Source organism: Dyella sp. 05T440, assembly GCF_056395965.1.
Window position 1 is genome coordinate 55,977 of the sequence record NZ_JBFTKN010000011.1, and the last position, 56,056, is coordinate 112,032.

56 protein-coding genes (2 of these 56 only partly in view) are annotated in these 56,056 nt (G+C 65.2%); 38 read left to right on the plus strand and 18 right to left on the minus strand.

All coding sequences use genetic code 11. The features are described from left to right. The 19 genes from fliM to AC1DE1_RS15220 form a co-directional block, all read left to right on the plus strand. Positions 1-553, plus strand: the 3' portion of a protein-coding gene (gene fliM, locus AC1DE1_RS15130) for a flagellar motor switch protein FliM (RefSeq protein WP_441602975.1). The gene continues 464 nt to the left of window position 1, outside the view; 553 of the gene's 1,017 nt are visible here — the last part of the coding sequence; the start codon falls outside the window, past its left edge; the stop codon is at positions 551-553. Then, positions 550-888 (plus strand): flagellar motor switch protein FliN, encoded by a 339-nt coding sequence (gene fliN, locus AC1DE1_RS15135; protein WP_477176991.1) that lies wholly within the window; start codon positions 550-552, stop codon positions 886-888. Before fliM ends, fliN begins: the two co-directional genes overlap by 4 nt. 5 nt (positions 889-893) lie before the next feature. Then, positions 894-1,262 (plus strand): flagellar biosynthetic protein FliO, encoded by a 369-nt coding sequence (fliO, locus tag AC1DE1_RS15140; protein WP_477176992.1) that lies wholly within the window; start codon positions 894-896, stop codon positions 1,260-1,262. Beyond that, positions 1,262-2,053 carry a flagellar type III secretion system pore protein FliP gene (fliP, locus tag AC1DE1_RS15145; protein WP_477176993.1) on the plus strand — a complete coding sequence of 264 codons (792 nt, stop codon included), beginning with the start codon at positions 1,262-1,264 and terminating at the stop codon, positions 2,051-2,053. The genes fliO and fliP overlap by 1 nt, the downstream gene beginning before the upstream one ends. Then, positions 2,050-2,319 carry a flagellar biosynthesis protein FliQ gene (fliQ, locus tag AC1DE1_RS15150; RefSeq protein ID WP_046973101.1) on the plus strand — a complete coding sequence of 90 codons (270 nt, stop codon included), beginning with the start codon at positions 2,050-2,052 and terminating at the stop codon, positions 2,317-2,319. The genes fliP and fliQ overlap by 4 nt, the downstream gene beginning before the upstream one ends. After that, positions 2,316-3,086: a flagellar biosynthetic protein FliR gene (gene fliR / locus AC1DE1_RS15155; RefSeq protein ID WP_477165364.1), complete on the plus strand. Its 771-nt coding sequence runs from the start codon at positions 2,316-2,318 to the stop codon at positions 3,084-3,086. Before fliQ ends, fliR begins: the two co-directional genes overlap by 4 nt. 10 nt (positions 3,087-3,096) lie before the next feature. Next, positions 3,097-4,233 (plus strand): flagellar biosynthesis protein FlhB, encoded by a 1,137-nt coding sequence (gene flhB / locus AC1DE1_RS15160; protein ID WP_046973099.1) that lies wholly within the window; start codon positions 3,097-3,099, stop codon positions 4,231-4,233. A gap of 10 nt (positions 4,234-4,243) precedes the next feature. Further along, on the plus strand, positions 4,244-6,334 hold the full coding sequence (gene flhA, locus AC1DE1_RS15165; RefSeq protein WP_441602969.1) for a flagellar biosynthesis protein FlhA: 2,091 nt from the start codon (positions 4,244-4,246) through the stop codon (positions 6,332-6,334). A 143-nt stretch (positions 6,335-6,477) separates the two neighbouring features. Then, positions 6,478-7,902: a flagellar biosynthesis protein FlhF gene (flhF, locus tag AC1DE1_RS15170; RefSeq protein ID WP_477176994.1), complete on the plus strand. Its 1,425-nt coding sequence runs from the start codon at positions 6,478-6,480 to the stop codon at positions 7,900-7,902. Continuing rightward, on the plus strand, positions 7,899-8,840 hold the full coding sequence (locus AC1DE1_RS15175) for a nucleotide-binding protein (RefSeq protein WP_441602967.1): 942 nt from the start codon (positions 7,899-7,901) through the stop codon (positions 8,838-8,840). The genes flhF and AC1DE1_RS15175 overlap by 4 nt, the downstream gene beginning before the upstream one ends. Position 8,841: 1 nt before the next feature. Beyond that, positions 8,842-9,615 carry an RNA polymerase sigma factor FliA gene (locus tag AC1DE1_RS15180; RefSeq protein WP_477176995.1) on the plus strand — a complete coding sequence of 258 codons (774 nt, stop codon included), beginning with the start codon at positions 8,842-8,844 and terminating at the stop codon, positions 9,613-9,615. A 157-nt stretch (positions 9,616-9,772) separates the two neighbouring features. Continuing rightward, positions 9,773-10,180, plus strand: a complete 408-nt coding sequence (gene cheY, locus AC1DE1_RS15185) for a chemotaxis response regulator CheY (RefSeq protein ID WP_121882234.1) — start codon at positions 9,773-9,775, stop codon at positions 10,178-10,180. Continuing rightward, positions 10,177-10,818 carry a protein phosphatase CheZ gene (locus AC1DE1_RS15190; protein ID WP_441602965.1) on the plus strand — a complete coding sequence of 214 codons (642 nt, stop codon included), beginning with the start codon at positions 10,177-10,179 and terminating at the stop codon, positions 10,816-10,818. Before cheY ends, AC1DE1_RS15190 begins: the two co-directional genes overlap by 4 nt. 3 nt (positions 10,819-10,821) lie before the next feature. Beyond that, positions 10,822-12,777: a chemotaxis protein CheA gene (locus tag AC1DE1_RS15195; protein WP_477176996.1), complete on the plus strand. Its 1,956-nt coding sequence runs from the start codon at positions 10,822-10,824 to the stop codon at positions 12,775-12,777. A 1-nt stretch (position 12,778) separates the two neighbouring features. After that, positions 12,779-13,519, plus strand: a complete 741-nt coding sequence (locus AC1DE1_RS15200) for a flagellar motor protein (protein ID WP_441602963.1) — start codon at positions 12,779-12,781, stop codon at positions 13,517-13,519. Positions 13,520-13,534: 15 nt separating this feature from the next. Continuing rightward, the gene (gene motD / locus AC1DE1_RS15205; protein ID WP_441602962.1) at positions 13,535-14,686 is read left to right on the plus strand and encodes a flagellar motor protein MotD; all 1,152 of its coding nucleotides are present in this window, start codon (positions 13,535-13,537) and stop codon (positions 14,684-14,686) included. Between the two features lie 52 nt (positions 14,687-14,738). Continuing rightward, positions 14,739-15,200: a chemotaxis protein CheW gene (locus AC1DE1_RS15210; RefSeq protein ID WP_441602961.1), complete on the plus strand. Its 462-nt coding sequence runs from the start codon at positions 14,739-14,741 to the stop codon at positions 15,198-15,200. An 86-nt stretch (positions 15,201-15,286) separates the two neighbouring features. After that, entirely contained in the window at positions 15,287-17,224 is a 1,938-nt protein-coding gene (locus AC1DE1_RS15215) for an AI-2E family transporter (protein WP_477176997.1), read from the plus strand. A 244-nt stretch (positions 17,225-17,468) separates the two neighbouring features. Next, positions 17,469-18,413, plus strand: coding sequence for a SphA family protein (locus tag AC1DE1_RS15220; RefSeq protein ID WP_477176998.1), 945 nt, complete (start codon positions 17,469-17,471; stop codon positions 18,411-18,413). An 18-nt stretch (positions 18,414-18,431) separates the two neighbouring features. On the opposite strand, the gene AC1DE1_RS15225 is transcribed toward AC1DE1_RS15220, so the two are convergent. The 3 genes from AC1DE1_RS15225 to fliK form a co-directional block, all read right to left on the minus strand. Then, on the minus strand, positions 18,432-19,640 hold the full coding sequence (locus AC1DE1_RS15225; protein ID WP_477178553.1) for a DUF2252 family protein: 1,209 nt from the start codon (positions 19,638-19,640) through the stop codon (positions 18,432-18,434). Between the two features lie 95 nt (positions 19,641-19,735). After that, positions 19,736-20,011, minus strand: a complete 276-nt coding sequence (locus tag AC1DE1_RS15230) for an EscU/YscU/HrcU family type III secretion system export apparatus switch protein (RefSeq protein WP_477177000.1) — start codon at positions 20,009-20,011, stop codon at positions 19,736-19,738. Next, a complete protein-coding gene (gene fliK / locus AC1DE1_RS15235) occupies positions 20,008-21,150 on the minus strand; it encodes a flagellar hook-length control protein FliK (RefSeq protein ID WP_477177001.1) in 1,143 nt (380 codons plus the stop codon). The genes AC1DE1_RS15230 and fliK overlap by 4 nt, the downstream gene beginning before the upstream one ends. Before the next feature lie 193 nt (positions 21,151-21,343). On the opposite strand from fliK, the gene AC1DE1_RS15240 reads away from it, so the two are divergent. The 13 genes from AC1DE1_RS15240 (at position 21,344) to AC1DE1_RS15300 (ending at position 36,216) form a co-directional block, all read left to right on the plus strand. Beyond that, the gene (locus AC1DE1_RS15240) at positions 21,344-21,655 is read left to right on the plus strand and encodes an STAS domain-containing protein (protein WP_441602955.1); all 312 of its coding nucleotides are present in this window, start codon (positions 21,344-21,346) and stop codon (positions 21,653-21,655) included. Between the two features lie 14 nt (positions 21,656-21,669). Continuing rightward, the gene (locus AC1DE1_RS15245) at positions 21,670-22,032 is read left to right on the plus strand and encodes a response regulator (protein ID WP_046973083.1); all 363 of its coding nucleotides are present in this window, start codon (positions 21,670-21,672) and stop codon (positions 22,030-22,032) included. Between the two features lie 78 nt (positions 22,033-22,110). Further along, on the plus strand, positions 22,111-24,096 hold the full coding sequence (locus AC1DE1_RS15250) for a chemotaxis protein CheA (RefSeq protein ID WP_477177002.1): 1,986 nt from the start codon (positions 22,111-22,113) through the stop codon (positions 24,094-24,096). Between the two features lie 183 nt (positions 24,097-24,279). Continuing rightward, entirely contained in the window at positions 24,280-25,953 is a 1,674-nt protein-coding gene (locus AC1DE1_RS15255) for a methyl-accepting chemotaxis protein (protein ID WP_477177003.1), read from the plus strand. 205 nt (positions 25,954-26,158) lie between these two features. Further along, the gene (locus AC1DE1_RS15260; RefSeq protein ID WP_477178554.1) at positions 26,159-27,796 is read left to right on the plus strand and encodes a methyl-accepting chemotaxis protein; all 1,638 of its coding nucleotides are present in this window, start codon (positions 26,159-26,161) and stop codon (positions 27,794-27,796) included. Between the two features lie 208 nt (positions 27,797-28,004). Further along, entirely contained in the window at positions 28,005-28,511 is a 507-nt protein-coding gene (locus AC1DE1_RS15265; protein WP_441602951.1) for a chemotaxis protein CheW, read from the plus strand. 26 nt (positions 28,512-28,537) lie between these two features. Beyond that, a complete protein-coding gene (locus AC1DE1_RS15270; protein WP_441602950.1) occupies positions 28,538-30,253 on the plus strand; it encodes a methyl-accepting chemotaxis protein in 1,716 nt (571 codons plus the stop codon). 2 nt (positions 30,254-30,255) lie between these two features. Continuing rightward, positions 30,256-31,137: a CheR family methyltransferase gene (locus tag AC1DE1_RS15275; protein WP_477177005.1), complete on the plus strand. Its 882-nt coding sequence runs from the start codon at positions 30,256-30,258 to the stop codon at positions 31,135-31,137. After that, positions 31,134-31,793 (plus strand): chemoreceptor glutamine deamidase CheD, encoded by a 660-nt coding sequence (gene cheD, locus AC1DE1_RS15280; protein WP_441602948.1) that lies wholly within the window; start codon positions 31,134-31,136, stop codon positions 31,791-31,793. The genes AC1DE1_RS15275 and cheD overlap by 4 nt, the downstream gene beginning before the upstream one ends. A gap of 109 nt (positions 31,794-31,902) precedes the next feature. Next, entirely contained in the window at positions 31,903-33,000 is a 1,098-nt protein-coding gene (locus AC1DE1_RS15285; RefSeq protein WP_441602947.1) for a protein-glutamate methylesterase/protein-glutamine glutaminase, read from the plus strand. Between the two features lie 14 nt (positions 33,001-33,014). Beyond that, positions 33,015-34,199, plus strand: a complete 1,185-nt coding sequence (locus tag AC1DE1_RS15290; protein WP_477177006.1) for a methyl-accepting chemotaxis protein — start codon at positions 33,015-33,017, stop codon at positions 34,197-34,199. 11 nt (positions 34,200-34,210) lie between these two features. Further along, entirely contained in the window at positions 34,211-34,513 is a 303-nt protein-coding gene (locus AC1DE1_RS15295; protein ID WP_199728084.1) for an STAS domain-containing protein, read from the plus strand. 107 nt (positions 34,514-34,620) lie between these two features. After that, positions 34,621-36,216 (plus strand): tetratricopeptide repeat protein, encoded by a 1,596-nt coding sequence (locus AC1DE1_RS15300; RefSeq protein WP_477177007.1) that lies wholly within the window; start codon positions 34,621-34,623, stop codon positions 36,214-36,216. A 151-nt stretch (positions 36,217-36,367) separates the two neighbouring features. Here AC1DE1_RS15300 and AC1DE1_RS15305 read toward each other — a convergent pair whose 3' ends face one another. Together AC1DE1_RS15305 and AC1DE1_RS15310 are read right to left on the minus strand one after the other, a co-directional pair. Continuing rightward, the gene (locus tag AC1DE1_RS15305) at positions 36,368-37,435 is read right to left on the minus strand and encodes a M48 family metallopeptidase (protein WP_477177008.1); all 1,068 of its coding nucleotides are present in this window, start codon (positions 37,433-37,435) and stop codon (positions 36,368-36,370) included. A 5-nt stretch (positions 37,436-37,440) separates the two neighbouring features. Continuing rightward, positions 37,441-38,619: a YjgN family protein gene (locus AC1DE1_RS15310; RefSeq protein WP_477177009.1), complete on the minus strand. Its 1,179-nt coding sequence runs from the start codon at positions 38,617-38,619 to the stop codon at positions 37,441-37,443. Between the two features lie 467 nt (positions 38,620-39,086). Between AC1DE1_RS15310 and AC1DE1_RS15315 the strand changes: the two genes are divergently transcribed. After that, positions 39,087-39,464: a cupin domain-containing protein gene (locus AC1DE1_RS15315; RefSeq protein ID WP_477177010.1), complete on the plus strand. Its 378-nt coding sequence runs from the start codon at positions 39,087-39,089 to the stop codon at positions 39,462-39,464. 87 nt (positions 39,465-39,551) lie between these two features. Here the strand turns inward: AC1DE1_RS15315 and AC1DE1_RS15320 are convergent, their stop codons facing one another. The 8 genes from AC1DE1_RS15320 to cdd all read right to left on the minus strand — a co-directional run bounded on the left by AC1DE1_RS15320 (position 39,552) and on the right by cdd (position 46,119). Next, positions 39,552-40,748, minus strand: coding sequence for a GGDEF domain-containing protein (locus AC1DE1_RS15320; protein ID WP_477177011.1), 1,197 nt, complete (start codon positions 40,746-40,748; stop codon positions 39,552-39,554). 207 nt (positions 40,749-40,955) lie between these two features. Then, entirely contained in the window at positions 40,956-41,321 is a 366-nt protein-coding gene (locus tag AC1DE1_RS15325) for a hypothetical protein (RefSeq protein ID WP_121882187.1), read from the minus strand. A gap of 99 nt (positions 41,322-41,420) precedes the next feature. Continuing rightward, positions 41,421-41,990 carry an NUDIX hydrolase gene (locus AC1DE1_RS15330; RefSeq protein ID WP_477177012.1) on the minus strand — a complete coding sequence of 190 codons (570 nt, stop codon included), beginning with the start codon at positions 41,988-41,990 and terminating at the stop codon, positions 41,421-41,423. Between the two features lie 70 nt (positions 41,991-42,060). Continuing rightward, on the minus strand, positions 42,061-43,023 hold the full coding sequence (locus AC1DE1_RS15335) for a DMT family transporter (RefSeq protein ID WP_477177013.1): 963 nt from the start codon (positions 43,021-43,023) through the stop codon (positions 42,061-42,063). A 178-nt stretch (positions 43,024-43,201) separates the two neighbouring features. Then, positions 43,202-44,026, minus strand: a complete 825-nt coding sequence (locus AC1DE1_RS15340) for an AraC family ligand binding domain-containing protein (protein ID WP_477177014.1) — start codon at positions 44,024-44,026, stop codon at positions 43,202-43,204. A 127-nt stretch (positions 44,027-44,153) separates the two neighbouring features. Further along, positions 44,154-45,053: a 5'-3' exonuclease gene (locus AC1DE1_RS15345; RefSeq protein WP_477177015.1), complete on the minus strand. Its 900-nt coding sequence runs from the start codon at positions 45,051-45,053 to the stop codon at positions 44,154-44,156. Then, positions 45,041-45,610 (minus strand): nitroreductase family protein, encoded by a 570-nt coding sequence (locus AC1DE1_RS15350; RefSeq protein WP_477177016.1) that lies wholly within the window; start codon positions 45,608-45,610, stop codon positions 45,041-45,043. Before AC1DE1_RS15350 ends, AC1DE1_RS15345 begins: the two co-directional genes overlap by 13 nt. Before the next feature lie 101 nt (positions 45,611-45,711). Then, positions 45,712-46,119 carry a cytidine deaminase gene (gene cdd / locus AC1DE1_RS15355; protein WP_477177017.1) on the minus strand — a complete coding sequence of 136 codons (408 nt, stop codon included), beginning with the start codon at positions 46,117-46,119 and terminating at the stop codon, positions 45,712-45,714. Between the two features lie 170 nt (positions 46,120-46,289). Here cdd and AC1DE1_RS15360 point away from each other — a divergent pair, with 170 nt between their 5' ends. Then, positions 46,290-47,390, plus strand: a complete 1,101-nt coding sequence (locus AC1DE1_RS15360) for an NAD(P) transhydrogenase subunit alpha (protein ID WP_441602935.1) — start codon at positions 46,290-46,292, stop codon at positions 47,388-47,390. Between the two features lie 43 nt (positions 47,391-47,433). Here the strand turns inward: AC1DE1_RS15360 and AC1DE1_RS15365 are convergent, their stop codons facing one another. From AC1DE1_RS15365 to AC1DE1_RS15375, 3 genes are read right to left on the minus strand one after another with little or no spacing between them, the layout of a single operon-like run. Then, entirely contained in the window at positions 47,434-48,048 is a 615-nt protein-coding gene (locus AC1DE1_RS15365; protein ID WP_477177018.1) for a DUF3106 domain-containing protein, read from the minus strand. A 2-nt stretch (positions 48,049-48,050) separates the two neighbouring features. Continuing rightward, positions 48,051-48,434, minus strand: coding sequence for a hypothetical protein (locus tag AC1DE1_RS15370; RefSeq protein ID WP_477177019.1), 384 nt, complete (start codon positions 48,432-48,434; stop codon positions 48,051-48,053). Continuing rightward, positions 48,431-49,015, minus strand: coding sequence for an RNA polymerase sigma factor (locus AC1DE1_RS15375; protein WP_477177027.1), 585 nt, complete (start codon positions 49,013-49,015; stop codon positions 48,431-48,433). Before AC1DE1_RS15375 ends, AC1DE1_RS15370 begins: the two co-directional genes overlap by 4 nt. A 138-nt stretch (positions 49,016-49,153) precedes the next feature. Between AC1DE1_RS15375 and AC1DE1_RS15380 the strand changes: the two genes are divergently transcribed. Continuing rightward, complete coding sequence (locus AC1DE1_RS15380; RefSeq protein WP_441602932.1) at positions 49,154-49,459, plus strand: NAD(P) transhydrogenase subunit alpha part 2; 306 nt, start codon at positions 49,154-49,156, stop codon at positions 49,457-49,459. Then, complete coding sequence (locus tag AC1DE1_RS15385) at positions 49,459-50,889, plus strand: NAD(P)(+) transhydrogenase (Re/Si-specific) subunit beta (protein ID WP_441602931.1); 1,431 nt, start codon at positions 49,459-49,461, stop codon at positions 50,887-50,889. Before AC1DE1_RS15380 ends, AC1DE1_RS15385 begins: the two co-directional genes overlap by 1 nt. Positions 50,890-50,896: 7 nt before the next feature. Here AC1DE1_RS15385 and AC1DE1_RS15390 read toward each other — a convergent pair whose 3' ends face one another. Next, positions 50,897-51,337 (minus strand): hypothetical protein, encoded by a 441-nt coding sequence (locus tag AC1DE1_RS15390; RefSeq protein WP_477177020.1) that lies wholly within the window; start codon positions 51,335-51,337, stop codon positions 50,897-50,899. Positions 51,338-51,570: 233 nt separating this feature from the next. On the opposite strand from AC1DE1_RS15390, the gene sufT reads away from it, so the two are divergent. After that, positions 51,571-52,128 carry a putative Fe-S cluster assembly protein SufT gene (gene sufT / locus AC1DE1_RS15395; RefSeq protein ID WP_046973058.1) on the plus strand — a complete coding sequence of 186 codons (558 nt, stop codon included), beginning with the start codon at positions 51,571-51,573 and terminating at the stop codon, positions 52,126-52,128. Positions 52,129-52,927: 799 nt separating this feature from the next. Then, complete coding sequence (locus AC1DE1_RS15400; RefSeq protein ID WP_477177021.1) at positions 52,928-55,582, plus strand: protease pro-enzyme activation domain-containing protein; 2,655 nt, start codon at positions 52,928-52,930, stop codon at positions 55,580-55,582. 73 nt (positions 55,583-55,655) lie between these two features. On the opposite strand, the gene AC1DE1_RS15405 is transcribed toward AC1DE1_RS15400, so the two are convergent. Further along, on the minus strand, positions 55,656-56,056 hold the 3' portion of the coding sequence (locus AC1DE1_RS15405) for an asparaginase domain-containing protein (protein ID WP_441602926.1). Its footprint extends 91 nt past the window's final position; 401 of the gene's 492 nt are visible here — the last part of the coding sequence; the start codon falls outside the window, past its right edge — the gene reads right to left on this strand; its stop codon occupies positions 55,656-55,658.

Sequence of the window (56,056 nt, forward strand, 5' to 3'; positions counted from 1 at the left end):
GATCATGCTGACCGAGTTGTTCGCCTCGATGGTGGAGGCGTGGGCGCCGGTGCTGCCGCTCAACTTCGAATACCTCAATTCCGAAATCAACCCGCAATTCGCCAACATCGTCAGCCCCACCGAAACGGTGGTGGTGTCCAAGTTCCATATCGAACTCGACGGCGGCGGCGGCGAAGTGCATCTGACCCTGCCGTATGCCATGGTCGAGCCGATCCGCACCTTGCTCGATGCCGGCGTGCAGAGCGACCGCGTCGATCGCGATCACCGCTGGGCCGAAACGCTGCAGGACGAAGTGCTGGATGCGGAAGTGGAGCTCAGCTCGCTGCTGCTCGAAACGCGCCTGAGCATCGGTGAATTCCTGCGTCTTCGTCCCGGCGACGTATTGCCGATCCAGCTGCCGGAATTCAGCACGGTATTCGCCGAAGACGTGCCCGTGTTCCGCGGCCGCTACGGCCAGCACAACGGCCGTACTGCCGTCCGCTTCCATGCCCAGACGGGGCGCCGCGAAGTGCGCCTGTCGACCGAAACCACCCTGGAGATTGACCTCGCATGACCCCCAATGACGCCGCCAGCGCTACCCAGCGCGTCGAATTCGATCAGCTGACCGCCCCGCTGGGCGAAGGCTCCGAAGTCAACCTCGACATGATTCTTGATGTACCGGTCACGCTCGCCATGGAAGTGGGCCGCACCCGCATCAGCATCCGCAACTTGCTGCAGCTCAACCAGGGTTCTGTGGTGGAACTCGATCGCTCCGCCGGCGAACCGCTGGACGTGTTCGTCAACGGCACGCTGGTGGCGCACGGTGAAGTGGTGGTGATCAACGACCGCTTCGGTATCCGTCTCACCGACGTGATCAGCCCGGCCGAGCGCGTGCGCAAGTTGCGGTGAGCACGATGATGGCCCTGGTCCTTCCCGTTGCCGCTGCGCCCGAGATTAATGTGGGTGGCGAGCTGGTGCGCGTGGTGTTGAGTCTCGCGGCGATCATTGCGCTGATCTTCGTGGCCGGCTGGTTCAGCCGTCGGCTGCAGGCACGCACGACGCCGGGCGGGCGCCGCATGCGCTGCGTGGAAACCATGGCGGTGGGTGCGCGCGATCGCCTGATGCTGGTGGAGGCAGACGGCAAGCGTCTGCTGATCGGCATGGGGCAGGGCGGCATGCGCACGCTGCACGTTTACGAAGGCGTGGCGCCCGCACCGGAAGCCAGTCCGCAACCGCCGATCGCGCCGTTCGGCGACGTGCTGGCCCGCTGGAACCGCAAGTGATGAAGCACGCTCGTTGGATTCTCCTGGTCTTGCTGATGCTGTGTCCGGTGCTGCTGTGGGCGGCGCCGGCCATGCCCGCGATGCCTTCCATGCCGCAGATGCCGTCGTCGCCGGCCGGTATTCCTGTGCTGACCGTGCAGAACGCGCCGGGCGGCGCCCAGAACTGGACGCTGTCGTTGCAGTTGCTGGCGCTGATGACGGTGCTGACGTTGCTGCCGGCCGTGCTGCTGATGATGACGTCATTCACGCGCATCATGATCGTGTTGAGTTTCCTGCGTCAGGCGTTGGGCACGAGTTCCACGCCGTCCAACCAGATCCTGCTGGGCCTGTCGCTGTTCCTCACGCTGTTCGTGATGTCGCCGGTACTCAATCACGCCTATGCCGATGGCGTGAAGCCGTATATGGACGGCCAGATGACGGCCGAGCAGGCGGTGCCTGCCGCCGCCGCACCGTTTAAGCATTTCATGCTCGACCAGACGCGCGATGCGGATCTGCAGTTGTTCACGCACCTGGCCAATGAGCAGCCTTACGCAAGCAAGGAAGACGTGCCGTTTCGCGTCGCCATGCCGGCCTTTGTCACCAGCGAGCTGAAGACCTCGTTCCAGATGGGCTTCCTGCTGTTCATTCCGTTCCTGATCATCGACCTGGTGGTGGCCAGCGTGCTGATGTCGATGGGCATGATGATGGTCTCGCCCACCATCATCTCGTTGCCGTTCAAGATCATGCTATTCGTGCTGGTGGATGGGTGGACCTTGCTGCTGGGTACGCTGGCGGGAAGTTTTTACTCATGACGCCTGAGTCAGTCATCGAATTCGGCCAGCACGCGCTCTACGTCGCCATGATGGTGGCCGCCCCCCTGCTGCTCACCGCACTGCTGGTAGGCCTGATCATCGGTGTGGTGCAAGCCGCCACGCAGATCAACGAAATGACCTTGAGCTTCATCCCCAAGGTCGTCGCCATGGCCGCGGTCGCGCTGATCGCCGGCCCCTGGATGCTGCGCACGCTGGTGCAGTTCACGCGCCAGTTGATCGAGAGTCTGCCCGGGGCAGTGAAGTGACCACGGTGCAGCTCGCCCAGTTGCAGGGGCTGATTGGCTCGCTGTTGTGGGCGATGGCGCGCGTGGGTGGGCTGTGCCTGGTCGCGCCGGTGTTCGGCGACTCGGTGCTGCCGCAGCGCTTTCGCCTTGCCATCATGTTGATGCTGACCGTGGTGTTGGCGCCGCTCGCGCCGACCACGATCGATCCGATGACGGCCGACGGCATCACCACCATGGTGGCGCAGTTGTTGATGGGCGCATCGATCGGCTTCGTGTTGAAACTGGCTTTCGAAGCGGTGTCGCTCGGCGGCCAGTTGGTCGGACAGAGCATGAGCCTGGGCTTTGCCGAAACCGTGGACCCTCGTGGCGGTGGCAGTTCGCCGGTGCTCAGCCAGTTCTATCTGTTGATGGTGATGCTGCTGTTCCTCGCCATGAACGGGCATCTGCGTTTGATTTCGCTGCTGGCCGACAGTTTTCACAGTTTGCCGCCGGGGCAGGCAGTGATCGATCCCAAGGGCTTGTATGCCGTGGTCGCATTCGCCACGCACCTGTTTGGCGGCGCGGTGCGCGTGGCGTTGCCGGCGATGACCTCGCTGCTGATGGTCAACATCGGTTTTGCCGCGATCAGTCGTGCGGCTCCGTCGATGAATCTGTTCGCGGTGGGTTTCCCGATCACGGTGACCCTGGGTTTCGTCGCGCTGTGGCTGTCGCTGCACACCTTGCCGGGTGCCTTCGAGTCCTTGCAGAACACCGCATGGACGCTGATGCACGAGCTGGCAGGCGGTTGAGGGATACGCCATGGCAGAGAACGACGATCAGGAACGCACTGAACAACCATCCGAAAAGCGCCTGCGCGAATCGCGCGAAAAGGGCGACGTTCCCCGGTCGCGCGACCTTTCGGGCGCGGTGGTGGTGCTTGCCGGCGTGTCCGCGCTGATGAATGGCGGCGCAGCGGCAATGGAACACGTGCGGCGCATCTACGGACTGGGACTGACCTATGACCGCGCTGCGTTGTTTTCCGAACAGCTGCCCGGTCGCGTGCTCTCGATGGCGATGCACGAGGCGATGTCGCTGTTTGCGCCGGTGGCGCTGGCCACCATGCTGGCCGCGCTCGCTGCGCCGCTGTTGCTCGGCGGCCTCAATTTCAGCGCCGAAGCCTTGGAGCCCAAATTCGAGCGGCTTGATCCGATCAAGGGTCTCGGCCGCATCTTTGCCATGCGTGGCCTGGTGGAGCTGGCCAAGTCGCTGCTCAAGCTGCTGCTGATCGGCGGCATCCTGGTGATGGTGCTGAAAAACTGGCAGGACGACCTGATGGCCACCGGCGTCGGCGAAGTACGCGCCGGCACCTTCAAGGCGATGAGTCTGCTGGGTCACGGTGCGCTGTTGTTCGGCTCGATCCTTGCGCTGATCGGCGGTGCCGATGCGCTGTACCAGAAGTTCGATCACAACAAGCGCCTGCGCATGACGCGCCAGGAACTGAAGGACGAATCGAAGGAAAGCGACGGCAACCCCGAGCTCAAGGGACGCATCCGGCAGCTGCAGTTCCAGATGGCGCGCAAGCGCATGATGCAGGAGCTGCCCAAGGCAGACGTGCTGATCACCAACCCTTCGCACTTTGCCGTGGCCCTGCGCTACGACGAAGGCCGCATGGGCGCGCCGCGCGTGATTGCCAAGGGCATGGACGAACTGGCGCTGCAGATCCGCCTGGTCGCTTCCAGCCATCGCATCCCCACCGTGGAAGCGCCGCCGCTGGCCCGCGCGCTGTATGCCACGACCCAGATCGATCGCGAGATTCCCTCGGCGCTGTACGTCGCCGTGGCGCAGGTGCTCGCCTATGTCTTCCAGCTCAAGCAGGCGGTGTCGCGCGGTGATGCGCCGCCGTCGGCGCCGCAACCCGATGTTGATCCGGACCTGATGGGTCCCTACAAGTTCTGACGGAACAGTGATGGCAAACACGACTGCCCTAGGCAATCTCAAGATGCTCGGACGCCGCGGCCTCGGTGCGCCGGTGATCATGCTCGCCGCACTGGCGATGCTGATGCTGCCGCTGCCGCCGTTCCTGCTGGACATGCTCTTCAGCTTCAACATCGCGTTGTCGCTGGTGATCCTGCTGGCGGTGATCTACGTGATGCGCCCGCTGGAATTCGCCGCGTTTCCCACCGTGGTGCTGATGGCGACCTTGCTGCGCCTCGCGCTCAACATCGCCTCCACGCGCGTGGTGCTGCTCAATGGCCACGACGGCCCTGGCGCCGCGGGCAAGGTGATCGAAGCGTTCGGCGAGTTCGTCATCGGCGGCAATTTCGCGGTGGGCCTGGTGGTGTTCGCCATCCTCACCATCATCAACTTCGTGGTGGTGACCAAGGGTGCCACCCGCGTGTCCGAAGTGACGGCGCGCTTCACCCTCGATGCGATGCCCGGCAAGCAGATGGCGATCGACGCCGATCTCAACGCCGGCCTGCTCAACCAGGAACAGGCGCGCGACCGTCGCCAGGAAGTGCGCGAGGAAGCGGACTTCTACGGCTCGATGGACGGCGCCTCCAAGTTCGTGCGCGGCGACGCCACCGCCGGCATTTTGATTCTGATCATCAACATCGTCGGCGGCTTCTTCGTCGGCATCTTCCAGCACGGGCTTTCCGCCGGTGAAGCCGCCAAGACTTATACGCTGCTCACCATCGGCGACGGCCTGGTGGCGCAGGTACCATCGCTGATGCTGTCCATCGCCACCGCGGTGATCGTGACGCGCGTGTCCAAGTCCACCGACATGGGCAAACAGCTCGTCGGCCAACTGTTCGGCCAGCCGCGTGCGCTCGCCGTGGCGGGCGTGGTGCTGGGCGTGATGGGACTGATCCCGGGCATGCCCAATATCGCCTTCCTGCTGCTGGGCGGCACCTGTGGCGGTGCGGCGTGGCTGATGATCAAGCGCGATCGCGAAGCGGTTGAGCGCGTGGCGAAAGCTGCCGCCGAGGTGCCGCCGCCGGCCGCGCCGACGGAACGTCTCGAACTGGGTTGGGAAGATGTCGCCAGCGTCGATCCGCTGGGCCTGGAAGTTGGCTATCGGCTGATTCCGCTGGTGGATACGCACCAGGGCGGCGAGCTGATGGGCCGCATCAAGTCGGTGCGCCGCAAGCTCTCGCAGGAGCTGGGCTTCCTGGTGCCGCCGGTGCATATCCGCGACAACCTGGACCTTGGCCCCAACACGTATCGCATCAGCCTGATGGGCGTGCCCATGGGCGAGTCCGAGGTGCACAACGATCGGCTGCTCGCGATCAACCCCGGCCGCGTGCAGGAAGGCCTGCAAGGCATCGCCACGCGCGATCCGGCGTTTGGCCTGGAAGCGCTGTGGATCGAACCGGGCCAGCGCGAAACGGCGCAGAGTCTGGGCTACACCGTGGTCGATCCGGCCACCGTGGTCGCCACGCATCTGTCGCACATCCTGCAGAGCCACGCGCACGAACTGCTCGGCCATCAGGACGTGCAGCAGCTGCTCGATCGCCTCGCGCAGACCACGCCCAAGCTGGTGGAAGACCTGGTGCCCAAGCGCCTGTCGCTGGGCGTGGTGGTCAAGGTCATGCAAAACCTGCTGGCCGAGCGGGTGCCGATCCGCAATATGCGTTCCATCGTCGAATCCTTGGCGGAGCACGCCAACCAGAGTCAGGATCCCGGCGCCCTCAGCGCTGCCGTACGCGTGGCGCTCGGTCGCCAGATCGTCCAGGAGATCTCCGGGCTCGGTACCGAGATCCCGGTCATCACGCTGGCGCCGGAGCTGGAGCAGATCCTGCTGGGATCGCTCGCAAATGGCGGCGTAGCGGGCGCCGCGGTGGAGCCAGGCCTCGCCGACCGCCTGCAGCAAGGCGTTGCCGACGCTGCGCGCAAGCAGGAAATGAGCGGCGAACCGGCCGTTTTGCTGGTCGCGCCGCAGCTGCGTCCGTGGCTCGCACGCTTCACTCGCCATGTGGCACAGAACCTGCACGTACTGGCTTACAACGAGGTGCCGGACAACCGCCGAGTGCGTTTGGTGCAGGCATTGGGTCGCTGAATCAAGCAGACGAGAGAGGGAATAGGGATGAGTAGCGAGGGCGCAAACATCGAGTCGTTGGCGAATGGGCGGTACGTGCCACGAGGCACGGCCGCGCAGGTTCGCCGCGCGTCCCTCGTCCCTGTTTCGCGGAGCAGCAAGGCATGAAGATCAAGCGTTTCGTGGCCCCGGATATGCGCCAGGCCATGCGTGAAGTGCGCGAAGACCAGGGACCGGATGCGGTGATCCTGTCCACGCGCCGGATGGACGACGGCATCGAGATCATCGCTGCCGTGGATTTCGACGAAGCCCTGGTGCGCGAAGCCGCGCGCCACGGTGCGCCGCTGGAAGTGGAAAACCGCGCACCGGCTGCTGCCGCGTCGCAGCGCGATGTGGAAGCCTCCGTTGCACGCCGTGCGGAAGTCATGCCGCCGCCGCTGCCGACGGCGAACCGTCACGAGGACGATGGCGTGACCGTGTCGCTCTCGCGTCGCGCCACCGCCGCGCCGCGCATGGAGCCGACGATCGAAACGCTGGGGGCCCGCAAGCCGGCCGCCTCGCAGGCCAAGGCGCTGGAAGAAAAATCCGCACCGGTGGAATCTGCGCAGGCCAATGTGGCCGGCGAGGTCACCGCTTCGATTCACCCCTTGCTCGAACGCGCCATGCAGGACACCGCACGCGTGCGCGCCGAACTGGGCAGCCTGCGCGACCTGCTGGAAACGCAGCTGTCCAGCCTGATCTGGAACGACCTGGAGCGCCGTCAGCCGATGCGCGCCCGTGTGCTGCGCGAAATGACGCGGCTCGGCATCGAACCGGATGTGGCCCGTCAGCTGGTCGGTGAGTTGCCGGTCGAGATCAACGCCGAGCAGGCGCGCTACCTGCCGCTGGGCGTGCTCAGCCGAAGCCTGTCGATCAGCCCGCGCGATCATTCGGAGCGCCGTGGCGTGACCGCACTGGTCGGTCCCACCGGCGTGGGCAAGACCACCACCATCGCCAAGCTCGCCGCGCGCGCGGTGATGCGCAATGGCGCATCGCAGGTCGCGCTGGTCAGCACCGATCACTACCGCATTGGCGCCGCGGCGCAGCTGGAACATTACGCCCGCCTGCTCGGCGTGCGCGTGTATCCCGCCTACGACGCCGACAGCCTGCGCCATGTACTGGAATTGCTGCGCGGCCACCACACCGTGCTGGTGGATACCGCCGGCCTGGCCGGCGGCGATCCGCGCCTGGCCGAACAGCTGGAAGTGCTGGGCAACGGCGGCGATCTGCGCGCCTGCCTGGTGATGGCGGCGAATGCACATGCCTCGTCGCTGGACGAAGCGGTGCGCGCCTACCTGCCGGTCAAGCCGCACGCCTGCATTCTCACCAAACTCGACGAGGCCCCGAGCCTCGGCGGCGCGCTGTCGGTGCTGATCCGTCACCGACTCGCGCTCGACTACGTCACCGATGGACAGCGCGTGCCCGAAGACATCGCCACAGCCGATGCGCGGGTGCTGGTGTGCCGTGCCGCGCAAGTGCTCAAGGGCACGGCGCCGGCCGATGACGTGGTGATGGCGGATCGCTTCGGACTAGCGGTGGCAAGTGCATGAGCGGTGTCTTTGCAATGAACCAGGCGATGGGGTTGGAAAGCATGCTGCGTGCGCTGACCGAACGACATAGCCGACAGGCGCCGGTCCAGGACCAGGCGTATGGATTGAGCGGCTCTGCGCCGCGCAAGCGTTGCCGCGCCATCGCGGTGGCCGGCGGCAAGGGCGGCGTGGGCAAGACCACGGTATCGGTGAACCTGGGCATGGCGCTCGCCGTGCAGGGTCACCAGGTGATCCTGCTCGATGCGGACATGAGCCTGGCCAATATCGACGTGCTGCTCGGCCTCACGCCCACGCGTCATATCGGCCACCTGCTCGACGGCGTCTGCTCGATCGAGGATCTGCTGATGACCGCGCCGCACGGCCTCAAAGTGGTGCCGGCCGGTTCGGGCACGCGTCGACTGGCGCAGCTGGGGGCGGGCGAGCACGCGGCGGTGATCCGCGCGTTTGACGATCTGGTGACACCGCCGGACTACCTGGTGGTGGATACCGCCGCAGGACTTTCCGACAACGTGGCGATGTTCGCCGCCGCCGCCGATGACGTGGTGGTGGTGGTGTGCGACGAACCAGCTTCGCTCACCGATGCGTATGCCTTGCTCAAGGTACTCAGCCGCGATTTTGGCGTGCGCCGCTTCCGCATGGTGGCGAACATGGTGCGCAACCTGGGCGAAGCCAGGCAGCTGCATCAGAAACTCGCACGAGTTTGCGATCGCTTCCTCGATGTGGCGCTGGAATTCATGGGCCATGTCCCGCATGACGAACGACTCAAGCAGGCCATCCGTCGCCAGAGCGCGGTGGTGGACCTGTGGCCGTCGAGCCGGTCGGGATTGGCATTCAAGCAATTGGCGGGTGCGGTCGATACATGGGGTGAACCCGAGCGACTGGGCCTGGATCGCATCGCCTTTTTCAGCAGGCAGGCCGCAGTAGCAACGGGGTGGTGACATGAGTGTGGCTTCCGAATATCTGCAGCTGACGCGGCAGAGTGCCGACGAACTGGTTCGCCAGCACGCTCCCTTGGTGCGAAGGATCGCCTATCACCTGATGGGTCGATTGCCGCCCAGCGTGGACGTGAGCGACCTGATTCAGGCCGGCATGATCGGTTTGCTGGAGGCCGCGCGCAATTTCACCACCGGCAAGAATGCGAGCTTCGAAACGTTTGCGGGTATCCGCATCCGTGGCGCGATGCTCGACGAATTGCGGCGCACCGACTGGACCCCACGGTCGGTGCATCGAAAAGTACGCGAAATGGCGGAGGTTGTTCGTCAGATTGAAATCGAAACCGGTTCTGATGCCGATGACGCCGAAGTGATGCGGCGACTGGGCATGGGCGCCGAGGAATATCACCAGGTGCTGGCCGACGCGGCGAGTGCACGCCTGCTCAGCCTTTCCGCACCGGATGACGCGGATGGTGGCGCGGCGTTCGACGTGGCCGATGGCGACAGCCTGAGCCCGGCGGACAGTGTCGAGCACGAAGGCATGCGCGAGGCCCTGGTGGAAGCCATCGGCGGCCTGCCCGAACGCGAGCAGCTGGTGATGTCCCTGTACTACGAGGAAGAACTGAACCTCAAGGAGATTGGTGCGGTGCTCGGCGTGACCGAATCGCGCGTGTGCCAGATCCACGGCCAGGCCATCGTGCGCTTGCGAGCGCGGATGAGCGGTTGGCATGAGGGGCAGGAAAGGAAGGCAGGAAAACGTAAAGGGGCGAGGGGCGACTAACAAGGGCGTGAGTCCGGACGGTCGCTGCGCCGTGCAGGGTCGAACCGACGTCCGGTCGTTGCGCCCTCGCAACCCGACGTCCGGTCGTTGCGCCCTCGCAACTGGTCCCTCGTCCCTGTTCAACACAAGTCATATCTACGCGCAGCGGAGAAAGCGTTTGGACAAGAATATGAAGATCCTCGTGGTGGACGACTTCTCCACCATGCGGCGCATCGTTCGCAACCTGCTGGTCGAGCTGGGTTTCAGCAACGGCCTGATCCAGGAGGCCGACGATGGCGAGAACGCCCTGACCATGTTGCGCAACAACGCCTTCGACATGGTCGTGACCGACTGGAACATGCCCAACATGACGGGCATCGACCTGTTGCGCGCGATCCGCGCCGAGCCCTCGCTGAAGGGCATGCCGGTACTCATGGTGACCGCCGAGAACAACCGCGACCAGATCATTGCCGCCGCCCAGGCCGGCGTGAACGGCTACATCGTCAAGCCGTTCACCGCCGCGACCCTGCAGGAAAAGCTGAGCAAGATCTTCGAACGTCTGGCCGCCAGCGGAGCCACCGCATGAACGCACAAGTTTCCCTGATGGCTGGCGAAGCCATGCCGCCTGAATTGCACGACCTGCTCAACAGCGCCGATGGTGCTGCCTTTGAAAAGGCCCTCGACGCGCTGGTGCGCGAGCGCGAACAGCGCGTGTTCCGCGCACTCGGCCTGCTTGCGCGCGACCTGCACGATGCCGTGCGCCGCCTCGGCGGCGACCTCGCGCAGGAAGGCGTGCCGGGCAGCGTCGCCGATGCACGCAAGCACCTGGAAGACGTGCTGGAAATGAGCTCGCAGGCCGCGCATCGCTCGCTCGATTTCGTCGAGCGCATGCGTCCGCAGGCCGACGCGCTGGCCGAGAACGCCGGTGCCGTGATCGATGGCACCACTGAAGGCGAAGTTGCGCATGTGCTGGCGACGCAGTCGCAGGCGTTCGCCCATGCTTGCCGCGATGGCCTCGCCGATTTCGTGGTCGCGCAGTCGTGGCAGGACCTTTCCGGTCAGCGCATCAAGAAGGTGGTGAATTTCATCGGCAGCGTGGAGAACTCGCTGCTGGAACTCGTGAGCCTCACCGGCGCGCTGGCGTCGGGTGAAGCCGCCGCCGGCCCGGTCAAGGTCACCAGCCAGGATGAGGCGGATCGTCTGTTGAGCGAATTCGGTTTCTGATCGATGGATCCCTCGTTCGACAACGAGTTGCGCGACGATTTCCTGGTGGAAGCCGGGGAACTGGTGCAGCGCCTGGGCGATCAGCTGATCGGGCTGGAGGCCTCGCCGCGCGACGCCGAACTGTTGAACGCGGTGTTCCGCGCGTTCCACACGGTGAAGGGCGGCGCGGGCTTTCTTGCGATCGAGCCGATGGTGCAGCTGTGCCATCACGCCGAGGATCTCCTCAACGTGGCGCGCAACGGGCAGTTGCTGCTCGACGCCAGCCGCATGGATGCGCTGCTTGAAGCGTTGGATCTGCTCAACGACATGATGGCGGCGCTGGCCGGCGGCACGGGGATGGCGATGCCGCCCGCTGGCCTGCTGCAACGCCTGATGCCGGGCAAGGCCGCTGCACCGGCGCCCAAGCCGGTGGCCGCGCCGGTAGCGCCGCCGCCGAGCGACGGCACGATCGACGATTCCGAATTCGAGGCCTTGCTCGATAGCCTCTATGGGAGCAGCGGCGCACCGGGTGCGCCCGCGGCGGTGGCCGAATCGGGCAGCATTTCCGACGACGAATTCGAAGCCTTGCTGGACAACCTGCATGGCAAGGGCGGCCAGCCTGGCGCGACGACGAACGCGGCCGTCGCATCGTCAACCGCAGGCACGATCTCGGACGACGAGTTCGAATCGCTGCTCGACAATCTTCACGGCAAGGGCGGACTACCGGGCGCGAGCGCGCCGGCATCCGCTCCTGCCCCCGCACCTGCTCCTGCCGCCGCACCGGCTAAGCAGGCGGCGCCGGCGCCCGAAAACACCGTGCGCGTGGACACCGCCCGCCTCGATGCCCTGGTGCACCGCGCCGGTGAGCTGGTGCTGGTGCGCAACCGACTGCTGAGCCTGGCGGCCAAGACCGGCGATGAAACGCTCGAGCTGGCCGCCACCGAACTCGATCGCGTGGCCGATGCCTTGCAGAACGCCGTGCTCGGCATGCGCTTGCAGCCGGTGGGCCGCTTGTTCCAGCGCTTTCCGCGCATCGTGCGCGATCTTTCGCGCCAGCTCGGCAAGGAAGTGGAACTGATCCAGGAAGGCGAGGGCACCGATCTCGATCGCAGCCTGGTCGAAGCGCTCGCCGATCCGATGGTGCACCTGATCCGCAACGCGCTCGATCACGGCCTGGAAATGCCGGACGAACGCGAGCGCGCCGGCAAGCCCCGCAAGGGCAAGGTGACGCTGGGTGCGAGCCAGCGCGGCGAGCGCATCGTGATCACCGTGTCCGACGACGGGCGCGGCATGAATCCCGAGATCCTGCGCCGCAAGGCGGTGGAGAAGGGGTTGATGGATGAGGCGCAGGCTTCGCGCCTCACCGAGAACGAATGCTACGAAATCATTTTCCGCCCTGGCTTCAGCACGGCCGCCACCGTCTCCGACATCTCCGGTCGCGGCGTGGGCATGGACGTGGTGAAGACGCGCGTGGTGGAGCTGGGCGGCACCTTGTCGGTGCGCTCGCAGCTGGGCAAAGGCAGCACGCTGGAGCTGGCCGTGCCGCTGACGCTGGCGATCCAGCGCGTGCTGATGGTGCGCGTGGGCTCGCGTCTGCTTGCGCTGCCGCTGAGCAATGTCGATGAAGTGTTCGAACTGGCCTCGGGGCAGCAACAGCAACTGGACGGGCGTGCGGTGGCTTCGCATCGCGGCCGCGCGCTCGCGCTGGCCAACCTTGGCGGCTGGATCGGTGTGGACGCTGCGCCGGGTCGCCACGTAGTGGTGCTGCACATCGGCCATATGCGCCTGGGCTGCCTGGTGCATGAAGTGCTTGGCCGCGAAGACGTGATGGTGAAACCGCTCGGCCCCCTGTTCGAAGGCGTGCCCGCCGTGGCGGGCGCCACCGTTACCGGCGACGGCCGTCTTGCGCTGGTGATGGATCTTGCCGGCTTGTCCGGCAGCGACGGTCAACTCCTCCCATCCCTCCGAGTGAATACCTGACATGGATCTGGTAAGTCTCATCGGGACGATCCTGGCCTTCGTGGTCGTGATCGTCGGCACCATCCTCAAGGGTTCCAGCGTGGAAGCGCTGTGGAATCCGGCGGCATTCGTGATCGTGTTCATGGGCACCATCGCGGCACTGCTCGTGCAGAACTCCGGCAAGGTGCTCAAGCACGCGATGTCGATGTTCCCGCTGGTGTACAAGCCGCCGCAGCACCAGCCATCGGATCTGATCAGCCGTATCGTGGGCTGGAGCGAAATTTCGCGTCGCCAGGGCCTGCTGGGCCTGGAGCCGCAGATCGACGCGGAAAACGACACCTTCGTGCGCAAAGGCCTGCAGCTGCTGGTCGACGGCAGCGAGCCCGAGGCCATCCGCGGCGTGCTCGAAGTCGAAGTGGGCGCGCGCGAACACCATGATCTGGCCGGCGCGAAAGTGTTCGAGCAGGCAGGCATCTTCTCGCCGACGATGGGCATCATCGGCGCGGTGATGGGCCTGATGGCGGTGATGCAGAATCTGGCCGATCCGAGCAAGCTCGGCCACGGCATTGCCGCTGCGTTCGTGGCGACGATCTACGGCGTGGCGCTGGCCAACTTGTGGATGCTGCCGATGTCGGCGCGCCTGAAGGCGCTGATCCACAAGCAGACGCAGATGCGCGAAATCCTCATCGAAGGCCTCGTCTCCATCGCCGAGGGCGCCAACCCTCGCCAGATCGAAGCGAAGCTCCAGGGTTACCTGGCGTAACGGAGGCGCAGCGTTGTGGCCAGGAAGAAGAAACACCACGAAGACCACGTCAATCACGAGGCCTGGGCCATTCCCTACGCCGACCTGATGACGCTGCTGCTCGCCTTCTTCGTGGTGATGTACGCGGTCTCGGTGGTAAACGAAGGCAAGTACCGCGTGATGTCCAACTCCATCATCGAGGCGTTCAATGGCTCCAGCCACGTGATCGCGCCGATGCCGCAGACGCGTGCGCAGCCGCACAATGTCGATCCGGCGATTGCCTCGCCGGGGAGCCAGCCTGGCGCGGCGACCATCCCGGTAAGCGTGCCCATTCCAGGACGCCCGCAGATGGTGCGCGCCGTGGATACCCGTGCCGCCTCCCCGGTGGAAGAGAAGCGCAATCTCGAAGTGATCCGCGACCAGGTGGTGCGCGCGCTGCAGCCCTTGATCGACAAGCAGATGGTGATCGTGCGCAAGACCACCTCGTGGCTGGAAGTGGAGCTGCGTACCGACATCCTGTTCCCCAGCGGCGTGGCGAAACTGTCGCCGGAAGCCAACGAAGTGCTCAACAGCATGGCCTCGATCCTCAAGCCATTCCCCAATACGGTGCGCATCGAGGGCTATACCGACGACAGGCCGATCAACACCGCGATGTATCCGTCCAACTGGGAGCTGTCCGCCGCCCGCGCGGCGAGCGTGGCGCGCCTGTTCACGGAGCAGGGCGTGGATCCGACCCGCCTGGGCATCATGGGCTGGGGCGAATACCACCCCAATGCCGACAACGCGACGGAAGACGGTCGCAATCGCAATCGCCGCGTGCTGATCGTGGTGCTCAGCGAAGAAGGCGAGCCCAAGCGATTGGAAAACAATGCACCGGGCGCAGGCCAGCTCACCGCCGACAGGCAGGGCGCGCCGGCTCCCGCAGCCTCCGTCGCGTCCCCGGCCAGCGCCGCCGTGGTCGCCAACACCAAGCCCGCCACAGCCGTGCCCACGGTGGAAGTGGTGGCGCCCCGGTTGATCGACGAAGTTCCGGTGAACCAGGTAATCCTCGCCAAGCCCCAGCGCAGCGTGCCGGAGGACGTCGACTCCGGTCCGGAAGTGACGCCACGCGCCAGTCTGCCCAACGTCGCGGCGGGTGCGATCACCGTGGGATCGGCCCACGTGGCCGCGCCGGAGCATGGCCCGTGATTTGCAAGCCGGTAGTACCCAACACCCATCCCACCGTCGGGGAGCCATCGCCATGAAACATGTACAGAACGCCCAGCACTGGCTGTCCTTCCGCATCGGCGGGCAGTTGTATGCCGCGCCGCTGACGCAGGTGAGCGAAGTGTTGCGCGATGGCGAGCTGACCCCGGTGCCGGGTTCGGCGCACGACGTGCTGGGCATCCGTCACCTGCGCGGCCGCATTGTGCCCGTGCTCGATGGACGCCGTCGCCTGGGGCTGCCCGACGAAATGCGTGTCGACCCATTCCAGGTGCGTCAGGTGATGCTCTCGCATGGTCCGCATCTGGTCGGCATTCGCGTGGATGCGGTTGGCGACCTGCTGGACGCCGCCGCCGCCGATATCGCACCGCCGCTGCCGGGCGCCATGGCGCGTGAAGACGATCCCGTGCACGGCGTATTGCCATCACAGGGCGGCTTCGTAGCCTTGCTGGATGTGCGCCGCCTGTGCCGCTTGCCGCTGGAACAAGAAGCGGCCTGACCCAACCGACATCGGGCAAGGCTATCCTTGCGCTATCCGGGACGACGTCGTCGTCCCGGACACGCCGCGGTGTAGAGGAGATGCCCATGTCGTCGCAAGACCCCACTTTGCCCGCCGTGACGGCGAGCCAGCGCGCGGTTGTCATCATCGCCGCGGCATCGGTGCTGGCGTTGCTGTACTTCGGGCGTGAGGTGCTGGTGCCGATCATCCTGGCGCTCTTTCTCAGCCTGCTGATGGCGCCATGGGTGCGCTTGTATCGCCGCATCGGCCTAGGCCACGGCATGTCGGTGATGATTGCGGTGCTGGCGCTGGTGGTCATCGTGACCGGCACGACGGCGATGATGGGCACGCAGGTAGTGCATGTGGCGCGCAGCCTGCCGCAGTACGAGGCGACCATTCACACCAAGGTGCAGTCGCTGCGCGAACAAACGGTGGGACGCCTGGATCTCCTCAGTGGCGAACTGGGCAAGGTGATCGACGAATCCGGCCAAGGGTCGGCACCTGTCACGGGTGCGGCCGCGCCCCCTTATCTGACCAACGCGCCTGCCGTGCCCAAGCCGGCATCAACCGCGACCAAGCTGCCTAGTGCGCCGGTGTCGGTGATCACTCGGGTGCTGTCCACCGCGTGGGTCCCGGTGGAAACGGCGGGCATCGTGCTGGTGGTCCTGATTTTTGTGCTGCTGGAACACGAAGCCCTGCGCGACCGCTTCATCCGTCTCGCCGGCGGTGCGGACCTGCGCGCCACCACGGCCGCGATCAACGATGCAGGCGAGCGGCTCTCGCGCTTTTTCATCTCCACTTTCTCGGTCAACTTTGGCGTAGGCGTGGCGATCTGGCTGGGCCTGGCCGTCATCGGCGTGCCCAGCGCCCTGCTGTGGGGCCTGCTCACGGCGGTGATGCGCTTCGTGCCTTACATCGGTGTGTGGCTGGTGGCTGCCGTGGTGAGCTTGTTCGCGGCCGCCGTGGCGCCGGGTTGGTCGCTGCTGCTGATGACGGTGATGTTGTACCTGGTGGTCGAGATCATCGTGTCGCAGCTGATCGAGCCGTTTCTGTACGGGCACACCACGGGCCTGTCGCCACTCGCCGTCGTAGTGGCCGCGATTTTCTGGAGCTGGTTGTGGGGTCCGGTGGGCCTGCTGATGTCCACGCCGCTGACGCTTTGCCTGGTGGTAGCGGGCCGTCACGTGCAGGCGTTGAACCTGCTCAATATCCTGCTCGGGGACACGCCGGCGCTGACCATGCCGCAACGCGTGTATCAGCGCGCCTTGTCGGGCGATGCGAGCGAGATCTTGAGCGAGGCGCGCGAATTCCTGAAACGCAAAAGCTTCGCCGCATATTGCGACGCGGTGCTGCTGCCCGCGTTGCAGCTGGCGCGCATCGACCTGGCGGCTGGCGCGATCAGCACCGAGCAGCAGACTGCGGTCAAGCGCGCCATCGTGACCGTGGTGGAGACGCTCGACAGCCATGAAAGCAAATGGGCGCGCTGGCGCCGTCGCAGCTCGGTGCTGGAGAGCGTGAGCATCGGCCGCAGCCTGCGCCAGCACCGCGAAGATGCGTTTGGTCGCTGGCAGGGGCCGCTCGCCGTTGCGCCGCGCTCAGTCGTGCTTTGCCTGGGCCTGGGTTCGGTCGCCAGCGACTTTGCCACCGAACTGCTCACCCGCATCCTGCGCGACCTGAATATCGATGCGCGCCATCTTTCCGTCGAGGATTTTGCAGCCTTCGACGCCGAGCCGCATCCGGAAGCCACGCCCAACGCTGTGTCGATGGTCTACATCGTCAGCACCCACCCGACCAAGGAGCGCGAGAGCTTCGACGAGGCCGTTGCGTTGACTCGCCGCGGGATTCCGGATGCCTGCCTGGTTGGTGTGTTCTTTCCCGAACCGCTGGCGGCGACGGAAGTGGAGCCGCCGGTCAATGCCGAGCTCAACGAAGTGGTCACGTCGCTGGAGCAGGCGGCGCAGCAGGCGATTGCGCGCTTTCCGGAAGGTGGCGTGGAGCGCGAGGTTCGCGGCGCCACTATCTGACGGCGCGTGTCCTGACACCGCAGCGCCCAGACCGCACGGATGCCGTCGCGCGGATCGCATGTCGCAAGATCATGGCGCGGCATTTTTGGTACGCGGCCCGCACGCCGTTCTGCGTATTTCTACGTAGATCCAGTAGGTGGATTTTCGCTTGTCCGACTCCCGTGATCCGTAGAGGCTGAGGCCGTGCGGGCAGTCCGGCTGCCGCACGAAACGCGCATGCCGTCGCGCCACGCCTGGAGCTGTCATGAAACGAATCGCGCTGTATGGCGTCCCGTTGGCTGCGCTGTTTGCCTTGCCACTGCACGCCACGGAAACGGGCGTTGGCCGCTCCATCACCGGCATGCAGGCGACGTCGTACTCGGGCCTGATACCCCCGGAGCCGGGGCTCACCTGGCAATACGGCTATGCGTATTACGACGGCTCGATCAGCGCGTCCAAGCAGGTGCCTATCGCCGGCGGCGGCTCGGCGCTGGGTCTCAAGGCGGAGTTCCAGCTGGCCACGATCACCGGCCTGTATATCTGGAAGACGGCGCCTTCGTCCTGGAATTTTGCCTCGATGATGACCATGCCCTTTGCCTACGTCGATGCCAACGTCAACGCACGGCTCGGCGGTTTCAGCGCGAGTCGCTCATCCCACGTGCTGGGGCCGTACGACTTGTTCTTCGCGCCCGTGATCGCCAGCCATCATTTCAGCCAGACGCAGCACATGTCGTTCTCGCTGTACTTCTATGCGCCCACCGGCGACTACAAGGATGGCCGCCTGGCCAATGCCAGCCTCAACACCTGGACCTTCTCGCCCACCATTGGCTATACCGGGTTGTTCGACCAGGGCTCGCTGGAATGGAGCGCCACCACGGCAGTGGACTTCTACACCAAGGACAAGGCGACCAATTACCAGAATGGTTCGGTGTATCGCCTCGATACCTTGCTGGTAAAGCGCTTCCCCACGGGGTGGGGCGTGGGCGCCGTCGGCGGCTGGATCTATCAACTGGAAGACGACACGGGGCCGACGGCCGATCTTCTTGGCGGCTTCAAGGGACACGCACTGGCGGTGGGCCCGATGGTGAACTACCTCAAGAAGTGGCAGGGCGGCCAGGTCGAATTCTCGCTGCGCTGGCTGCACGAATTCGATGTCACCAATCGACTGCAGGGCAACCCGGCGATGCTGTCGGCCACGATCACGCTCTGACGGTTCTGTGCGAACGATTCAGGCCTGGCCGCCCACGTAACGGCGGCAGTGGTCCAGATAATCGCGCTCATGCATCGACAGCAGGCCGGTCACGGCCTGCCATAGCCACGACGGTGCATCGAGGGTGCGCGAATGATTGCGTTGCAACTCCTGGCACCAGGACTTGCGCGTGGCCGGATCCATCTGACGCGAATGGGCGTGTCCCACCACGTGGGCGAGAAAGGCCGCCACGCGCCGCGCCTGCTTGCGATGCAGGCGGGCAATATCGATCTTCAGGTCCTGCGGCAGCAGTTCGCGCACAAACACCGGCTTGTCCAGCAGGTGCGTGGGACGCATGCGATTGCCCAGCGCCGGCGACAGGTGACGTGCCGCAAGCACCACGCGCTCGGCATGATCGCGCGGCATGCGCACCCGTTTCGCGCGGGGCGCGATCGAAGCGGCCGCTTCCTTGATATCGATCAGGCACAGATCATCGCCTTCGACCGCATTGCCATCCACGTCGAGCAAAGCGGCATAGCGCAGCTTGCCGAGCGAACTGCAGCCTTTGCGCCAGTACGCGGCATCGAGCACGTTTACCTCGCCGGTGGGATCGCGATGCTTCCACTGTTTGGCGAGCGCATCCAATTCCGGTTGCCTGAAGATGGCCTGGATGGCTTTGCGCTCTTTGGCGACGATCGGCCAGAACTCCTTGCCCAAGGGCAGCTCCAGTCCGGCCCCGTTGGTGCGTTCGTTGGCAAGCGACCTCCAACTGCGTCTGGCCGCTTGCTTCATCACCAGCTTGATGGTGCTTGGCATGCTTGGTTCGGGATCGTCGGTTTCCGGAAAAGCGGCCTCGTAGCCGTCGAGCATCGCTTCCATCATGTTGGCGGTGGTGATGCCGGGCAGATCCGAACCGCGTGCCGCCATGGCGAGCGAGAGTGCGAGCCGCACGAGGTCGTGTGCGGGATTGCCGATCACGCTCTGGTCGAAATCGCGTATCTGGATATGCAGCTTGCCCTGGTCGTCCGCCACCGGGCCAATGTTGCCGATATGGCAGTCGCCGCAGATCCAGATCGCCGGTCCCACCGGCAGGCGCGGCGCTGCTCGCGAGTCCAGCCATGCGTAGAACTGCGCCGTGTTGCCGCGCACATAGGCATGCGCCGAGCGGGCCATCTTGGTATTGCGTCGTCTGGTCAGGGCATCCTGGCGATGCGACGGCGACACGCTGGCGTTGCGGGAACGGGACATAAGCGATCCTGTGTGTGCAGGATCACTGTTGCGGACCCAACATGAAGGACGTGTCGCGTTTTTAAGCGTTGTGCCTGCTTCGCAGGAACGTGCGATCAGTGCTGTGCGTCGGCCGCGTCGTAGATGCACGACAACACCGCTGCCGCTGCGGCATACAGCGTGGCCGGCACTTCCTTGCGCAAGCGCAGCGAGGCGAGCAGCGCGGCCATCTGCGGATCCTGATGCAACGGGATGCCCAGTGCGCGTGCACGTGCCAGCAACGTCTCCAGCGATTCCGGCGGAAGACTTACCGGCGTGGCAGGCGCATCGTTGGGTCCGCCGGAAAGACGCAGGGTGACGCGGCGACGTGCGGGCGGCAGTGCGTTGCTCATGCCATCGTCCTCAGCAGAATCGCACTGTGTTGATGCGTGGATTGCGGCAGCCCCTGCTGGCAGGAGAGCTGGTCGAGGATCAGGCCGGTCGCCGACAAAGCCTGGCGCAACGGACCGAACTGTTGTTCCAGTCGATGCACCGTATCGGCGCGTTCGGCCCACAGGCGAACCGATAGACGCAGGTCGCGCAATTGCAGTTCGCCCTGCAGCGGGCCCAGCCCGGGCAGGTCGATGGCGAAGCCGAACGTCCACGACGAACCGGCGCCGCCCTCGGCGTTCTGCTGCAGCTGCACCTGCAGGATGTCGCGACCGTCTTCGCCCTGCAGCGGAATCTCGATCATCCAGGCGGACGCGGTGGTGGCCTCGAGCTGGGCCACTTCCACGCGCGCCAGGGCCGCATGCACTTCGCCGTGCAGGCGGCTGAGCAAGGCGTCGACATCGTCATCGAGCAGGGACAGCGGCAGCATCGCGCGCGGTTGCGCCTGCAGGCCGCGCTGTTGCAGTGGCGGCGGCGTTTCGCTGGACGAGCTGCTCGCGCGTCGCGCCGGCAAATAGTCGTCGAGCAGGCTGGCCAGGCGCAGCAGCGCTCCCTTCCAGTCTTCCTGGCTAAGCCCGGCCATATCCAGGTTGGGCTCGGCCAGCTGCGATTCGAGGAACAGGCCGCTGCGCTTGATCGCTTCTTCCAGCCCTTCGCCGCGGGTGATTTCGGTGGGCGTGCGCACCACGTGTTCCAGCGCCGCGAGTGCCGGCCGCAGGTAGGCGGGCAGCTGGCGCAGCGCCGGGCGCTGGGCCAGCGCGTCGAGCGTGGCGAGCAAAGGCGCGTAGCCATTCTGCTGGGGCAGGCGTTCGCGCATCGCCAGCTGCGCTGCCGGTGGAGCGCTCTGCGGCAGCATCAGCTCAAGCTGCGGCTGCGCGCCCAGGGTGAGCACGCGGACCTGGAACTGGGCCGGCAGCTGTTGGCCGCTTGGCGCTTCGGTTTCCACGGCCACGGCGCCGATCTGCAGCACCATCATGCCGTCCGGATTGATCCCCAGCGGACGCGCGGACAGCACCGTGCCGATGCGCCAGCTCTCGGCGGCACTGCCGGAGGCAGCGCCGGCCCAGGCGAGGGCTGCGAGACTGGTGGGTTGGATGATCAAGCGTAGCTCCTTGCGAACGAAGCGGCATGCGCGCCCGTCCGTGCCCTAGGCATCGGCGGCCTTCGAGAAAACTTGAGGGCCCATTTTGAGCGCATCGGCGGCGCCCGACCGGGACAAAGATCGCTAAAGCGAACAACGGCATGGCCGATAAACCACCCGTAGACGCCCAACAGGGCAGGCACAGGATCACACCATGGGCAAGACGACGGGTGAGGCAAAGGCGAAGGCGCGCGTGATCGCGCTGCCCGCCGATTTCCGCCTCGGCAGCGTGGCGCAGGTAAAGGCCGAACTGATCGAAGCGTTCGATGCCGCCGCGCAGCTGGACGGCGCGGGCGTGGAGCGCGTGGATACCGCGGCGCTGCAGCTGCTGGTGGCGTTTCGCCGCGAGGCGACGGCCCGGGGCCAGTCGCCCACGTGGCTGGGTGTGAGCGAAGTGATGCGTGACGCGGCCGGCGTGCTCGGCCTCGCACAGGCTTTGGAACTGCCGGCACCGATGCCGGCCTGAAACTGAGGTGGAAGATGGCGAAGATTCTTGCGGTTGACGATTCGGCTTCGATGCGCGGCATGGTGGCCTTCACCCTGCGCAATGCCGGCCATGATGTGAGCGAGGCGGAAAACGGCCAGCTCGCGCTCGATGCGGCCAAGGGCAGCAGCTTCGACCTGGTGCTGGCGGACGTGAACATGCCGGTGATGGATGGCCTGAGCATGGTGCGCGAGCTGCGCACGATGCCGGCGTACAAGGGCGTGCCGATCCTGATGCTGACCACCGAGTCGCACACGGACAAGAAGATGGAAGGCAAGGCCGCCGGCGCGACCGGTTGGCTGGTCAAGCCGTTCGATCCCGAACAGCTGCTGGCCACCGTCAAGCGCGTGCTTGGTTGAAAACAGCTGCGTTGTGCCGGCGAACGCCGGCATGACGGCAGTGAACCTGCGTCCGCAATCCCTTAGAGAAGTGTCCCCATGAGCAAGGCCGGTCTGGCGCAGTTCCAACAGGTGTTCATCGAAGAGAGTCTGGAAGGACTCGACACGATGGAGTCGTCGCTGCTTGCGCTGGACGAGGGCGGTGACGGCGAGCTGGTGCACACCATCTTCCGCGCCGCACATTCGATCAAGGGCGGCGCGGCCACCTTCGGTTTTCCGGAGATGTCCTCGTTCACCCACGAGGCCGAGTCGTTGCTGGATGAAGTGCGCAGCGGCAAGCGCGCCATCGACGGTTCCATCATCGAACTGCTGTTGCGTACGGTGGACTGCCTGCGCGGCATGTTTGCCCGCGCCCAGGCCGGTGAGCCGCTCAATGACGCGGTGGCCGAAGGGCTGCGCAATGAATTGGCCGCTGCGATGGGGCGCGGCGTGCCGGCTGCTGCGCTGCAGGCGCGGCGTGATGTGGACCAGGCCGATGCCTGGACCATCCGCTTCCGCCCGCACGCCGGCATGCTCGCCAGCGGCAACGAGCCGCTGCGCCTGATCCGCGAACTGGCCGGACTCGGCAAGCTGCAGGTCACGCCCGAGTTCGACAAGTTGCCGGCATTCGCTGCACTGGAACCGACCGAGTGTCATATCGGCTGGACTATCGAGCTCACCGGCCCGGTGAAGCGCGCCGATATCACCGGCGTGTTCGATTGGGTCGAGGACGAATGCGACCTCGCCATCGAGGCCAAACACGTGGTGGCCGAGGTCGTCGCCGCACCGTCGGCGCCCGCTGCTGCACCGGCGGCACCGGTGGCCGATGCCGGGGCCGCGCGCGCGCAACGCGAAACCAGCGCCGAATCCAGCTCGGTGCGCGTCTCGATCGACAAGATCGATGGACTGATCAACCTGGTGGGCGAGCTGGTGATTACCCAGTCCATGCTCGACACCTTCCGCGAAGGCGACATCGACGCCGCGCGACTGGCCGTGCTCGAACAAGGCCTGGCCCAGCTGGCGCGCCACACGCGCGAGCTGCAGGAAAGCGTGATGGGCATCCGCATGCTGCCCATCGCCTCCGTGTTCAACCGCTTCCCGCGCATGGTGCGCGACATCAGCCAGAAGCTTGGCAAACAGGTGAAGCTGGAGCTGATCGGCGAACAGACCGAGCTGGACAAGACGGTGCTGGAGAAGATCGGCGACCCGATGGTGCACCTGGTGCGCAACGCCATCGACCACGGCCTGGAAACGCCGGACAAGCGCCGCGCGGCAGGCAAGGGCGATACCGGCACACTCACGCTGAAGGCCTCGCATCGCGGCGGCAACATCGTGGTGGAAGTATCCGACGACGGCGCCGGCCTCAATCGCGACGCCATCGTGGCCAAGGCGATCCAGCGCGGCATCATCAGCAGCAGCGAGGGCATGAGCGACGACGCCGTGGCGGAGCTGATTTTCCAGCCTGGTTTCTCCACCGCCGCCGTCACCACCGATCTTTCCGGTCGTGGCGTGGGCATGGACGTGGTCCGCCGCAACGTGTCCGACCTTGGCGGCACCGTGGCCATCCGCAGCACGCCGGGCAACGGCAGCGTGTTCACCATCACCTTGCCGCTGACCCTGGCGATCATCGACGGCCTCACCGCCGCGGTGGGCGAGGAGCGCTACATCGTGCCGCTGGTCTCCATCGTGGAGTCGGTGCAGCTGAAGGCCGAAGCGGTGCGCAGCGTGGTGGGTGGCGGCGAATTGTTCCGCTTCCGCGGCGAATACCTGCCGGTGATCCGCCTGCACGACGCCTTCGCTTGCGAGGGCGCGATTCACGCCATCGACGACGGCCTGATGGTGGTGGTGGAAGGCGATGGCTCGCGCGTGGGCTTGTTCGTCGACGGCCTGATCGGCCAGCAACAGGCGGTGGTGAAGTCGCTGGAAGCCAACTATCGACGCGTGCAGGGCGTCTCCGGCGCGACCATTCTGGCCGACGGCTCGGTGGCGCTGATTGTCGACATCGCCGGACTGGTTCGCATGCAGGGTCGCCGGAAAGCGGCCTGACCACAGAGCGCAGCGTTCAGCGCTGATCACGCCGTCTTTCGCAAGAACGACGGCGGCAACACCCAACCTCATTCAAGCCGCGACAGGAAGCCGCGGCGCGCTGGCCTGCGGCCCGCGTCAGAGCAATGCAGGGCATCAATTCGGGCCATCGCCATCGGCCCATCCGTTCTGAAGGTCGCCTCCATGAAATCTCCACTGAAAGCTATCGATCGACTGAGCCTGGCCGCCAAGGTGTGGCTGGTGATTGCCTTCGTGGTGGCGGGTCTGGCCACCTTGACCCTGGTGTCCGCGCTGGACAGTCGCCGCCTGCAGATGGCCTCGCGCGTGAGTGCGCTCGGCGATGAAGTCAATACCGCCATCTCGCTGATCGACAGCTATCACGCGCGTGCGGTGGCCGGCCAGCTCAGCGACGAAGAGGCGAAGAAACAAGCGCTCGCTGCGGTGTCCGCGCTGCGCTGGAACAAGGGCGCGGGTTATGTGTTCGCGTTCGACTCCCACTTCGTGATGCGGATGCATCCGATCATGCCCAAGCGCGTGGGCATGAGCATCAAGGACGAAGCGGACAGCCAGGGCACCTACATGTATCGCCACATGATGGAAGCCGATCAGCGCGATGGTTTCGGCGCGACTGAGTACATGTGGCCGATGCCCGGCGGCAAACAGGACGAACACAAGATCACCTACACCAGCTGGTACAGGCCGTGGGACCTGCACGTGGCCTCGGGCGCCTATTTCGTGGATATCAACGAACAGTTCCGCCACGCCTTGATGGTGAGCCTGCTGGAAGCCGCTCTGGTCGGCCTGCTGGTGATCGGCGTGGTGTGGCAGTCGATGCGCAGCATCCGCCGGAGCATCGGCGGCGAGCCCGCGTTTGCGCTGGCCATGGCGGCGCGCATCGCCGACGGCGATCTGGCCGGTCACGGTGAACTTCGCTTCTCCCCCGATAGCATGCTCGAAGCACTGGAGCGCATGCGTACCAAGCTGGTGGGCATCGTGCGCGAGGTGCAGCAAGGCTCGCAGGTCGTGTCGACCGCTGCGCAGCAGATCTCGCGTGGCAACGACGACCTGTCGCATCGCACGCAGGAACAGGCGTCGAGCCTGGAAGAAACCGCCGCCTCGATGGAGGAGATGACCTCCATCGTGCGCCAGAGCGCGGACAACGCCGGCCATGCCGATCAGCTGGCGCGCAGCGCCCGCATGCAGGCCGAGCGTGGTGGCGAAGTGGCGACGCGCACCAGCCATGCCATGCGCGAAATCGAAGGTGCCAGCCGCCAGATCACCGACATCGTGCAGTTGATCGACGAGATCGCCTTCCAGACCAATCTGCTTGCACTCAATGCTGCCGTTGAAGCCGCGCGTGCGGGCGAGCAAGGCCGTGGTTTCGCGGTCGTGGCCGGCGAGGTACGCAACCTCGCACAGCGCAGTGCGTCGGCAGCCAAGCAGATCAAGCTGTTGATTGGCGACACGGTGGAGAAGGTGCAGGCCGGCTCCACCCTGGTGGCCGAATCCGGCCAGGTGCTCTCGGGCATCGTGGACAGCGTCAAGCGCGTCACCGACATCGTGGCCGAGATCGCCGCCGCATCGCAGGAGCAATCCTCGGGCATCGATCAGGTAAACCGGGCCGTGATGCAGATGGACGAAGTCACCCAGCAAAACGCGGCCTTGGTGGAAGAAGCAGCGGCCGCAGCGCGCGCCATGCAAGAGCAGGCCGATGAGCTGGAGCGCCAGATTCGCTACTTCCGTCTGCAGGGCGAAACACGAGTCGTGACGCGCCCCGCAGTACCTGCGCGACAGGCTGCACCGGCCATGCCCAAGCCGCAGCTTGCGGCGGCCAGCGCGGGCTGGACCGAGTTCTGACGAAACCATACATACCCGGCGATGAAGTCCGTCGCCGGCGCGAAGTTCTTGCGGCGAGGGAATCCAGGGGCGCCGTTCGCAACATCAAAGACAGCTGCGACAGGAAGCCGCGGCGCGCGGGCCGCTGGCCTGCGTAAGAGCAGTGCAGGGAATGAATCTAGGCAATCGCAGAACCGTCCTTTTCATTCTGAAGGTTTTTGAAGTCATGAAGTCTCCTTTGAAGTTCATCGATCGCCTGAGCCTGGCGGCCAAGGTGTGGTTGGTCATCGCCTTTGTGGTGGCCGGCCTGATGACGCTCACCGTGGTATCCGCCATCGACAGCCGCCGCCTGCAGATGGCGGCGCGCGTGCATGCGTTGAAGGACCACGTCGCCAGCGCCACCGCTGTCGCGCAGAGCTTCCACGATCGCGCCAAGGCGGGCCAGTTCAGCGAGGAAGAGGCTCAGCGCCGGGCGTTCGAGGTCATCCGCACGATGCGCTGGGGCCAGGGCTCCGGCTACGTCTTCGCGTTCGATTCCAACTTTGTCATGCACCTGCATCCCATCTTCCCGGAGAAGGAGGGCAAGAATGTGCGCGAGGACAAGGACCCGGATGGCAAGCCGTTGTGGCAGATGATCGCGGCTGTTGATCGCGCGCAGGGCTCGGGCATCACGGAATATACGTGGCCCATGCCGCCGGACAAGACGGTCGAGCCCAAGATCACCTATAGCGCGTGGTTCCAGCCGTGGGACATGCATTTTGGTACGGGCGCTTACTTCGTCGACATCAACGAGCAGTTCCGCCATGCGCTGCTGGTGAGTCTGCTCGAAGCGGGTCTGGTCGGCCTGCTGGTGATCGGCGTGGTCTGGCGGTCGATGCGCAGCATCCGCCAGAGCATCGGCGGCGAACCGGCCTTTGCGCTGGCCATGGCGGCACGCATCGCCGACGGCGACCTGGCCGTAGGCGACGGCGCCCAGACATTCGCCCCGGACAGCCTGCTCGACGCCTTGCAACGCATGCGCAGCAAGCTGGTGGAGATCGTGCGCGACGTGCAACAGGGCTCGCAGGTGGTGTCGACCGCGGCGCAGCAGATCTCGCGCGGCAACGATGACTTGTCGCATCGCACGCAGGAACAGGCCTCGAGCCTGGAGGAAACCGCCGCATCGATGGAAGAAATGACTTCCATTGTGCGCCAGAGCGCCGACAACGCCGGCCATGCCGATCAGCTTGCCCGCAGCGCACGCGCCCAGGCCGAACGCGGCGGCCAGGTCGCCACGCGCACCCGTCACGCCATGGGCGAAATCGAAGGCGCCAGCCGCCAGATCACCGACATCGTGCAGTTGATCGACGAGATCGCCTTCCAGACCAACTTGCTCGCGCTCAATGCCGCCGTGGAAGCGGCGCGTGCGGGCGAACAGGGCCGTGGCTTCGCCGTCGTCGCGGGCGAGGTGCGCAACCTCGCCCAACGCAGCGCCTTGGCCGCCCGCGAGATCAAGGCGCTGATTGGCGGCACGGTCGAGAAGGTGCAGGCCGGTTCGGCCCTGGTCAGCGAATCGGGCGAGGTGCTCGCCGGCATCGTGGACAGCGTCAAGCAGGTGACCGACCTCGTGGCCGAGATCGCCGCTGCCGCGCAGGAGCAATCCTCGGGCATCGACCAGGTGAACCGCGCCGTGATGCAGATGGACGAAGTCACCCAGCAGAACGCGGCCCTGGTCGAGGAGGCCGCCGCCGCGGCGCGCGCGATGCAGGAGCAGGCCGATGAGCTGGAGGTGCGGGTGCGGTACTTCCGGTTGCAGTCGGAGGCGTCTGTGCCGATGCGTGACGCGCGGCCTGCCATGAGCCGACCGGTGGCCGTCGCGACCTGACCTGTCAGCAACCCTGTGGGAGCGCACCCTGTGCGCGACGGCCTGGTTATGCCTCGCGGCAAACGGATGCCGTCGCGCACAGGGTGCGCTCCCACAGGACACCGCCAGCCCCAGGCCAAAACCCCGCTTCCCGCTCAAGTTTCCCCCATCACCGCCGATCCAGAACCCGATAGGGGGCCTCGCACGCGGCCCCGACCACGAGGCGAACATGTCCGACAACACCCGGAGCGAGGCGCTCCAGTCACAGTACCTCACCGTCAACCTCGCCCACGAGGAATACGGGATCGACATCCTGGCGGTCCGCGAAATCCGCGGCTGGACGCCGGTCACGCGCATTCCGCAGGCGCCGCATTACGTGCTGGGTGTGCTCAATCTGCGCGGCGCGATCGTCCCGGTGATCGACATGCGCCTGCGTTTTGGACTCGAACGCGAAGCTTATGGGACCACCACCGTCACCGTGATCATCACCGTGGCCGGCCGCAATTTCGGCGTGGTGGTCGACGCCGTGTCCGACGTGCTGGATGTCACGCCGGACGCCATCCGCCCGGTGCCCGACATGGGCACCACGGTGGATACGCAATACCTCAAGGGGTTGACCGCCGCCGGCGAGCGCATGGTGCTGCTGCTGGATGTGGACAAGCTGTTGCAGCCCCAGGACGCACAGATGCTTGAGGCGGCGCTGCCAGCTGTCTCCGATGTCAAAGCCGTGGCCTGACCGACTTACGCAGGATTGGAACCAACATGAAGAAGTTCGCACTGAAAGCCCCGGAACTCAACGTCAGGAACCGCATGCGCGCGGTGCTTGGCCTGCTTGGCCTGATGCTGATCGCCGGCGCCGTGATCGGCATCGGTTCGATGCAGCAGCAGAACGACGGCATGGGCAAGATCTATGAAGAAGAGATCGTGCCTGCCCAGTTGATCTCGCAGATCTCCACCCGCTCGCTGATGTCGTTCATTCTGATGGGCGAAGCAAGCTCGCTGGTCAGCAAGCCCGAGCAGGTCAAGGCCAAGCTCGCCGAGTACGAGAAGATGCAGGCGGAAATGGAGGCGCTCAAGAAGCAGTTCGACGCGATCCCCATGAGCGACGCGGTGAAGAAGCAGTTCAACGACTGGCGCTCCACCGACGCCGACTACAAGGACGCCAAGGATTCGCTGGTCGATGCCCTCAAGCAGGGTGACACCGGCGCGTCCGAACTGCTGGAAATGCAGGTGCGCCCGCTGATGATGCAGCGCCAGGATGCCTTGACCAAGCTGGTCGATGCGCAACGCGCCGATGCCAAGCAGATCTACGACGCGCAGGTGACTCGTTACCACCTCGTGCGCACGGTCAGCATCGTCGCCCTGATCGTCGGCTTGCTGGTGGCCGGTCTGATGGCCGTGCTGCTGATGCGCTCCATCCTCAACACCCTGGGTCAGGCCGTGAAGGTCGCCCATGCCATCGCCGGCGGCAAGCTCGGTCACAAGATCGCCGTCACCCGCAAGGACGAACTGGGCGAACTGCTCGACGCCCTGCGCACGATGGACGAGCGCCTCTCCACCATCGTCGGCGAAGTGCGTCACGGCGCAGGCTCGGTGAGCTCGGCCGCGCAGCAGATCGCCCGCGGCAACGACGACCTCAGCCAGCGCACGCAGGAACAGGCTTCCAGCCTCGAGGAAACCGCCTCGTCGATGGAGGAAATGACCTCCACCGTGAAGCAGAACGCCGAGAACGCCAGCCACGCCAACCAGCTTGCCAGCGCCACGCGCCGTCAGGCCGAGCACGGCGGTGAAGTAGCGGCGCAGGCCAGCTCCGCGATGCGCGAGATCAACGATTCCAGCCGCAAGATCTCCGACATCGTCAGCCTGATCGACGAAATCGCCTTCCAGACCAACCTGCTCGCACTCAACGCCGCGGTGGAAGCCGCACGTGCCGGTGAACAGGGCCGCGGCTTCGCCGTGGTGGCCACCGAAGTGCGCAACCTGGCGCAGCGCAGCGCGGGTGCGGCGAAGGAAATCAAGGGTCTGATCAACGACAGCGCGGAAAAGGTGCGCGTGGGTTCGTCGCTGGTGGACCAGTCCGGCAAGGCGCTGGCCGATATCGTCGACAGCGTGAAAAAGGTCACCGACATCGTGGCCGAAATCGCCGCCGCATCGCAGGAACAGTCGGCCGGCATCGACCAGGTCAACCACGCCGTGCTGCAGATGGACGAGATGACCCAGCAGAACGCCGCGCTGGTGGAAGAAGCCGCTGCCGCTGCTCGTGCGATGCAGGAGCAGGCCGGTGAGCTGGCTCGCCAGGTCGGCTTCTTCCAGCTGGGCGAGGGCGGCACCGAAGTGGCGACCGAGAAAGCGCGCTCGCAGTCGGTGATGGCCGAAGCCGAGGCCGTGTTCGCCGCGGTGCGCAGCTCGAACGTCCCCGCCCCGCGCGCAGCCGTCCGCGCTGAGGCTTCCGACGCTGGTTCCTGGAAGGAGTTCTGAGCATGAACACGGCTGCCGCGATGGACAATCAAGTCGGCGTGGCGGCCGTGGGCGGCCCGTCGCTGGGCAATGCCGAGTTCGAATTCCTGCGCACGTTCGTCTACGAGCAATGCGGCATCTCGCTGGGTGAACACAAGCGCCAGCTGGTGCAGGGTCGTTTGCTGCGTCGCCTGCGTGCCCTGAAGCTGCGTGATTTCCAGGCCTACTGCGAGCTGTTGCGGCGTGATCCGCAGCAGGAGCTGGGCGAGCTGGCGAGCGCGATCAGCACCAATGTGACGGCGTTTTTCCGCGAGTCGCATCACTTCGACCTGCTCACCGACGAGCTGCTGCCGCGCTGGATCAGCGAGAAGAAAAACGGCGGTCGCCTCCGCATCTGGTCGGCTGGCTGCGCCACCGGCGAGGAGCCGTACACGCTCGCCATGGTGCTGGCCGAGGCGCTGGAGAAACACGGCGCGCAGCAGATGGACGCGAAGATCCTCGCCACCGATCTGTCGCCGCAGGCGCTGGAAACGGCACGCAAGTGCGTGTATGCGCTCGAACGCCTCGAAGGCGTGAGCGTGGAGCGTCGTCGCCGCTGGTTCCTGCGCGGCGAAGGCGAGTACGCCGATTACGTCTGCGTGAATCCGCGCCTGCGCGAACTGGTCAGCATCCTGCCGCTGAACCTGCTGCACGACTGGCCGATGCAAGGGCCGTTCGACGCGATTTTCTGCCGCAACGTGGTGATCTATTTCGACAAGCCCACCAAGCAGCGTTTGTTCCAGCGCTATGCCGGCCTGTTGCCGGACGGCGGCTACCTGTTCCTCGGACACTCTGAGTCCATGTACGGACTCAATGACAGCTTCGACCTGATTGGACGGACGGTCTACCGGAAACGCAGTACATGAATGTCGTAGCTGCCCAGCTCCCCGCGGGCACAGGGTATGACCCGGCCCGCGTGCTGCCGGGCTTTGAACACTTGCGCCGCTTCTGGGACCCGACGCAGTCGTGCATGACGGTCAAGGTGTTGCCGGGCGAGTTCTATGTGAGCGCCCAGCAGGAAATGATCTCCACCGTGCTCGGTTCCTGCGTGTCCGCCTGCATTTACGACCGCGTGCGCGGCCTGGGCGGCATGAATCATTTCATGTTGCCCGAGCCGATCGGCGGCGAGCGCGGCGGCTGGGCCGACACGATCGGCCGCGCGGCGCGCTACGGCAACGACGCGATGGAACAGCTGATCAACGCCATCCTCAAGGCGGGCGGTCAGCGCGCGAACCTGGTGGTGAAGGTGTTCGGTGGCGGCCGCGTGCTGGCCACCATGACTGACATCGGCCAGCGCAACATCGCCTTCGTGCGGCGCTACCTCGAAGCGGAGCGGCTTGAAGTGGCCGCGGAAGACCTGGGCGACGTGCATCCGCGCCATGTGCAGTTTTTCCCGACCAGCGGCAAGGCGCGCGTGCGCCAGTTGCGTGGCCGCACCGACGCCGTGCTGGTGGATGGCGAGCGCCAGTATCTCAAGCGTTTGGCAAACGATCCGATAAAGGGAGAGGTGGAACTGTTCTGACGCCATGCGCGTCAGCACGGTTGGCCTCTGCAAGCATCTGGCGCCGACACGGGCCGGCGGACGCGGGTGATGCACCCGCGCCGCACCACGAAGGCGAGACGAATACGCGATGGAAAGAGTACGTGTCCTGGTGGTCGATGATTCCGCACTCGTGCGGAAGCTGCTGTCGACCATGCTTTCGTGCGATCCGGGCATCGAGGTGGTGGGCACCGCCGCCGATCCGTTGATTGCGCGCGAGAAGATCAAGCAGCTCAATCCCGACGTACTCACGCTGGATGTGGAAATGCCGCGCATGGATGGCATCACCTTCCTCGAGAATCTGATGCGCCTGCGTCCGATGCCGGTGGTGATGGTGTCTTCGCTGACGCAGGAAGGCGCGGAAGTGACGCTGCGCGCGCTGGAGCTGGGCGCGGTCGATTTCTTCACCAAGCCGGGCAACGATCTGGCCAGCACGTTTGCCGAAGGCGCACAGGAAATCTGCGCCAAGGTGAAACTCGCCGCGCTGGCTCGTCCGCGTCAGCGCACCGCCGTGCGCAAGCTCGATGTGCCGCCGCGCCTCAGCGCCGATGCCGTGTTGCCGCGCGCCCAGAGCGCCGGTACGCGCGGTGGCATGCCGATCATCGCCATCGGTGCCTCCACCGGCGGCACCGAAGCGATTCGCGTAGTGCTTGAAGCAATGCCCCCGGATGCGCCGCCGATCGTGATTACGCAGCACATTCCCGCCGCCTTCAGTGGCCCGTTTGCCGCACGCATGGACACGTGTTCCGCGATGCGCGTATGCGAAGCGCGCGACGGCCAGCCGATCCAGGCCGGCCATGCGTATATCGCACCGGGCAGCCAGCATCTGCTGGTGATGTGGGATGGCGCCAAGTATGTGTGCCGCCTGCATAACGGGCCGCCGGTGAATCGCCACAAGCCGAGCGTGGACGTGTTGTTCCGCTCCATGGCCGCCAGCGTGGGCCAGTCGGCCATCGCTGCGCTGCTCACCGGCATGGGTGACGACGGCGCGCGCGGCCTGCTGGAACTCCAGCAGGGCGGCGCACGCACCCTGGTGCAGGACGAAGAAACCTCGGTGGTGTGGGGCATGCCCGGCGCCGCCTGGAAGCTGGGCGCCAGCAGCGAAAAGCTTCCGCTAGAACACATTGCCGCGCGCCTGCTCGCGATGGCGCATCAACCTGTTTCCCGCGCCGCTGTGTCGGCCACCTGATCGGCAGATATCTCATGGATACTTTCTACTCCTTTGTGCACAAGCGCCCGGTGGCCGGCCTCGCCGCCAGTGCGGTCGCGCTCGCGCTGACCATGCTGTGGCCGTCGGCCTGGCTGGGCCCGCTGGTGATCGTGCTGCTGACCGCCGCCTGGATCGTCGAGACGCGTCGCGCCGTTCCGGCAGTTGAGCCCGTCATCGAAGTTTCGCTGGCTCACCACGAACCCGTGCGCGAAGCGCTGGAAGAAGTGCGCAGCTCGCTGGTCGACGAACTGGGCCACGCCACGCGCGAACTGCACCAGGCGCTGGACCTGCTGCGCGACGCGGTGTCGGAACTGGGTGGCGGCTTCGACGGCCTGTCGCGCAAGACCGGCATGCAGCAGTCGCTGCTGCGCCAGATCATCGACGGCCAGAGCGAAGGCGTCTCCGTGCAGGACTTCGCCGCGCGTACCAGCGACCTGCTTGCCCACTTCGTCGACATGATCGTGCAGATGTCGCGCGAAAGCCTGCGCATCGTCTATCGCATCGACGGCATGGCCAAGGAAATGGACGCGGTGTTCGGCCTGTTGAAGAACGTGAACACCATCGCCGAAGAAACCAACCTGCTCGCGCTCAATGCAGCGATCGAAGCGGCGCGCGCCGGTGAGTCGGGCCGCGGCTTCGCGGTGGTGGCCGGCGAGATCCGCAACCTGGCCAGCCATTCCAACCAGTTCAACGAACAGATCGGCAGCCACGTGGAGCGCGCCCGCACCGCGATGGAGCAGTTGCGCGGCCTGGTCGGCACCATGGCCTCGCAGGATCTGAACGTGGCGCTGTCGGCCAAGGGCGGCATCGACGCCATGATGGCGCACGTCACCGAAAGCGACGCGCGCACCAGCAAGGTCGCCGACCAGGTGGTCGAGATCAACCGCGGCCTGGGCACCGACGTGGCCACCACGGTGCGCTCGCTGCAGTTCGAAGACATCCTGAGCCAGCTGATCAATCAGACCCGTCAGCGCCTGGTCGAGTTGCAGGACATCACCACCGAATGCACCCGCGATATCCAGGAGCTCGCCTGCAGCCCGATCGATGCCGAATCGCTGGCGCAGCGCGCCGAGCGCGTGCGCAACCGCCTGGCCATCCAGCGCGAGAAGGCACGCCTGCGTTCGCGCGGCCCGGCGCTGCAGAACTCGATGGATGCCGGCGAGATCGAATTGTTTTGAGGACCTGAGCCATGAGCCTGACCGTTCACCACGACCCCGACCTGGACTGCGTGACCCTGCAGCTGGGCGAGCGCTTCGACTTCACCGTGCATCGCGCCTTCCACGACGCCTGCCTCGGCGGCCGCGCCGCCCGCAGCTACGTCATCGACCTGGGCGAAGTGTCCAGCATGGACAGCTCCGCGCTCGGCATGCTGCTCCTGCTGCGCGAGCACGCCGGTGCCGATCGCGCGGAGATCCGCATCGTCAACGCGGATACCGGCCTGCGCGGCACCTTGCGCGTCGCCGGCTTCGACAAGCTGTTCGTGTTGCACTGAGTTGACCTGCTCCTGCTTTGCGGGATCTGGAGTGGCTCACGCTCTTGCTTGCTGCCTGCCTGTATTCTGGAAGAGGGGGAAGGCCCGGGCCGGAAAAGGTTGATGAGATGACATCCCGACTGCGTCGGTTGTTGCTTGTTGGTGCGCTCTTGTTGGTTGCTGCTTTTGCTTGTTCGCTTTATTTGGAGAGAGAAGCGCCAGCGCCGAAGATCGCCGCCGTTAGGCCAGCGATTGCGCAGCCCAGAAGGCCGGCTTTCTCCGAACCGCAGTTGCAACAATTTTTGGATGAGGCGCATAAGGCGGAAGCCATCGCCGATCCGCTGCAGCGCTGTTTGTCCTATCCCAATCCGCCCGGGGTACATTGGTCGGACGAAGTGGCATCGGCGTATTGTCATTTCATGCTGGATACCGAGGTGACTTCGGCCGAGGTGCGCGACCTCATCGAACGGGGAAAGGCAGCCGAACTGCAAGAACGTCTGGCCAATGCCGAAAAGGCCCAGCAGTCCGAACCCGGGGCACAAAGCAGGTTGGACCGAATCTACAACCAGGTGTTTTCGGACGGCTCCGATGACATGCGCGCGTTGATGGATGCCTGGAAGCGACAATCCCCGGATAACGCGTTCGCGCTGGCGGCAAGCGGCGCGGTTTACTTGGCCACCGCCCAAGCACAGCGAGGCGACGACTTTGCCGACAAGACGCCTCAAACCGCCTTTGATGCCATGCATCGACTGCTGGGCTTGGCGCGCGCCGATCTGGACCGTGCCGTTGAGATTGATCCCAAGCTCATCCCCGCCTATCACACGATGATCCATATCGCGCGGATGGACAGCGATCCGCGCTATGGCACTGATGCTGCGAAGCGAGCGCTTGCGGTGCAACCTGCTAGTTTTCCGATCTATTCGAGCCTGATTGGCATGGCCGAGCCGCGATGGGGCGGTAGCGTTGCCTTGATGAATCGCCTGATCGGGCAAGCTCAAGTGCACGCTCCTCAGAACGCACTCCTGCGCTTGCTGTTGTCTCAGCGCGATGGAGCGTGGGAATTGATCGAAAATTGTGCGTGTGACGACTTTGCCGACGCTGATTTGTATCGGCGATTCTTCGCCGAAGTTCCCATGCTGGGCGTCCTGAAAGCTGCGGGATGGGCAGCAGAGCAACGAGGTCATCCGGCTTTGGCCGTCGTCTATCGGTCGCAATTGCTTCGGTTCTATCCGGCGGACTTGGGTTCTCGAGAAGGGCGCACATTTGGCTTGTTGCAATTGGAACGAGCGAGGTGGGCGATCGAAGAGGGCAATATCCTGGTGCGGATGGAGCCGCGAGATCAGAACGCCTATGGCCTTCGTGGGTCGGCGTACCGCATTTCGGGTGACCCTTTCCACGCGGCTCAAGATTTCGAACAGGCGTTGCGCTTGAATCCTCAGGATCCAGATCTGCTTTTCTCGTTAGGTGATGTGTACGCCAATGAGACCCATGATTGGGACAGGGGGTGGGCAATGGCGGATCAGCTGATGCAGGCCAACGACCCCAGGGGATGGCTGCTCAGGGCCCAGATCCAGAAAACACAGCCACGAACGGGTTTGGATCAGACCGTTCGCGAATTCATGCAGAGGTTCTCGGCGGACCCAGCACTTCGGCCACTTGCTGAGAGAATGCAGTCACTGACGAAGCCATTGCCTGTGCCCTCGCCTGCACCGACGCTCCATTGACGCTGGTTGAAGCGCCCGGTCGTCTGCTCGATTGATGCCATGGGTGGCGCGGCGTAGTTTTCTGCGCTGTAGCGCGAGTTGCTGGCGCGTAGCCGGCTTCGACAAGCTGTTCGTACTGCACTGAAGTTTGCGCAGCGCGGGGGCCGGGCGTTCAGTGCACGCCCGTCGCCTGCGACGTCGGGTGATGGGCCTGAAACACGCGTGACGCCGCATCGGCATGGGCGATCCGCTCCGCCGTCATCGGATGGCTGGCGGCATAGCGCATGCTCCTGTCCTCGCCCTTGATCTCCGGATGCGCGCGTTCCAGCGCTTGCATGGCGTGTACGAAAGCCACCGGATCGATGTCCTGCTGTGCGAGCGCGTCGAAGGCGTAGCTATCGGCATCCGCCTCGAATCCGCGCGAATAGTGCGCATTGATGAGGAACATGGGCACGCCCGCCGTCACGCCGCCGAGCGAGGTGACATCACCCATCAGCATGCCAGCGACGATGAACACGCCTGAGCTGCGCAACACCTCGCGCAACAGGTGGTGGTGTGCCTGATGGCCCAGCTCATGGGCAAGGACGGCCGTGAAGGCCTGATCATCCGGCAGCTCCTTGATCAGCGCATCGGTGAACACCACGCTGCCATCGGGCATGGCAAATGCGTTCGCGCCGATGGCCGGCGCCGTGTAAAAACGCAGGCGCACCTCGGGCAGGCCGTGAATGCCCTGCACAAAGTGCTGGAACACGGCCTGATAGTGCGCTTGCTGCTCGGGCTTGAGCGTGGTGGGCATCAACAGACGGCCCTCCAGCGCAGCCAACGACTGCGTGCCCATGCTGTGTTCAAGCGTGGCCGGGAGATGCGAGGCAATGCGATCAGCCGCCCACGGCACGCCGAACTCGAACAAACCGGCCAAAGCCGCCACGATGATCACGATACCGGCCATCGCCGCGGGCCACTTGCGTTCCAGCCAGTCGACCACGCGCTCAAGCCGGTGGTGACGGGGAAACCAGTCGTCGGGCAGCACGTCGTGATCGACCTGCAAATACGCACCGTCGGCCAGGCGCAACGCGTAGGGCAGGCCGATCACCCGTGCGCTGGGTTCGAAGGCATCCAGCGACGCCTGCCAGCTCTGCGTGCGACCCCCGGTGTGCCAGTGCAATAGCGAGTCTTCGCGCCATACCGTCACCGGTATGGCGCGTGTGGATCGTCCATCGAAATAGACTGCCGGGATCATCGCGCTTAAAGGCCGATGTCGATGCCCAGCAGGCTATCCATTTCGGTCGCCGCAGCGCCGATCTCGCCGTGGGCAAACGCATCGCGCACGAAATCATCGAGCTCGCCCGCGCCGACGATGTCCAGGTGGTCTGCGCGGTAGCGCGCCAGGCGTATGCGCACCCACGGCATCGCCAGGCCGATCGTGCAAAGCACGGCCAGGCCATTGGTGAGATAGATACCCAACATCTCCCAGTAGCCCAGCGTGGAACGGAAGCGGTACGAACCCAGATGCGCGTTGTTGTAGAGCAGGTTGGTCATCTGCGTGTGGATGAAGGTCCAGGCACCGAGATAGAACGGCGCCATGCAGGCGTAGACCACGGCGCCAACAAGCAGCGGCGGTGCCTTGGGGTGGAGCGCAAGCTGGCTCTTGAAGGCGAAGAACATGCCCGTCATCAGCGCCATCGTGGGCAGCAGCCATGCGAGCGCCACGCCGGCGGTCTTGACGTAAACGCGGTAGTAGTCGCTGACCTCGGCCGAGAACTTGAACGACTTGCCGCCGAAGTGATGGTTCTCGACCATCCATTCCTGCTGGTGGCCCTTGATCCAGGGCGCGATCACCGCCACGCCGCCAAACGCCAGCGCGATGCCAAAGCCGGAGTGACCGGCCAGCGACGCGAGGAAAAAGCCCAGGAACGGGATGCCCATCAGAAAGTACACGCCCAGGTACCACTTGTAGGCGCCACCGTAATCGTCGGTGAAGTAGAAACGCAGGCCGCGCCACGAGGAGTAGCGCGCGCGGAACATCAGGCTCTTGACGATCATCCACGGCATGAAGACGGCGATGACCAGCGCGGCGGCGACCTGCGCGGGTTTGTAGAACTGGCCGCCCAGCACATAGGCCGCGAAGATCAACGCGGTGAGCAGGCGTCCCTTGAGGATCGGGATGGGCCGCGCCAGGTATTCGAACGGCGTGCCGGCAAGCACGGTGTTGGCATACATGTACCGGCGCGTGCGCACGGTGGCCCAGGCCGAATAAATGCCTAACGTGACCAGGCTCAGGGCCACGTTGACGATCCAGATGCGGAAATAGTCCCTGGCGTTGCCGCGGAACTCCAGGCGGCGGGTCTTGCCTACGGGTAAGGCCGGTGGTGCGACGTCAATCTCGGGCAAGTACACGCCCGAGGCCATGGTCTCGTCATGCATAGCTTGGATTCCCCTGCTTTGCCTCCCCCCCGGGAAGCGAGACGAGCATAGCCGAGAAACTTGCCCATCGATGCCAGGAATGCGTGTAAGGGTTGCCTGAACCTTACGTCGGCTACGCGGCAGTCCGGTGCCGGGCGGAGGCTGGTTGGCGCATTGCTCGCTCGGCCGTCCGCTCAATTGACGCTGCCACGGACGGGGCGTAGGTTTCTGCGGACATCGGGAGCATCCTTCCCGAGCTTGTCGTTTCCGGCATTTTCAAGGCACACGTCGTCGCTTCCGCCCCCTCGACTTGCGCATGCACACGATCGTGACGCGTCGCGACAGCGCACGTCGCCTCGCCAGTATTCGGATCCATGCAGGGGCATGAGGTGGGCGTTCCGCCCACCACGGAAAAGGACGTCCAAACGCAGGTTTCCGCGCATTCGCGGAAGCCTTACCGACGTCGTCGAACTGCTGGAGGACGTGTGATGAAGACTTCCGTTTCGTGCAGCATGAAGTGTGCGTTGCTGGCGCTGGCCTGCGTTTTTGCAGGATCGGTATGCGCCCAGGACATGGTCAAGGTGGCACCCAAAAACACCAAGGTGCTGATCGACAACGATCAGGTACGGGTCATTGAAGTCTGGTTGAAACCCGGGGAATCGTTGCCGATGCATTCGCACCCGGCCAACGTCGTCTACTTCGAGACGGGCGGCAAGGCGAAGAGCACCAGCGCCGACGGCAAGGTGACCGAGATGGAACGCAAGGCCGGCGAGGCGATCTATAGCGAGCCGCTCACGCACAGCAATCAGAACACCGGCACCACGCCGACCAAGGCCTTGGTGGTCGAACTCAAGACGGCGAAGTAAGTTCGCCTGGCGATACGGTGAGGGCGGTCGGCTTCGCTTGCAGCAGGAAGCCGGCCGATCCGTTTTCACCGATGGCGCGACAGCCGGTCAGCAGCGCGAATCGCCCGCTTCGGCCAGCCGCGCATCGTGGTCGCCCGCGAAGCTCACGCCGTTGCGGCCATCGAACTTGGTGCGATACATCGCCTGGTCGGCCTGGCGCACCAGATGCTCGAAGCGCGTGCCCTGCCGCGCCACCGCGACGCCGATGCTGGCGGTGACCGGGATGGTCTGCTCGCCCATGCGCGCATGCGAATGCGCCAGTGCGAGCCGCAGGCGCTCGGCCGTCTCCAGTCCCTGCACCAGGGTGGCCCCGGGCAGCGCCACCACGAACTCCTCGCCGCCGTAGCGACTGGCCAGGTAATCGGGCCGCTGCACCGCCTTGCGCAGCATCTGTGACACGTGGCGCAGCACCGCATCGCCGGCGTCATGGCCCCAGCGATCGTTGATCTGCTTGAAGTGATCCAGATCGAAAATGAGCAGTGCAAACGGCTGCCCGCGTTCCAGGCAGCGCTCCAGCGACGCGCGGCCTTCCGCCACGATCGCGCTGCGATTGAGCAGGCCGGTGAGGCCGTCGGTGCGTGCCGCGCGGCGCAGGTCCACCACCAGCCGTTCGGTGATGAGCTGCAGCAAGGCGAAGTACGAAGCCAGCGTGGTGAGGATGCCGACCACGTAGGTCGCTGCCACGGGCATGCCGGCGCTCATCAGGTTCTGGCTGGAGCCAGGGTCCAGCGGAGCGAACACGCGGGCCAGATAGAACAGGCCATTGGTCACCAGCACGGCGCCGGCGATGCGGCAGCTCTTGCGGATGTCCGCCTCGCTGTAGCGCAGCAGCAGATACGCATAGGCAAAATTGAACGCCATCGCCTGCAGGCTGCCGGCCAGCAGGCGTGCGCCCAGGTTGGGCGTGACAAAGGCGAACCAGGCGATGGCGCCGGTATAGACCACGGCGAAACTGCCCGGCCAGCGCCAGCGCATCGGCAAGCCCAGGTGCTGGGCAATGCCCCTGAGCGTGAGGATGTTGCCGGTGACCAGCAGGCCGTTGCCGATGACGATCGAAATGACGTCGGGGATGTGGTTGCGCAATCCGATCAGCGTGACGCCGAGGGTATTGATCCAGATGCTGGCCACCCAGATGCGCAGCACCTTCTGTGTGTTCAAGACCGCCATCAACGACGTAAAGCCAACCGCCGCACCGATACCCATCAGCAGGCAGGCGAGAGTCAGGGTTGGGATGTCGAGATGCATGGCTCTCCCTGGTGCCAGGTCCCTCCCGGCCGAGAGGGCGCCCTGGGCCTCCGATGAGGCGGTGTCTGGGTCTTCCCAGCATATCGGACAAACGCTCGAAAACTTGAACTGCGTCACACTTGTTCAAGCCCGGCGCAAAAAAAGAGGCCCCGGGAGGAGCCTCGAAGAAAAGCAAATAAAGCGTAGGGGCTTACACCAACGCGAGGTTTACCAGGTGCGCACGTCGGCCACGCCGACGGTGTACTGCTGCATCTCGGGATCGAAGCGGAACAGACGGCCCAGATCGAACTCCACCGACTGGCCCGGGCCGATGTTGGTGGTGCCGGCCGGCCAGCCCTTCTTGCTCTGGATGACCTTGCCCGAGGTGTCCTTGGCGTCGATGCTGATCTGCGCGGCGGCAGCTTCGGCGCAATGATTCACCAGCGAGCCGCTGAGGCTCAGGCGGGCGGCGGCGCCGGCGCCGACGAGCTTCATCTTGAAGTCCTGCACGGCGAAATCGGTCGGGGCGCAAGCGGCGTGGGCGGCCAGCGGAGCGGCCAGGAACAGGGCGGCGGCGATCAGGGTCTTCTTCATAAGGGGATCCATGATGTGGTCAGGTTGGGATGGGTCGACATGACTCACATCGGCGTCCCCGCCGAAATCTTTAGTCCCTGCTGGTGCTTGCGTTCAGCTTCAGGCCCTCGGCTGGGTGTGCTCGATAAACCACAGGCCGGCGAACAGCTTCGGGTCGATCGAGTAGCCCTCGGCGGCACGCGCAAACAGCCACTGGCCGGCCTGCGCCCGCGGCACCTCGTGGACGATGATGTTCTCGCTCTCGTCGCCGCCGCCGTGGCCGACCTTCTCAAGATCCCAGGCCCGCACGAAGGCGATCATCTCGGTGCTCATGCCCGAGGACGACGGCCCCTCGTGGATAAAATCCAGGCGTGCGCAGCGATAGCCGGTTTCTTCTTCCAGTTCGCGGCCCGCCGCCAGCAGCACATCTTCATCGCCATGCTCGTGCAGGTCGCCGACCAGGCCGGCGGGCATCTCGATGGTGTGCTTGCGGATGGCCACGCGGTACTGCTCCACGAACAGCAGCTTGTCTTCCGGCGTCACCGCCAGAATGATCACCGCGCCGCCGGGGTTGTTGCGTTCGGCAAACTCCCAGCGCCCGCGCTTGCGCAGGCTGAGCCACTTGCCGACGTACAGGGTTTCCACCGGTGCGTCGGCATCGGCGGGAATGCGGGAGTCTGGCTGATTCATCGGCTTGGCCGCGTGGCAGGAGGGGAGTCATGCATGTTGCCGCGCGCTCCGGTTGGCCACAACCACGCGATCACTCCACCGCCAGTTCGACCGGCAACGGTTTGATGCGCACGGCCCACATCACGCCGGCAATGAGAAGGGCCACGCCTGCCAGAGTGAGCGCGCCGGGCGGATGGCCACGCAGGATGAAAGCGTAGGCAAGCGCGGCGAGCGTCTCGAACACGATCAACTGCCCGGCGATCGCCGTGGGCAGACGTTGGCTCGCGGCGTTCCAGCACAGCGCGCCCAGCCACGAGGCGAACAAGCCTATCGCCACCATCAGGCCGATGAAGCGCCAGGGATGCGGACCGAACGGCAGGGCGAAGGGTTGGTCGGCGATCTTCATCCCCGCCCACAGCAAGGCATAGCCGCACACCGCCAGCGGCAAGGTAGCCAGGCCCAGCGCCGTGGCCCACGCGCGCGGGCTGCGATCCGGATGCCGGCGCAACCAGGCGGCATTGCGCAGCGGATACCAGGTCCAGCACACCACCGCGCCCACCGCGAGCAAGCCGCCGCGCGCATAGCGCCACAGGTCTGCACCGGACGGGTGGCCAAGCATGGCGATCTCCGCCCGGTTCACGCAGGCGATGCCGATGGCGATCAGCCCCAGCGATGGCGCCAGCGACAGCCATGGCAGGTGCCCATCGCGATGCCCATAGCGCAGATTGGCGGTGACCGCGATGACCACCGGCAGGCAGCCAATGATCATGCTCGGCAGCGGCGCGCCGGCCAGCTGGATCGCGCTGGCCAGGCACAGGTAATAGAGCAGGTTGCCGATGGCCGCGAGCTTGAGCGCTTCGATCCAGTCGGCACGGCTGAGCACGCGCAGCGCGCGCCGATCCATCCAGCCCAGCGGCAAGGCGATCAGCCCGAAGGCGAGGTAGCGGCCAACCGATTGCAATGCCGCCGGATACTCCGGCAGCAGCAATGGGCTGACGAAGACCAGGCCCCACATCAGGCCGGCGGCGAGGGCGTAGAGAGTACCTTTCAACATGCGGGCAGCGTGGCACTAAGAGCGGCCGCCGTCTTGTACGAGATTGCGCCCGCCGAGCGTTCCCGCTTTTCTGTGGGAGCGCACCCTGTGCGCGACTGGGCCTCGCGAAAGCCGACACTCTTGGCGAGATTCGTCGCGCACAGGGTGCGCTCCCACAAAAAAGGCGGCGGATTGCTGGTTACGCGCGCACAGCCCGCTGGTACCGCGCCGGCGTCACCCCATAACGACGCGCAAACGCCCGCGTCAGATGCGCCTGGTCGGTCAACCCGACGGCCGCAGCTATCTGCGCAGGCGATTCACCACGCGACAACAACCGCTTCGCTTCGGCAAGCCGAAAGGCCATCAGCATCTGCTGCGGCGTGGCGTAATGCTGCGTCTGGAATTGCCGCAAAAAATGGAACGGACTCAGGCCTGCCACGCCAGCGAGTTCATCAAGCGTGAGCCGGTGCGCAAGATGCTCATGCAGATAATCCACTACCGGTGCAAAACGCGCCGCACGTCCATCCGTCGCCTTGAGTGGCACCCGCGCATGCCGGCGAAACTGACTCAGCAGTTGGTACAACAGACTGTCGAATGCCAAGGGTTCACGAGCCCGCCACAACGCATCAAGCAACTCGGTCACACGTCGTGCGCTCGGCAAATCCTCGCGCACCACATCGCTGAACCACCATGCGGACTCTCCCATCACCTCGGCCACCACGGATGGCTCGATATACGCCATGCGGTAATGCCAACCGCCGTGCGTTTCCGCGCGGCCGGTGTGCAACTCATCCGGGTTCATCATCACCACCGAATCGGCGGGAGCGAGATGATCGGCGCCGCGATAGCGAAACCGTTCCACCCCCGATTCGATCGCACCCAGGCCGAAGCCATCGTGCGTATGCGGGTCAAACGCATGACGCACGATGTGCGCGCGATAAAGCTCCACGCCCGGTCGATGCGCCACCAGCCGAAACTCGGCTTCGTCGCGCTGCGATGAAAAAGTGGAGGGCACGCCTTGCATCCCCTCATGCTACTGCGATTCGAGCCCCTTGTAGGAGCGCACTTGTGCGCGACCGCGGACCGAAGGGCCGCCCTTCGCAGGTTGGTCGCGCACAAGTGCGCTCCTACAAAAACGGTGAGGTTGTCGTTCAGCTCAACAACGCCCTCAACCGCGTCCGCGTCAGCGGCCCAAAACGCAGCCGCTCACATAACGCATCCATCGCCTCCATTTCGCCACGCAAGCGCCGCAGGGCATCCGCTTCCGTCGGCACCGGCGCATCCAGCGCAATCCGCGTGAGACGCCGATACAGCCGAGCCGCCTCCGCATGCTCACGCAGCTTCGCCGCGCAACTGGCGGCGCCACGTATGCGCAGAAACGGGACCTCGTCCACGCGATCGAGCAGCGCATCGAGACTGCCGAAATGGGCGAGCAAGGCCGCCGCCGTCTTGGCGCCCACGCCGGGTACGCCGGGGATGTTGTCGACCGCATCGCCGCACAGCGCCAGATAGTCGGCCACCTGGTGCGGATGCACGCCCATGCGCTCGTGCACGCCGGCAGGGCCCCAGCGCAGGTTGCGCGCGTAATCCCATTGCTCGTCGAACTCGCCCAGCAGCTGGCCGAAATCCTTGTCGGCCGACACGATCACGCTGCGCATGCCGTGCGCCCGCAACGTCCACAAGGCGCTGCCGATGAGATCGTCCGCTTCGAAGGTATGGTCGATCAGCACCGGTATGCCCAAGGCCTGGGTCACTTCGCGGCACAGCACGAACTGGCGCTCCAGATCCGGCGGCGGCAGCTCGCGATTGGCCTTGTAGGCCGGATAAATCGCGTTGCGGAACGAGGTGGTCAACGAGGCATCGAAAGCCACCGCCAAGTGCTCGGGTTTGACCTTTTCCAGCAGTTCGCAAAGAAAGCGGGTGAAGCCATGCACCGCGTTGACCGGATGTCCATCGGCGTCGTGGAACTCATCCGGCATGGAATGCCAGGCGCGGAACACATAGAGACTGCCATCCACCAGATGGACGGCTGGACGGCTCATGGCGTCCATGTGCTGACCACCTCGGCGAGTACCGGCCGCTCGCGATCGGGCACGTCGATCTGCGGCGTGCCGATATGCACGAAGCCGATGACGCTTTCGTTGTCCTTCAGGCCAAGCACGGCCGCCGCATCGCGGTGATAAGCGGCCCAGCCGGTGAGCCACTGCGCACCAAAGCCCAGCGCTTGTGCAGCCAACAACAGGTTGTAAGCCACGCAGCCGGCGGACAGTTGTTGCTCGATCACCGGCACCTTGCTCTGCGCATCCAGCCGCGCGACCACCACCGCCACCAGCGGCGCAAAGTCGTAGCGCGTGCGGTCTTTCTCGCGCTTGGAATCGGCCATGTCGGGATTGACCCGCAGCGACAGCGTAGCCATCCGCTCACCGAAGGCGAGCTTGGCGTCGCCTTGCAGCAGGATGATGCGAAACGGCTCGAGCTTGCCGTGGTCGGGCACGCGGATGGCCGCTTCGAGCAGCGTCTGCAGCGTGGCCGCATCGGGGCCCGGTTCGCCCAGCTGGCGGGACGGAACCGAATGGCGCTGCTGCAGCAGGGAAAGATCGTGGGACATGGGGAGGTCCGGGGAGGCCAAACCCTGATGCTAAAGCCCCGAGGGGAGCGAGAGAAGCGGCGTGGACCGCTCACGTCTCGCTCACCGTCCTTTGCAACGCCTCAGCTGGCCAATCGGAACGACCCCGGCAGCAGCGCCTGCACCGTGGTTTCCTGCACGGCGCCGGCCAGATTGCCCAGCCACACCGGCGTGGCCTCGTCGCACAGCTCGGACATCACCTGGCGGCAGGCACCGCAGGGGCTGATCGGCGTCGGCGTATCGCCAATCACGGCCATGGCGGCGAAATCGCCCGGTCGGCAGCCGGCGGCTACGGCGGAGAACAATGCCGTGCGCTCGGCGCAATTGCACAGGCCGTACGAGGCGTTTTCCACATTGCAGCCGCTGAAGTAACGGCCGTCGTGGGTCACCAGCGCAGCACCAACAAGGAAGCGGGAGTAGGGCGCGTATGCGTTTTCACGCGCCTGGCGCGCCAGGTTCAGCAGGACATCGGGAACAACGACAGCAGTCATCGGGATCTCCATAGCACGATCCCCACCGGAACTGCTTGCCTACGCGGTTTGCGTACCGGTGGCGGGCCAGTTAACTCCCTTGGCCGAATGACTGCAAGAGGGCGGTGGTCGGTCCGACGGGCCTTCAGATAGGATGCCTGCAGGTTCACCACTCTCGCAGAGGATGCACGATGCCGATCACCGTGGCTGCATTGCGCGAAACCGCCGCTGGCGAACGCCGCGTCGCGATCACACCGGAAGTGGCCAGGAAGCTGCGTGGCAAGGACGTGCGCGTGCTGCTGGAACGCGGTGCCGGCGCAGCCGCCGGTTTCCCCGACAGCACCTATGCCGATGTCGAATTCGCCGATGCCGACAGCGTGCTGGCGCAGGCCGATGTGTTCACCTGCGTGCTCCCTCCCGACGACAGCGTGTGGGCGCGTTTGCGCGAAGGCGCGGTGGTGGTGGGCCAGTTGCGTCCCTACGGCGCGGCGGCACGCATCGTGGCCATGGGCAAGCAGCGCCTGACGGCTTTTGCGCTGGAATTGCTGCCGCGCACGACGCGCGCGCAAGCGATGGACGTGCTCAGCTCACAGGCGGCCGTGGCCGGTTATCGCGCCATGCTGATCGCGGCGGAAGCCTCGCCCAAATTCTTTCCCATGCTCACCACTGCCGCCGGCACCATCCGCCCCTCGCGCGTGCTGGTGATCGGCGCTGGCGTGGCCGGCCTGCAAGCCATCGCCACCGCACGCCGGCTCGGCGCGCAGACGGAAGGCTATGACGTGCGGCCCGAAACGCGCGAGCAAGTGGAATCGCTCGGCGCGAAATTCATCGAGCTGGGCGTGAGCGCCGCCGGCAGCGGCGGCTATGCGCGCGAACTCACCGCCGAAGAACGCGCCGCGCAGCAGCAAGCCCTGGCCGAGCATCTGAAGAGCGTCGATGTGATCGTGACCACTGCGGCCGTGCCCGGCCGTCCGTCACCCAAGATCGTGACCCGTGCGATGGTCGATGGCATGAAGCCCGGCGCGTTGATCGTGGATCTGGCGGCGGAGGGCGGCGGCAATTGCGAGCTGACCCAGCCGGGCGAGCGGGTGGAGCACAACGGCGTGGTGATCCTGGGCCCGCTCAACCTGCCGGCCGGCGCACCGCTGCATGCCTCGGAGATGATCGCGCGCAACGTGTACAACTTCGTCGAACTGATGTTGCAAGGCGGCGCGCTGACGCCCGACTTCAACGATGAGCTGATCGCCAAGAGTTGCGTCACGCGCAACGGCGAGCCCCACTTTCAGGGTTGATGCAACTCGCGTAAAAAAGCCCCGCATCGCGGGGCTTTTCGGTTCAGTGCCTGGGACCGCCGCCAGGGGGTCCCTTGGGCGGCGGACCCATCGGGCGATCGCGCATTTCGCTATGCCACTGGCGCAGCAATTGCTCGCGCTGATCGGGCGACAGCTGCTGGAAGCGCTGGAAGGCGGCGTGCAGTTGCTCACGCTCCTGCGGCGGCAATTGCTGGAAGCGCTTGCTGTTCTCGCGGGCCTGTTCGCGCTGCTCCGGCGTCATCTTCTGCCACTGGTCGATGCGCTGGCGGATCGCCTCGCGCTGGTCGGGCGGCAACGACCGCCACTGCTGGGCACGCTGCAGCATGTGCGCCTGGCGCTCCGGCGGGAACGTATTCCACTTGTCAGCCAACGGAGCCAGGATCGTGCGCTCGTCCGGCGACAGGCTCTGCCACGGGCGCGGTTGCGGCGGCGGCCCCGGCGGTGTGCCAGGCGGTGGGCCGGGAGGCATATCGCCCCGCGGCAAATCGGGCGGAAAAGCCCCGCCACCTGGCGGCCCATGCGGAAAACTATCCTGCGCGCCCGGCGGCGGCGGATTCTGCTGGGCCAGCGTGGTAGTGGCGATGCCGCTGAGTCCAAGGACTAACAACAGCGACATGAAAACACGGCATCGACGCATGGTTACCTGCTCGCCTCGCTATCGCTGTTCTTGGCCAACCAGCCGTAGAAATCCAGGTTCTGGTACAGCGTCGGATCGGCAGCAGCGGCATCGGGCGGCAGTTCGCCGTCGACATCCACGACTTGGCTGGCGCCGGCGGGCTTGGCCGTGGTGGGGCGCTGCACCGGCGAAGACATGAACAAAGCGACGAACGCGATGGCGGCAAACGCCCCTGCCGGCAGCAGCAGCTGCAGCAGTCGGTGCGCCAGCGAGGACTGGTCGGCTTTGGCTAGCGCGTCGCGTCGGGCTGCACGCAGGCGGGCGGCCACGGCCGGGTCGAGCTGGCGCGAAGCCTCGCGATACAGCTCGCGGGCGCGACGTTCGAAGTGGTTGTCAGGCGCATTCATCGCCATGCCTCCAGTTGGTCGCGCAGACGTTGCAGCGCGCGCGACAGGTGTGTTTTAACGCTCCCTTCCGAACATCCCATGGCCTGGGCGGTTTCCGCCACATCCAGGCCTTCCAGCACGCGCAGCATGAAAGCTTCGCGTTGCCGCTGGGGCAGCAGTTTCACGGCTGCTGCCATATCCGCGTAAGACTGTGCATCGTTCAGGCGCTCCAGCGGGCCGGGGCCGGTGTCGGCCGGTTCCCAGGCGGGCAGATCTTCGCCGTCATCATCCTTCCCGCCCAGCCAGCCCACCATGATCGAGCGCACTTTGCGGCGACGCTGCAGATCCACGATGCGCCGGCGCAGGATGCCCCAGAACAGGGGAGTCCATTCCTGCGCGGGTTTTTCGCTGTAATGCTTGACCAGCCTCAGCATGGCGTCCTGGACGGCGTCCATGGCGTCTTCGCGGTGCCCCAGGTTCAGCTCGGCCATGCGAAAGGCGCGGCGTTCCACCTGGGTCAGGAAGGCATTCATCGACGCGGGGGCCGCCCGAACGTCGTCGGCCAACAAATCGGTGTCTAGCGTGGAGACGGCGCTGTTCATGCCGTCCTCATCCGGTTCGTCGGCTCGGCCATCGTGAGACTCCATCGGTACGTCCTCTGCTATCAACGTCCGACGCTCGCACGCGTTGACCCGCAACCGTATAGTGCGGCTACACCGATGTCCTGGCGGGGAGGGGTCATGCTCGACGGTTTCCTGGCGCTTTATGTCTTTATGCTGGCCGCTTTCACGGGATACGAGATCATCGCCCGGGTACCGGTCATTCTGCACACGCCGTTGATGTCCGGCTCCAACTTCATCCACGGCATTGTGCTGGTGGGCGCCATGATAGCGCTAGGCCACGCCCAGACCCCGTTCGAGATGACGATCGGATTTATCGGGGTACTACTGGGTGCCGGCAATGCCGCCGGCGGTTATGTGGTGACCGAACGCATGCTGGAGATGTTCAAGTCCAGCAAGCCCAGCGCCGGCAAGGAGGCGAAGTAATGGCCTGGCTGCCGGTACTGATCAAGGCCTGTTACTTCCTCGCTGCCCTGCTGTTCATCCTCGGTCTCAAGCGCATGAGTTCGCCGCGTTCCGCGCGGGGCGGCATTGTGTGGGCTGGTGTGGGCATGCTGGTGGCGGTGCTGGCCACCTTTGCGCTGCCTGACCTGCACAACCGGGGGCTGATCCTGGCTGCCGTGCTAATCGGCGTCTCCGCCGCCTGGTGGTCGGGGCGGCGCGTGGCCATGACGGACATGCCGCAGATGGTCGCCCTCTACAACGGCATGGGCGGCGGCGCGGCGGCAGCCATCGGCGCCGCCGAGCTGTTCAGTTATGCCGGCAACGCCGTGACCCTGCTGGATGGCGGGCAGTTCACGGCCAGCGGGGCCGATACCCCCGGCACGGCGCAACTGGTGCTGGCCGTACTCGGTGCGCTGATCGGTTCGGTCAGCTTTTCCGGCTCCCTGATCGCTTTTGCCAAGCTGCAGGGCTGGCTGGACCGCCGTTTCGTCTTCCCGGGACAGCGGGTGGTGAACCTGCTGGTGCTGGGCGCCGCCGTGGTGTTGGGCGGGATGATCGCCAGCGGCCACTTGAGCATGCCGCTGATCGTCACCTTCTTCGGGCTGGCCCTGCTGTTCGGCCTGATGATGACCCTGCCGATCGGCGGCGCGGACATGCCGGTGGTGATTTCGCTCTACAACGCCTTTACCGGCCTGGCCGTGGCGTTCGAGGGTTTCGTGCTGCAAAACGAGGCGATGATCATCGCCGGCACCGTGGTGGGTGCCGCCGGTACCTTGCTCACCCAGCTGATGGCCAAGGCGATGAATCGTTCGATCGGCAACGTGCTGTTCGGCAGCTTTGGCGCAGCCGGCGGTGCGGCGCAGGAGATTGCCGGCAGCCAGAAACCGATCGAGGCCAGCGATGCCGCGGTGATGATGGCCTACGCCGAGCGCGTGGTGATCGTGCCCGGTTACGGCATGGCCGTGGCGCAGGCGCAGCACAAGGTGTGGGAATTCGCCAAGCTGCTGATCGAGCGTGGCGTGAAGGTGAAATTTGCCATCCATCCGGTGGCCGGCCGCATGCCCGGCCACATGAATGTGTTGCTGGCGGAAGCGGGTGTGCCCTATGACCTGATCGCCGACATGGACGACATCAATCCCGAATTCCCGCAGACCGACGTGGCCCTGGTGATCGGCGCCAACGACGTGGTCAATCCGCTGGCCAAGACCGATCCGTCCTCGCCGATCTACGGCATGCCCATCCTCGATGTGGCGGACGCCAGGCAGGTGATCGTGGTCAAGCGCGGCAAGGGCACCGGCTTTGCCGGCATCGAGAATGCGCTGTTCTACGCGGACAACGCACGCATGCTGTACGGCGATGGCCAGGCGGCTGCCAGTGAACTGGTCGCCGCGCTGAAGACGCTGGAGAGTTGAGGCCCGATCAGCCGCCGGTCTTCGGGGGCTGGTCGTGGCGGAATGCGACGAAGGCAGCGATGCCCATGCCGGCAAGGAACCAGACGTCGTCGACGGGCGTGCAACCCAGTTCGGCGAGCTGGAGCAGCAGGCCCAGACCGGCCGTGCGCATCGAATCGATCAGGCCCAGGCCCATGAGTCCGGAAATGCGGGCCGCGGCCGTCAGCACGTTGACGTAGAGCACCGCGACGAAGGTCGCGGTGGCAGCCAGAAGGGCGGCATGACCGCCGGCCGGGCGAACCCAATGGCGCACGGCCTTGCCCAGCAGCCAGCCCGCCGGCAGCGCCGGCCAGGGCAGGGGGTGGCGCGAGTAGAGCGTCGGAACCATCCAGACCGCGCCGGCAGCCAGCCCCAGCATCAGGGCGCTCACCAGCGCGAACAACAGGGAAAAGGTGGCCCGCACCTTCATGAGCGGCAAGCGACAAACTGGACGGCGGACACGGTATTTCCCGGGCGTAAACTCTCATGATAGCGCGCGGCGGCACGTCGCTGTCCCCGGCCTGAAGTCCCGTGACGCCGCGTCCCCCTTGAGATTGAGGCGGCGCGACCTGATTTCGTCGGCATGACCGGTCGTCAACCGGCATAATAGACAGCTTGGCGTGGCGAAGGCCGCGCCCAACGATGAGAGTTGGCAGGATCGGCATGAGCGGTTTCAGTCTAAGCAGCGAACCTTTCACCCTGGAGCGCGACTGCCAGGCAGTCATGGTGCCCCAAGGCGAAACGGTCAGCCTGCCGGCCGGCCAGATCGGTTACATCACCCAGGCGCTGGGCGGCAGCTTCACCGTCTATGTGGAAGGCAACCTGTTCCGCATCGCCGGCAACGATGCCGACGCGCTGGGCAAGGAACCGCCGCCGCCGATCGAACTGGCCAGCGATGCCAGCGACTCGGACGTCGAAGCGCTCGTGTGGCAGCAGCTGCGTACCGTGTTCGATCCGGAAATCCCGATCAACGTGGTCGAGCTCGGCCTGGTCTATGACGTGAGCGTGGAGCATCCGGCTCCCGACCAGCGCAAGGTCTACGTGAAAATGACCCTGACCGCACCGGGCTGCGGCATGGGCGACATCCTTGTCGACGACGTGCGCACCAAGCTCGAACTCATCCCCACCGTCGCTGAAGCCGACGTGGACCTGGTGTTCGATCCGCCGTGGAATCATTCCATGATGTCGGATGCGGCCAAGCTTGAAACGGGCATGCTCTGACGCCGCAACGCCGGCGTGTTTCCTGTTGAATCGATGATGTGCACGGCTTCGCCCCGTGCGCCGATCGTTTGCGTTCGATACGTTTGATACAGATCGCTGCGCCCACTCGCGGCGACGACAGGCTGCACTCCGCAGTCTGTTTTGTCGTGTTCGGCAAGCTCGTCGGCAGGGTCCGGATTTAGCCGGGAGTTAGCTTCGTCAGCATGGCGTGTAGAGCTTGCTGCGGCGCTTGCGCAATAACTTTCGCGCCTTCGCTTTCGAGCTGAAAGACGCCGGGTTGCAGGCCAAAATTTTAGAATCGATATAACTCGCGCCAGAGCGCCAATGTGATGTTCATGCTGATATTGAGAACGGCATCACCACTTTTTATAAGTGTTTAATCAGTCGGGAAATTAATTGCGTTCCTGTGACTGTCCGCTTGGTGCAAGCAAACGCATGAAAAAACGAATCAACGCAATCGATCGCAGCTAATTGCTGTTTATCGCGGATTTTCAGGCATGCGTTGCTGTCATTGACGCATCGAATTTTCTTGATTAGCGTCAATTAATCCGTCAGCGGGAGGGTTGACGGGTGGTCCTTTGGCGACGAGGGCACCGGCATTCGCGCGGTGGGCGTCGTTTAGCGAGTCTTCGTTCGGGCATGCCGTTCCATGGAATGGCAGGGGGAAAGCAGGCCCGGACGTCTATCGGATCGCAGCACAGTCACGAGACCCGAGGCCGCGCACAGCGGCGCCTTCATGCATGTGGTGCATCGCACCGCATCGGGTCGGTTCGTCCTCAAAAACGTCAAGGAGACAAGAATGACTGTTCGTATCGATTTGCGGGGAAAGGCGATTCGCAAGGCACTGCTGCCGATGGCGATGTCGATGGCCATGGCAGGGACGCTGCATGCGGCGACCAACGATGCCTGGGTAGGCGTCCGCACGCAGGCGGCCATCAGCCGCTCGTCTGGGCTAAGCACCGCAGCCACCACGGCGGCGGCAGGCAACAGCACCTGGACACTGAGCATGCACGGCTCGCCCACCGTCGACGCGGCCACGGTGTCGCCGCTGGAAGCGAGCAAGCCGGTGCATGTGGCGCTCAGCCTCAACCTGCGCAACGTGGATGAGCTGGAGAGGTTCCTGCACGCAGTGAACGATCCCGCCAGCGCGCAGTTCCATCAGTTCCTCACGCCTGCGCAGTTCAAGGCACGCTATGCGCCCACCGACGATCAGGTGGCGCAAGTGCTGGCGCATCTGCGCCAATCAGGCTTCAACCATGTGCAGGTGTCGCCCAACAACATGTTGATCGAGGCCGATGGCAACGCCACCTCGGTCAACGCGGCCTTCCGCACCACCATGCGCACCTTCGCCTTTGGCGGCAAGCAGCGCATCGCCAACGACTCGGCCGTGCAGGTGCCGGCTGCGCTCGGTGGCATCGTCAACGCCGTGCTCGGCCTGCAGAACCTCAACGTGCCGCACACCATGCATCACATCGTGGGGCCGGTGCATGCGAACGCGAACAACGTCGGCATCCAGGCTGCGGCGGTGCAGACCTCGCACAGCCCCAAGGATTTCCCGGCGATCTACGACGCAGGCAGCACGCCGACGGCATCGTCCACCAAGGTCGGCATCATCACCTGGGGTGACATGACCCAGACCATTGCCGATCTGAAAACTTTCACTACCGGCGCCGGCATGAGCACGGTGAACACGCAAGTGGTGAAGACCGGCAGCCAGGCCTATGCGGACGATCCCGATGGCGACGGCGAATGGAACCTGGATAGCCAGACCATCACCGGTACCTCTGGCGGCGTGAACACGCTGATCTTCTACTCCGCGCCCAACTGCGCCAACGACAGCTGCCTCACCGATGCGGCCATCACCGCGGCGTACAACCGCGCGGTGACCGACAACACGGCGAAGGTGATCAACGTGTCGCTGGGCGAGGACGAATCGGCGGCCAATAGCTCAGGCACGCAGTCGGCCGACGATGCGATCTTCGCGCAGGCGGTGGCGCAGGGTCAGACCTTCTCCATCGCTTCGGGCGATGCCGGTGTGTACCAGTGGTCCAGCGATCCGACCGAAGGTGCCCCGGGCTACGTCGCGAACTCCGCGGGCACGGTGAAAATCTCGCTCACCCATTACTCCGTGAGCGAGCCCGCCAGTTCGCCGAACGTGGTGGCGGTCGGCGGCACCACACTCAGCACCACGGGCACCACGTGGTCGGGCGAGACGGTGTGGAACGAAGGCCTGGCGGCCGTCGATCCGAACAATGGCGACAACAACAAGCGCCTGTGGGCCACCGGTGGCGGCGTGAGTCTGTTCGAAGCCGCACCTAGCTGGCAGACCACTGCGCTGGGTTCGTCAGTGACCAAGCGTCAGGTGCCCGACGTGGCGTTCGATGCAGCGCAATCCACTGGCGCCAACATCGTGATCCAGGGCCAGACCTACCAGATCGGCGGCACCAGCCTTGCCTCGCCGATTTTCGTCGGCATCTGGGCGCGCATTCTCTCGGCCAACAACAACACACTGGGCTTGCCGACCCAGAACATGTACGCGCATTTCCCCACCGACGCCACGCCGCTGCATGACGTCACCTCGGGCAACAATGGCTACAGCGGCAACGGCTACACGGCCAAGGCCGGCTACGACAACGCCACCGGCTGGGGTTCGCTCGACATCGCCAAGTTCAACAGCTACGTCACTCAGTACTGGGGCGGCGGCGGTGGTGGTACGGGCGGCACGCCGACGGCGAACTTCAGCTTTGTCACCAATGGCCTCACCGCCAACTTCACCGACAGCTCGACCGATACGGGCGGCAGCATCTCCTCGTACTCGTGGACCTTCGGCGATGGCGGCAGCGCTACAACCGCGAGCCCGAGCCATACCTATGCCGCGGCCGGCACGTATAGCGTCACCGAGACGGTGACCGATGGCGTCAGCGCCAAGACCTCGAGCAAGACCTCGTCGGTGACGGTGACGGGCGGCGGTACGCCGTCGCAGCTGATCGTGAACCCGGGCTTTGAAACCGGCGCGGCCACCCCGTGGACGATCAGCTCCGGCGCGCTCTGCAGCAACAGCACCTGCAGCGGCGAGACGGCGCATGCCGGCACCTGGTTCGTGTGGCTGGACGGTTACGGCAGCGCGCACACCGACACGGCGTCGCAGAAGGTGACCATTCCCAGCGGCAAGAGCTCGGCTACGTTGACCTACTACCTGCACATCGATACCGCCGAGACCACCAGGACCACGGCGTACGACAAACTCACCGTGCAAGTACTCAACAGCAGCGGCACCTTGCTGAAGACCCTGGTCACGTACTCGAACCTCAACGCAGCGGCGGGTTACTCGCTCGCGACTTTCGATCTCAGCGCGTACATCGGCCAGACGGTGACGATCAAGTTCACCGGCACGGAGGATTCGTCCGAGCAGACCTCGTTCGTCCTCGATGATGTAAATCTCAACGTGCAGTAATCACGGTGTTGTAAAAGCAAAAGGCCCGGTCAGTGATGGCCGGGCCTTTCTCTTTGCAGCGATAGCGTGGCAATCAGCCGTTGTTCTCTTCAAAGCGATTGGCGTCGCGGTTCTTGCGCACCTTGGACGGGTCCCACACGCGGCCGTTCATGGTGATGTACACGCCATCGGGCAGGGTCTGCACGGCGGCCACGGCGCAACCGATGTTGAACACCGCATCGGAACCCTGGAAGCGCGCCGGATTGAGCGCACCGGTGAGCACGATCACCTTGCCCTTGATGCTGGCGAGCTCGCGCGCGGTTTCGACCATGGTGTCGGTGCCGTGCGTGACCAGCACGTGGCGATGCGGCTGCGCTTCGATGGTGGAACGCACGAGGGCGCGATCCTCGTCGCCCATGTGCAGGCTGTCCTTGCGCAGGATCGGGATCACGTCGAACTGGAACGCCACGCCCAGCTGGCTGAGGATGTCGCCGA

Bases quoted from the DNA above. Each gene is read 5' to 3' on its own strand.
- fliN (WP_477176991.1), top strand. From the start codon at position 550: ATGACCCCCAATGACGCCGCCAGCGCTACCCAGCGCGTCGAATTCGAT.
- AC1DE1_RS15275 (WP_477177005.1), top strand. From the start codon at position 30,256: ATGAACACGGCTGCCGCGATGGACAATCAAGTCGGCGTGGCGGCCGTG.
- AC1DE1_RS15190 (WP_441602965.1), top strand. From the start codon at position 10,177: ATGAACGCACAAGTTTCCCTGATGGCTGGCGAAGCCATGCCGCCTGAA.
- AC1DE1_RS15345 (WP_477177015.1), bottom strand. From the start codon at position 45,053: ATGGACGCCATGAGCCGTCCAGCCGTCCATCTGGTGGATGGCAGTCTC.
- AC1DE1_RS15295 (WP_199728084.1), top strand. From the start codon at position 34,211: ATGAGCCTGACCGTTCACCACGACCCCGACCTGGACTGCGTGACCCTG.
- AC1DE1_RS15240 (WP_441602955.1), top strand. From the start codon at position 21,344: ATGGGCAAGACGACGGGTGAGGCAAAGGCGAAGGCGCGCGTGATCGCG.
- AC1DE1_RS15195 (WP_477176996.1), top strand. From the start codon at position 10,822: ATGGATCCCTCGTTCGACAACGAGTTGCGCGACGATTTCCTGGTGGAA.
- AC1DE1_RS15375 (WP_477177027.1), bottom strand. From the start codon at position 49,015: ATGAACAGCGCCGTCTCCACGCTAGACACCGATTTGTTGGCCGACGAC.
- AC1DE1_RS15320 (WP_477177011.1), bottom strand. From the start codon at position 40,748: ATGCATCTCGACATCCCAACCCTGACTCTCGCCTGCCTGCTGATGGGT.
- sufT (WP_046973058.1), top strand. From the start codon at position 51,571: ATGAGCGGTTTCAGTCTAAGCAGCGAACCTTTCACCCTGGAGCGCGAC.
- AC1DE1_RS15250 (WP_477177002.1), top strand. From the start codon at position 22,111: ATGAGCAAGGCCGGTCTGGCGCAGTTCCAACAGGTGTTCATCGAAGAG.
- fliQ (WP_046973101.1), top strand. From the start codon at position 2,050: ATGACGCCTGAGTCAGTCATCGAATTCGGCCAGCACGCGCTCTACGTC.
- fliO (WP_477176992.1), top strand. From the start codon at position 894: ATGATGGCCCTGGTCCTTCCCGTTGCCGCTGCGCCCGAGATTAATGTG.
- AC1DE1_RS15245 (WP_046973083.1), top strand. From the start codon at position 21,670: ATGGCGAAGATTCTTGCGGTTGACGATTCGGCTTCGATGCGCGGCATG.
- AC1DE1_RS15260 (WP_477178554.1), top strand. From the start codon at position 26,159: ATGAAGTCTCCTTTGAAGTTCATCGATCGCCTGAGCCTGGCGGCCAAG.
- AC1DE1_RS15290 (WP_477177006.1), top strand. From the start codon at position 33,015: ATGGATACTTTCTACTCCTTTGTGCACAAGCGCCCGGTGGCCGGCCTC.
- AC1DE1_RS15270 (WP_441602950.1), top strand. From the start codon at position 28,538: ATGAAGAAGTTCGCACTGAAAGCCCCGGAACTCAACGTCAGGAACCGC.
- AC1DE1_RS15200 (WP_441602963.1), top strand. From the start codon at position 12,779: ATGGATCTGGTAAGTCTCATCGGGACGATCCTGGCCTTCGTGGTCGTG.
- AC1DE1_RS15390 (WP_477177020.1), bottom strand. From the start codon at position 51,337: ATGAAGGTGCGGGCCACCTTTTCCCTGTTGTTCGCGCTGGTGAGCGCC.
- cdd (WP_477177017.1), bottom strand. From the start codon at position 46,119: ATGACTGCTGTCGTTGTTCCCGATGTCCTGCTGAACCTGGCGCGCCAG.
- flhA (WP_441602969.1), top strand. From the start codon at position 4,244: ATGGCAAACACGACTGCCCTAGGCAATCTCAAGATGCTCGGACGCCGC.
- AC1DE1_RS15255 (WP_477177003.1), top strand. From the start codon at position 24,280: ATGAAATCTCCACTGAAAGCTATCGATCGACTGAGCCTGGCCGCCAAG.
- AC1DE1_RS15215 (WP_477176997.1), top strand. From the start codon at position 15,287: ATGTCGTCGCAAGACCCCACTTTGCCCGCCGTGACGGCGAGCCAGCGC.
- AC1DE1_RS15230 (WP_477177000.1), bottom strand. From the start codon at position 20,011: ATGAGCAACGCACTGCCGCCCGCACGTCGCCGCGTCACCCTGCGTCTT.
- cheD (WP_441602948.1), top strand. From the start codon at position 31,134: ATGAATGTCGTAGCTGCCCAGCTCCCCGCGGGCACAGGGTATGACCCG.
- AC1DE1_RS15315 (WP_477177010.1), top strand. From the start codon at position 39,087: ATGAAGACTTCCGTTTCGTGCAGCATGAAGTGTGCGTTGCTGGCGCTG.
- AC1DE1_RS15340 (WP_477177014.1), bottom strand. From the start codon at position 44,026: ATGCAAGGCGTGCCCTCCACTTTTTCATCGCAGCGCGACGAAGCCGAG.
- AC1DE1_RS15285 (WP_441602947.1), top strand. From the start codon at position 31,903: ATGGAAAGAGTACGTGTCCTGGTGGTCGATGATTCCGCACTCGTGCGG.
- AC1DE1_RS15325 (WP_121882187.1), bottom strand. From the start codon at position 41,321: ATGAAGAAGACCCTGATCGCCGCCGCCCTGTTCCTGGCCGCTCCGCTG.
- AC1DE1_RS15180 (WP_477176995.1), top strand. From the start codon at position 8,842: ATGAGTGTGGCTTCCGAATATCTGCAGCTGACGCGGCAGAGTGCCGAC.
- AC1DE1_RS15330 (WP_477177012.1), bottom strand. From the start codon at position 41,990: ATGAATCAGCCAGACTCCCGCATTCCCGCCGATGCCGACGCACCGGTG.
- flhB (WP_046973099.1), top strand. From the start codon at position 3,097: ATGGCAGAGAACGACGATCAGGAACGCACTGAACAACCATCCGAAAAG.
- AC1DE1_RS15385 (WP_441602931.1), top strand. From the start codon at position 49,459: ATGGCCTGGCTGCCGGTACTGATCAAGGCCTGTTACTTCCTCGCTGCC.
- AC1DE1_RS15305 (WP_477177008.1), bottom strand. From the start codon at position 37,435: ATGATCCCGGCAGTCTATTTCGATGGACGATCCACACGCGCCATACCG.
- AC1DE1_RS15225 (WP_477178553.1), bottom strand. From the start codon at position 19,640: ATGTCCCGTTCCCGCAACGCCAGCGTGTCGCCGTCGCATCGCCAGGAT.
- AC1DE1_RS15335 (WP_477177013.1), bottom strand. From the start codon at position 43,023: ATGTTGAAAGGTACTCTCTACGCCCTCGCCGCCGGCCTGATGTGGGGC.
- AC1DE1_RS15310 (WP_477177009.1), bottom strand. From the start codon at position 38,619: ATGCATGACGAGACCATGGCCTCGGGCGTGTACTTGCCCGAGATTGAC.
- flhF (WP_477176994.1), top strand. From the start codon at position 6,478: ATGAAGATCAAGCGTTTCGTGGCCCCGGATATGCGCCAGGCCATGCGT.
- AC1DE1_RS15365 (WP_477177018.1), bottom strand. From the start codon at position 48,048: ATGCGTCGATGCCGTGTTTTCATGTCGCTGTTGTTAGTCCTTGGACTC.
- AC1DE1_RS15370 (WP_477177019.1), bottom strand. From the start codon at position 48,434: ATGAATGCGCCTGACAACCACTTCGAACGTCGCGCCCGCGAGCTGTAT.
- AC1DE1_RS15400 (WP_477177021.1), top strand. From the start codon at position 52,928: ATGACTGTTCGTATCGATTTGCGGGGAAAGGCGATTCGCAAGGCACTG.
- AC1DE1_RS15265 (WP_441602951.1), top strand. From the start codon at position 28,005: ATGTCCGACAACACCCGGAGCGAGGCGCTCCAGTCACAGTACCTCACC.
- AC1DE1_RS15360 (WP_441602935.1), top strand. From the start codon at position 46,290: ATGCCGATCACCGTGGCTGCATTGCGCGAAACCGCCGCTGGCGAACGC.
- AC1DE1_RS15210 (WP_441602961.1), top strand. From the start codon at position 14,739: ATGAAACATGTACAGAACGCCCAGCACTGGCTGTCCTTCCGCATCGGC.
- AC1DE1_RS15350 (WP_477177016.1), bottom strand. From the start codon at position 45,610: ATGTCCCACGATCTTTCCCTGCTGCAGCAGCGCCATTCGGTTCCGTCC.
- AC1DE1_RS15220 (WP_477176998.1), top strand. From the start codon at position 17,469: ATGAAACGAATCGCGCTGTATGGCGTCCCGTTGGCTGCGCTGTTTGCC.
- AC1DE1_RS15380 (WP_441602932.1), top strand. From the start codon at position 49,154: ATGCTCGACGGTTTCCTGGCGCTTTATGTCTTTATGCTGGCCGCTTTC.
- fliP (WP_477176993.1), top strand. From the start codon at position 1,262: ATGAAGCACGCTCGTTGGATTCTCCTGGTCTTGCTGATGCTGTGTCCG.
- AC1DE1_RS15300 (WP_477177007.1), top strand. From the start codon at position 34,621: ATGACATCCCGACTGCGTCGGTTGTTGCTTGTTGGTGCGCTCTTGTTG.
- AC1DE1_RS15175 (WP_441602967.1), top strand. From the start codon at position 7,899: ATGAGCGGTGTCTTTGCAATGAACCAGGCGATGGGGTTGGAAAGCATG.